This window comes from Novipirellula herctigrandis (genome assembly GCA_007859835.1).
Lineage (GTDB): Bacteria > Planctomycetota > Planctomycetia > Pirellulales > Pirellulaceae > Novipirellula_A > Novipirellula_A herctigrandis.
Genome location: SJPJ01000001.1, coordinates 4,054,044 through 4,111,714, shown reverse-complemented (window position 1 = coordinate 4,111,714; position 57,671 = coordinate 4,054,044). Strand labels below are relative to the sequence as shown.

Genomic DNA, 57,671 nt, shown 5'->3' with positions numbered 1-57,671 from the left:
GGCGACCAAGCTCGTCCTTCTTGAGCGCATCGGGCAACGCTTCATGGCGATCGACGAAGACATTCGGCTCCCTTGCGGTTAACACTTCCATGTATGCCCGATAAGCATCCGTTCCGAGACGGGCTTTGGGGTCGGTCGGATTCGTGACGGCATAGTTGGCCCAACGATGTTCGTAGCCAGTCAAGGAACCAAACGCCCAACAAACGCCTTGGATTTTGCCCGCTTCGGTCATCATTAAACTATGCCACTGTACGCGTACTTGATCTGCGTGGCATTGGCCGCAGGTTTCCGAGTTGACCCAGGGGCTGCCAGGGTCAGGAAAAAAATCCTCGCCTCCATGAGCTATTTCTTTGTCAACCGTTTCGGTTGCATCCCCGTTGTGGCAAACCACGCATCCGGCCGGGTCACCAAGTTCGTCACCAAGAGCCATGATTTGACTGAGCATCTCGGAGCCGACTTCACGGATCGGCTCAATCTCGCCATGGCATTTCATGCATCCCGATTCCGCAGCTGAGGGGTAGTGATCCACCAAACGATCGGCCCCGCTGGTGGATGACGTTGCAACGATTGTCAACAGAATCGTGACAATACCGGCGGCGGATGTCAGGGGGGGATTCGAATCAGATGCACTCATAGCCATCGAAAGCTGTCTTGGGGTGTGGTTCGCAACTCGATCCAATGTACCAGTCTCACGGTGCGTGACGCCTCAGTGAATCGAGGTTGTTGTCCTTATTTCGCCCCTTCGTCAATAGTTCAGACGGGTGTGTGGTCGTGTGTTCAGTTGTTTCGTGTGCTGAATCCTCCTATTGTGCCTTGTGTGACGAATTGACGCACTTCGGGGCTGGGGAAACTTCTGATAACGGAAAGTTTTTTTCCACATCCGAATCGATTTTGTACGATAGTTATTTCGTCGAGGATGAGTCAGCCCCACACTTTCCTCGGCACCGGGAGTCATTGTCGCTTGCGATAATCCTCCAATGGACCACGCGGTCACCGAATGATTGCCCCCATTCGGTGTCCGTCGTGGTCATTTTTCTTTTGATGATGTGAAGCAGATCGCTATCGCTAAACATCGGGTGCAATTGTTTGTTGCCGATGGGAATCCTGATCGTGGGCTGTTTGACTGAGGGATTCAACCAATTTTGCGAACTGACACTGCATGTCTTCCCATCTACCTCCCCTGCCCCATCGAGAAGACGGCTCATTTGCTCAAGAAGTGAACTCGATGTTTGAGGGATTGGTAGAGGCCTTTCGTAAGAATTGCTCACTCCATGGGGCCATTGCTCACGCGGTTGATTCGGTTTATATCAAAACCGTGGACAATCAAATCTTGGTTACCAACACCGTGTATGAGCAAACCTTTTCCGGGCCGGTGAGTTCGGTCGGTCGCTTCGGTGAGGATTTTTTGAATGAAACGATCATGCCGATCTCGTCTCGTTCCGATGCATTGCTTTTGTCGGGATGTTCTACGGTCGAATTCGAACACGCAGGACGAGATTCCCAAGGGCGTGCCATGCTACTGCGAACAATCAAACGTTCATTGCTAGGGAGTGGTCATCCGCGAGCAGCTATTTTAGGTGTGACGCGTATCATTGAAGTCAAAGAGAGACCAATCAACGAACCCCAATTCGTCGATTTGGCAGTGATGTGGGATCGGTACAGCAAGCTAGAAGAGCGAGAACAACAGGTTGCAGTGATGGTTTCCAAAGGCGAATCGGTCAAACATATGGCCAAGGTCCTTGGGGTATCCGATAAGACCGTCGAAAACCGTCGCAATGCTGCGCTGAAAAAATTGGATGTGGACAGCCAAGCGGCACTCATCCGGTTGATGGTCAGGTTGCAGGACAACGGCTACTGTGATGTCGGTCTGTAGCTTGACCTTGACCATTGCCTGCCCATGAACTTTCCCGCTACAGAATCGCCAGCGGATTTCGTTTCGATTCGAGTGTCCCTCGTGTGACGCCGAGCCGATTTGTCGCTTGCAATTGTTTCCAAACCTCACTGCCCGACACCTCACCGGCAAGCAGTTTTCGATAGAGGTTAATCGTATCGATCGTCTGTTTTGCATTTTGTTCAAGCATTTCGATTCGGAACCACTGGAGACCTCTTACGATTAAATCGGCGACAATCTCCGAGCCACTCTGAGCGGTCGCGTTGTAGAGGGTGTTTCGGCATGCGACATCGGCATGCAGAGGATGTTCCGCGCCGACTCGGTCACGCAATTTGACAATGTGCCGATCACACGGTCGGCCGCAATTCGTCTTGTTCGTTCCAGGTGACAGAACACTGCAAAAAACGCAGTGCTCCATATGGAACATCGGCATGTGTTGATGCACGACGACTTCCAATTCACTGACCCGAACCGAACCGACCAAATCCATCAATTGATCGCGGTTCAAGTCGTACGAAGCGGTCACTCGTTTCACTCCCAACTCGATCAACCATTCGGCCGATCGATGGTTGGATGTATTGAGCGAAAAATCGGCTACCAGCGGTTTACCAAGCTTCGAAAGATAATCGATGGCTGCGAGATTTCGGACCAAGAAGCAATCTGCATCGAGGCGCCGAAGCACTTTCAAAAGTCCCATTTCACCCGGTTTTTGAATCCGGACGTTCGCGATTCCAATTTTTGCGTTTTCGCGATGGGCGATTGCGACCGCGTCTTTGTATTGCCGAACATCCTGCAAGTCGGTGTAAACCAAATCAACGTTTCCCTGTGATGCCGCTTCGACTTGCTCAAGCGTTCGGCATAAAACCGCAAGCCGCGGTGTGGCCTGTAAATCGCTGGTCAAGGAGACCGAATCCAGGGGAGCCAGTAGTGCCCGCCCCGCATCCGTATGAATGTGGCGTTTTGGCGGACGATGTAGTTGAGTCGTCAATGCATCACTCAAATCTCGACGCAATTGATTCAGCACGCTCGCCGGTACCATCGGACCGCCAACGATGTTTGCATCCAAATTTCGCAGTTCAAACGATGTGCTTCCGAGTCGGCCAATTTTTTCTCGAAGCATCGTTTCATCCGCAGGGTGTTTGTTCGCTTTTTCGAGAATCGACTCGCTGATAACCTCAGCGGTGATGTTTCCTGGCAACGTCGCTGACAATTTCAACGGCTTGCCAACTGCGGCGATCACGGTAATGTCGATCGGCTGACGTGTTTGTGAATCCTGGCCCGCAAAACTTTGACGCAGTCGCCGATTGAGCTTCGGGTCATCATTTTTGAAAACGGCATTGCCAAGATGAACCGCTTGCCATTCAATTTCACCTCGGCCAAAACCAATCCATGCGAGAGTGTTTTCGGGTACGGATTCGAGGCGTCGCTTCGAACCGCTTTCAAGAGAGTAAACGCGACCACCTTGAACCTTGTTGCCCCCAGCCGAATTTTCGACTTCGATTGCCAATCCATCGCCAAGAGCCACCGGTGCATTGACTTGGACTAAGATGTGATCGGATTTCGTGTCGAGCACTTCGCCGAGCCGAATGCCTCGTTTTGCACTGTGGTCACCGGGGACAAGTCGTTTATGATCGTTTCCTTCGATCCATCCAGGTGAAAAACCTCGCGAGAACGATAATTCCATTTCGCGACGAGCAACCTCATCGATGTGGACCTCGCCCGTGCGCATCGCATCGTCGATTGCTTTTCGGTAGTGCCCGGTGATGTTGGCAACGTATTCAGGCGTCTTTAAACGACCTTCGATTTTTAGCGAGGAAACACCGGCGGCGATCATATCGGGAATCGCGGCGTAACCAGCGAGGTCTTGAGGACTTAGCAGATAGCGAATCTCGCCGAGATCCCGGTCTTCGCCATCGACGATCAATTCGTAGGGCAACCGGCATGCTTGAGCACAATGCCCTCGGTTGGCACTTCGACCACCCAGCGATTCGCTGGTCAAACATTGGCCGCTGTAGGCGACGCATAGCGCACCATGAATGAAGCATTCGACGGGCATGTCGGTGGCAGCGGTGATTTTTCGGATTTCGGCAATCGACAATTCTCGCGCCAGCACGACACGAGAGAGCCCAAGGTGGCGGGCAACTTCGATTGTTTCACTACTGCTCAAACTCATTTGAGTCGATGCGTGGATTTCGAGTTCCTCGCACACGGCATGGACGATCCGGGCGACTCCGAAATCTTGCACCAATACCGCGTCGACACCGGCCGAGGCGACCTGTTCAACAATGTCAATCAGGGGCGGTAATTCCGAAGGGAATGCTAACGTATTCATCGTCACGTAGCCACGTACACCTCGCGTTCGCAGCCAACTCATCAAGTCGGGCAAGTCGGCAAGTCCAAAATTTTGGGCTCGTACCCGCGCGTTGAAGCCACAATCGAGGCCAAAGTAGATCGCATTCGCCCCGTTCTCGACAGCCGCGCGAGCACATTGCCAATCGCCAGCGGGGGCGAGAAGCTCGATTTTTGGGTGTTTCGCTTGATGGGGGACTTCTTTCATGCCCCAAGTATGACCACCGCGAGGTAAAAGCGGTAGCGGAACTTGTCGAGAGTTTCGAGTCGCCGCGAATGCTTAGGTTCAACGCGTCCGTGTTCTTCTACTACATGTTTGGGCGGACCCGCATGACCAAATCGTCTATGTAATACGATACTCCGTCGGCCGATTGCGAGCTGAAGCCGACCCAACGCGCGTCGGTCCAGTCGGCGTCACAAGGCAGGTCGTTGGCGACTTTTTGGGTTCCATCAGCGAACTCGAACATCGCTTTCCATGTCGCGTCTTGCTTACCTAACGGTGCGGTGACGGTGACCTTTATCCATTGATCCGTTGGTATTTCCACCAATTTGGCTCGCCTTTTTGAATTGACAACACCGCCGCCGAAATGCAAGTTTGGACCCGTGCGGTACGGATTCGTCTTGCTTCGCCATTCACAGCGAACATCTGCTCCCGGTTCCAATCGAATCCGAAATGACATCGTCGCAACGCCGTGAGTGTACTGAGGATCCCAATAGAAATGTGGGTTGAAACCCGCCTTAAGATCAGCGGCGTCTTGAACTTTCAAACATCGCCCGTCCCCATCGGGTTCAGCAGCGAGTTGGATTAACGCATCGCGATCCTCGTCACTGAGAGTCGCGATTCGCAGCAGTGACAGAGGCGAGTCTTGGTCAAAGTGATCGCTTAGATTCATCGCTTCAGGTGGCGGAACCACGTATGGCTCGGGGAACACGGGTGATGCTGCGAGTTCCTTCCACGCTTGGTCACCATTGACCCCGGCTTGGGAGTAATCAAATTCGATAAATCCAATTTGCTTGACTGGCGAATCGGGCGAGAGACGAAAATCGTAGTTGTCAGGATCGACGAAGTGGGGGTTAGCGACAATCGAATTTTGATCGTTTCCGAGTTCACGCCATTGTGCTAACTCTTGGCCGGCGAAGTCGAATGGCTTACCACCGGCACGCCAATAGAGGTTTTGGTTCATTTGAACCTTGACTCCGTTGCGCCATCCCGAATGTCCGAGCAACGTCCCTTGGTCAAAGTAGACAACGTTGCGTTCAAACGTGAAAGATTGATGTGGTTCGGCCCTGGTTACTGCAATTTGTCCCTCTTCGCTAAACGCGAAAACATTGTTTCGGACGATGTTGTCGCGGCCGTAATGTTGATGGAAACATCCGTCACGCACGTTGTAGACCAAATTGTTTTCATAGAGGATGTTCGAACTGCCTTCGTCCGGGTAAAGCCCCCATCCACCGTAGCGAGTCGAATAGACATCGTGAATCACGTTGTGACGCACCGTTGTGCCTTCGGATGGTCCGAGCGTATAAACGCCACCCATGTCACTAAGGATTCGATAGCCCAAGTGATGCAAGTGATTGAACTCGATTTTGTTTCGTTTCGCGCCGCTTTGGTCATATCCCCATCGCCATCCAACGGAGATGGCGGTGTAGAAAAAATCAGCGACGTCGCAGTGCGTAATTGCGTTATCGCTGCTGTGGCCTATCCACACTCCCACAGCGTGCGGTGTAATTCGTCCGCCGCTTTGCAGGATGCAGTTGTCAATCGTGATTCCCCCGGTGCGAACGGGTTCAGGAACGAGTTTTTCCTCGCCGATCCGGATCGCACTGATGCCACAATCGAATACTCGCGTACGTTCCACACGGCAATCGTGGCACGCTTTTCGGAACCAAAACCCTGTGGAACCGATATGTTCTAACGCACAATCGATAAAGGAAATGTCGCGGCAACCGTCCAATTGAACGGCGGTCGCATCCACATTCATTGCTGCCTGCCAAGACCGAATTCCTTCGTCGGGGATGCGGAATTCAGCATGGCGTAGTTTCAGTCCCTCGAACCGGAGGTGTTTTACGGGGTGGTTTCCATTTTCGAATTCCCCTCGCACTTCGATCAGTCGTTCGGTTTTAGCTGCCACGACGTCGGCCGAGGTCATTTCTTCGCCATCACGGCACTGATAGTACAGCCAACCGTCGCGATCAAGGAACCATTCACCAGGCGCATCGAGAGCTTGAAGATAATTTTCGAAAAAGTACAAGCTGTCGCGCGTCATCGGGTTCCAACTTTTCATGTTGTCGCCAACGGTAGTAAACCCGGTTTGATCGGGAAGTATTTCTTCGAGGAATTCACGCGTAGTATCCCATTTGTGAAATGCCAACACTTGGACATCTCGCAGTTCCTCTTGGCTGAGTGCTTGCAGCGTTTTGAGTGTATTTGGATTCGTGGCGAACGTGTGTCGGAACCGTTTGGGTTGTGTCTTGACCGGTTCTTCAGCGACGCCAAGAAGACTGAAGAATTCCCAGTCGTTTGGTGTCCGAGCTCGTATTGCTCGACGTCCATTGACCCACAATTGATTGAAACGCCAATTGGTATTGTCAGCGGATTTCGGTTTTCGGATGCGCGTTTTCCATAAGCCGGGAACGCCATTGGCTTGTTGCCAATCGTTGATCGAAACACCGCCGGATAAAACGACGTCGCCACCGGGAAGAGCTCGATACGTTACCGGTTGATCAGGGGACGCACCGGAGTCCTCAGGGGTAAAGACTAGCGTGCGGTCGAGAGTGTACCGTCCTGGAGCAATCATTACCGTGACAGGTTCGGTTGGGTGCTCGGTTCGTGATTTGCGAACGGCCGTTTGAGCACGCTGGATCGATGCGAACGGTTGCTCCATCGATCCGATGGAATCATTGGATCCATCCGGCGAGACGTAGAACTCGTCAGCATTCGCTTTGGGAAAAAATACGAAAAGCGAGGTGGCGATCCAAAGAGCGCACGTACAGAAAAGCTTCTTCATCAGTGAAGCCTCAGGAGGGGGAGGGAGGGAGGTGGGGAAGGGACAGCGGAGATTATACTCGCTATCGTGCCACGACGCGATGAAATCGCAGGCAGACTTCACGATCAACGACTCGGCGTACGCCTTCGACCAAACAGGCAGGCTCATTCTCGACTTCGCCAATACGCATCACGTCTTCGAGTCGGGTACCTGGTGCGACCGAGAAAGTGCGTTGATTAATGGTTTGATTTCCAGCGTCAAGTTCGGGGATGATGAAGTGACACGTCGCGCCGAAGGTGAGCATCCGAGCGTTGTAGGCGTTGTGGTAAGGACGAAAACCGGGGAAACCTGGCAACAATCCGTGATGAAGATTAATGATCCGTCCACCCGCGAATTGCCAACAAATCGATGGTGGCAAAATTCGCATGTACCGGGCCAGCACCACATAGTCGACATCGTAATGGTCGAGTGTCGCCACCATCTTTTGGTCGTCGGCGATCCCTTGGGCATCGCCGATCACTTCAAACGGAATGTCGTACTCCTCCGCAAGCGACTTTAGCTTCTTGCGATTGGAGATCAGCACGGAAACGTCAGCGTGAATCACACCCTGTTTGACTGCTTCGAGAATCGCACGCGGGGTGTGTTCGAGATAAGTGCAGCAAACGGCTAAGCGAGGGCATTCTTTGCGTCGTTCCGCACTCCATACGCGAATTGCCAAGCCGGTCACTTCGCCGATTTGCTTCATCGCATCGGTCAACATGTCCAATTCAGTATCAGGCACATCGATGCGGCAGAGCATGGCGAAGAGTTGTTCTTCGTCATGGTCATACATTTGAATTTCGGAGATTCTTGCACCACGTCCGGTTACATAGTGAATGATCGGGTCGGCAAGGCCTGAGTTGTCCGGCCCGAGCGCTGTGATGACGACTTTCATTTGTATCTACTCCGAATCGAGTCGCACTCGCGATTAGCGGCTTTCAAGCATTCGAGCATGAGCCATCGCATCCTCAGCTTTGGCGATATACGTTTGCTCTTGGGTGCCTGCCCAAGCGCGTTGGTAGGTGACGCTTAGGGCGGTAAAGTTGAATGCATCGTCAGGTTCGATTTCGCACGCCTTTTCGCCATGTTGGATTGCTAAATCGTGTTGGCCTGTTTTCGTGTAGACGCGAGCGAGGGCAAGATGACCGAGGACATACGATTCCTCTTCCTGGACGATCTCGTTCAAACCGGTGATTGCTTCGTCGAATTTTTCGGCATCGATTAACTTTTCAACTTCGTTGTACTTGGTATGAATATCTGACACGAAAGAGGGCTCCGGAATGTGTATCGTCATTAAGGGTGGGGGAAACCAACGGGTACATGTGAGTTGTATCACGCTCGGTGAATCTTTGGCAGTCGGGGCCATTTTGGCAATCTTGCCACTCGTCGGTCGACCGACGAGTGGTTGATTTTGTAAGCTGACCCGATTTTTGTGAGATGGCTTTACCGACGAGCGGTATCAATCACTAATTGTGGCGATGTCGGCTTACGGTGTCGTTTGGCCAACCACGGTGTCCACTTGGGATTCGGGCTGCTGCGTGCCTCGTTTGGTGAAGAAATAGAAGAGGGACGCGATGCGATCCATCAGCATTTTTAAAGGCGTGCGACGAACATGGCCGTGCAAGTCGACTTGAATCATATCGTTGCCGGTCAATTCCACCGCTGTTAAATATCCACCGCCGAAACAGTAGGTGTCGATGCAGACCAGATGTCCGAGGTTCAATACGTCGCCGTGAGCTTGTGGAGTGTGGCCGACGTAGACCCGTTTGCCGCTGAAGTGCGGTGCCGGATAGGGGTAGTTTAAGTGGTTCCAATAACGGATCGAATCGTCTTGGCTCGGCATCGATTCGTCTGGCGAATAGGAGGCGTGAACAAAGATCGCTTCGTCAGTTTCGTAGTAGGCCCGCAGCGAACGAAAAAACGCCAAGTGTTTTTCGGGGATTTTCTCGATCGAACCGCCATAGCTGGCGATTGTTGTTTGGCCACCACTTTGGCTCCAAATCGCACTGTCGAGGCCTGCGGTGACTACCCCCATCAACATGATCTCGTGATTGCCGCGAAGGGCAACGACTCGGCAGCGCGAATGCAATGCGATCAATTGGTCGATCACATCCTTGCTGTCCGGCCCGCGATCGATGTAATCACCCAAGAAAATCAGTTCGTCGCCGCAAGTCGGATCGATTGTTTCAATCAGGGTCCGCAGCGCTTTGCTGCAACCGTGAATGTCACCAATCACAAACTTACGCATGCGGATTTCTCAGGTTTTCTGTTCGTGTTCGAATTTCGGCTTAGTTCATGTTCGGATCACCAAACCGAACACCGGGCGCCATGGATGTCAAAATGTCGTGACCGCATCGTTTGACCGCCGTTTCCCAAACGGTGTCGGCACTACCAAACAAGATATCTGAATCCGCGTTGCCTACTAACCACCCACCAACACGCAATTCTTCGTCCAATTGTCCCGGTCCCCACCCGCTGTAGTGAGCAACGTAGCGAACGTGGGCATCGCGACGGGTCAGCAAGATTCGCAAATGATCGTCATCGCCGGTAATCCAAGCAGGTGGATTGCCGAAGTCGATCGACATGCTTCCATACGGATCAGCGGGATGGTCATGAACGGTGAACTTTGGGCCGTCGCAATTGGATTGGCTCGGTGCGTCACTTTCATCGGAAAACGGGGGGCCAAAGTTCGTCTCTGTCGGTCCGCACGGCTCTCCAATCCCTGCTAAGTCATGGATTGCAAGCAGGGGGCCTTCGACTGGCCCGCCGCGATAGATGAAGTCATCCTCGCGGGGTTCGCCACCGGTGCTGGACAATTCAACCAGCTCTCGGAACCGTCGCTCGGTTGGGCGGTTGATTGCTAAGCCGAACGCTCCCTCAACATCATGGCGAATCATGAACACGACCGAACGAAGGAAATTGCCGTCGTTGAGGTAAGGCGATGCGATTAACAAATGTCCCGATGTGTTTCCGGGTCTAGCATCTTTTGCCATGTTGCCCCCCCTACAAAAAAAGGCGTGTTTGAAAGCTTTAGCCGGTTGCCCATTTGTCTTGCCAAAGACAGCCAGCCCACGATAATCCGACGCCGAAGCCTATTAGCATGTTAACCGAATCGGCGGAAAGTTCACCTCGATTTCGCAGACGATCGATCAAGATGGGCAATGTACACGATACCGTGTTACCGACATCGCTCAGTTCGATGGGAATCCGTTCTGGCGCGACACCCATGCGGTTAGCCAATTGGTCGAGCATTTTCCACGTTGCTTGGTGCATCAGATAGCGGTGGATTCGCGAATCGTCTAAACCATTTTCTTCCAAAATTTCGTTGATTAAACGCGGCACCGCTTCGACAGTAAAGTTAATCAAGCTCGGCCCATCCATGTACAAACGACTTTTCCATCGTTTTCGGTGGCGAGGTTTGATGGCATCCTCGGTGGGGCGGCTGCCGCCATCCCCGACGATCAGCATGTCACCGCCACTGCCGTCGCTGCCGAATTGGAAGCCCCACAAGCTTTTTTCGTTTTCGGCCGTGACCAGAGTGGCTGCGGCGGCGTCACCGAAAATAGTCCGCAAACTACGATCGTCGGGGTCAATGTATTTGCTGTAGGTTTCCGCTGTTAGCAACAAGATTTTCTTGGCAGCACGACTTTGGATTAGCCCATCGGCCATCGCCAATCCATAAACAAAACCGCTACATCCAAGGTTAAAATCGAGGGCACCGCATCGTTTTGGCAATCCGAGCCGATCGTGGATCAAGCAGCTAGTCGTCGGGAGCGGGTAATCGGGAGTTTGGGTGCAGAGCAGAACAAAGTCGATTTCGCTGCGGTCGATCGATTGTGACTGAAAAAGCTGCTCCGCTGCGGCGACCGCCAAATCGCTTGCGGTTTCCGACGGTTCGGCAATGTGACGCTGGCGAATCCCCGTTTTTTCCGCAATCAGATCCAAATCCCACCTGGGATATTTTGCTTGCAACGCGTCATTCGTCTCCACTCGCGACGGTAAATGAATGGCGATCGGACCAAGTTGAGCGTGCGGCACGAGAGAATCCATGGATGGCCGAGAATGAGGGGATAGAAATCAGCTTTGAGAATAACCACAACATCCGTTGCGGGGGAGTGGGGAAAACGGCAGATCGAAAATGCCAATTCCATCGAAAATGCCAGATCCGAAGTCCCGCCGGATTGGCTCCTTGGATTGGACTGTATCGATTCCATCAATTTCTTTTGCAGACATGCCTTGCAAACTTTTTTCGCTCGGTATAATCTCTCGCTTTACGAAGCATTTGCGGCTGTAGCTCAGTTGGCAGAGCACAACGTTGCCAACGTTGTTGTCGTGGGTTCGAATCCCATCAGCCGCTTTTTCATTCTCTTCTCAACCGTCATGCTGGCGATTCCTGACGCGAGTCCCCCATTTTCAAACCATGGGACCGCAGGTTAAACTGTCGGACTTGCATTCCCATGAAACTCGGGATCGATCGCCGTTGGTCGGTTGGTCATATTTTCCCGATTCTCCCTGCTCCACGATCAAGCTGAAAGACGAGAGGCCTTAAGAAGGATGTCCACCTCCACTGAGCCCGAAGCGACGCAAGTCCCCGAAGAAAAGAAACCCATTCAGCTCGAGGCCAAGGTCGAAAGCCCTAGTGCGTGCGTGCGTGAAGTGATCGTGACGATCCCCCACGCCGAGGTCGAGCGTTATTTGAAAGAGGCCTACGACGAAATCGTTCCAGAGGCGAGTGTCGCTGGTTTCCGTGCTGGACGAGCGCCGCGGAAATTGGTCGAAAAACAATTCAAAGACCGAGTTCGCGATCAAGTCAAGGGTTCCTTGCTAATGGATTCGCTCGCCCAAGTCAGTGAGAAGGAAGACTTTTCGGCGATTGGTGAACCTGAATTCGATTTTGAATCAATTGAATTGCCCGAAGAAGAAGGTGACTTTAAGTATCAATTTAGCGTTGAAGTCCGTCCCGATTTCGAGACGCCAACTTGGAAGGAGCTTGAGCTTACCAAGCCAGTCGAAGAAATCAGTGACGACGATGTTCAAGCCTCGCTCGAACGTGTCCTCAGCCGATACGCCACTGTGGAAGCGACAGACGAACCGGCTGAACTTGGCGACAAATTGGTCGTCGATATCCAGTTCAAGGGCGACGCAAAACTTCTTTCCAAACTCGAAGAAGAGCGAATCACCTTCAGCTCTCGTTTGAGCCTTTCCGACGGCGTGATCGAAGAATTCGGCACGCTGATGAAGGATGTAAGTGAAGGCGAAACTCGTTCCGGCAAAGTCAAAATCGGCGAAGGTGTTGCCGATGAAGCACTCCGCGGAAAAGAAATTGATGCTGAGATTCACGTGGTCGAAGTGTTAAAGAGCGAATTGCCAAAGTTGACCGAATCGTTCCTCGAAGAGTTGGGCGATTTTGAGTCCGAAGACGAGCTGCGAAGTTTCGTCCGTGATTCGCTGGTCCGCCAAGCCGATTACCGTGTACAGCAAGTTTTGCGTGAAGCGGTTGTCGAAAAATTGGCTGGTAATGCCGACTTTGAACTGCCCGAATCCTTGGTGCAACGCCAAACGCAACGCGAATTGCAGCGGAAGGTGCTGGAACTGAGAAGCAGCGGATTTGATGAAGACAATATTCGTCGCTTCGTGAACGCTTCACGTCAAAATGCGAAAGCGTCAACCGAAGCATCGCTTCGCGAACATTTTATTCTCGAGAAGATCGCAGAAGAAGAAAATGTCGATGCGGAAGCAGCGGATTACGATGTCGAAATCGCAAACATCGCCCAACAAAGCGATGTGCCGGAACGAAAAATCCGTGCTCGGCTAGAAAAGAGCGGCCAAATGGACGCAGTTCGAAATCAAATCGTCGAACGCAAGGTGATCGAGATGATTGTCGAATCTGCGAAGATCACCGAAGAGAAGGTCGACAAGCCAGCCGACGAAGCGAACGCAGAATTTGCGGTTTACCACAACGTGCTTCCGACTCGCGATGAAAACGCGATTCCTGAAGCAAAGTACGAAGACAATACGCCGAAGTCGGCTGAGAAGGAAGACGAGAAGGAATAGTCGTCCCGAACGTCTCCGTTGAACGATCTTTGTTGATCCACTCCAAAAGTCTGCATGCGTTAACGCGTGCAGGCTTTTTTGCTTGATGTAGGCCAATGGCCCTGGCATTGCAGCGCTTGTATGGGGCTGAGCCTACGGTGATCCCACCGTCAACGATAATCCCCACGTCAATGATGAAAATACTCTCAGCGGCGGCCGAGCATGCGATGTGCATTGTCGATGGGAAACATCCCTGACATTGCTTTGCCTAAAGCCCCTGTGTTGCCTGTCTTTGCGGGCCGGGTTTGTCGTTTGCATTTTTCTTAGCAAAAAACGTTTTGTCGTAAGTCCACTGGCAAAAGCAGCTTATTGATGTGCCCATTTTCGCAAGTCGGGAAAGCCAGCCTGGATTGCCAAGTTGCCCCCTTTCGCCAAAGTGGATGAAGCTGCGACTCTTATTGGATCGTTGGTCGGCGTGGGGTGTGAACTCCAAGCGGATCTCGCTTTTCAGCTATTCAAACATGCGAAGTCAAAGGAGAAATCGATGCTTCGATTCACATCATTGACCGTGGGTGCGGTTATCGCTCTTAGCGGAGTTTTTGTTGGAGAGTTGCCAGCTCAAAATATCGTTGTGGCGTCCAACCAATTTGTTTGTCCGAAGTGTGGAAAAATTCATTCGTCCAGTGGAGTAACGCAAAATGGGGCTGCGGTGATGCAGGCTTCGGCAATCAGCCCAATTTCGTCTGTGCCTAGGGCGTCCTACTCGTCTACGATAGTTCCACCCTCGGGAGTGCAATCCGGTGGCGGAGTCTCGAATGTCCTTTCAGCGCTGAATGCTCAGCGTGCTCGCAGCGGCATTGGTGCCCTCCGATCCGATCCGGCGTTGCAGGCGGTGGCTCGGCAGCGTGCGTCATTGATGGCGGCGAAGGGCATCAAGGGCCATCCGCCAGGATCGTTTTCCCCGGGGCGTTACGAAGGCGTTGGATGGTCTAGTTCCTACTCACCCGCGGGAGTGTCGGCTTGCTTCACGAACGATTCGCGTATGATCGCCGCCGGTGCCGCCATGGCTACTGGGCGAGATGGTGTCTATTTCTGCGTCGTCTATCGGTAGGCGGTTGGCAAATCGTGGATCTCATAAAGCCGCAGGGATTGCGGCTATTCTTGCTACTGGTTTTTGTCGCGACGTTTGTAGCATTATCATCGCCGACCGACTCGGCCGAACCTCTGGCAATCAGTGAGTCGCAAGCGCGCGATTCGGTCCAGTGGCTTGCAACGATCGCGATGCGAGAAGTGCCGCGTAAGTATCAAGGCGACAAGGATTGGGGTGAAACGAAACAAGTTTGGGCAGGCGTCCGTACGCGTCTCGATGGGTTTAAAATCAAAACCCACCGTCGCTATCGTGAACTTGAGCATGGTCGATGGATCCAATATGAGATCCAATTGCCGCCCGTAAACTCACCAACGGCAGCGAAGACGGTTGTCCACGCAGTCACTCGCTCGGAGGAAGACCGTTGGAAGATTGCTTCGACAACGGAAACGCCGCTCACGTTCACTGCACGTATCCAGAGATGGAACTACGGCGTGAAATGGTATAGCGTCACTGTTTCGGGTAGGCTCACGGTAAGTCTCCGGCTCGGATCGAGCATTGGATTTGCGGCCGACTATTTAGAGGTTCCGCCAGCGCTGGTCATCGACCCGAAAGTCGAGACGGCGGAGTTATCACTTGTCCGTTTTGAAGTGGATCGCGTCAGCCATATCGGTGGCGATGCCGCAGAAGCATGGGGCGAAGTGATGCAAGAAGTGATCGTGGAACGCTTTGTTAACAAACAGAACGTTCGAATCGTTTCAAAGTTAAACAAGGCGATTGGCAAAAACCGCGACGATTTGCGTTTTTCGTGGTCGGGGTTCTTTTCGCAGGTCTTGGCCGCTCCGTAGCGACATTGGTTGATTCGCAGCGAGTGGCAGACATTGCTAGCAAAGACTTTTGGCATTGCTTTGTGCTTCTTTGATTTGATACCGGCGACCTTCGTTATTGGCATTAGATCGATCATCCATCGCTGTCATTGTCTCCCGTGCAACCGGCCACTGCTGACCAACCGTTCGTTTTTTCTCCTTCGGGCGCGGGCCCAGGATTAAACGCTGCGCCAGCCCCGGATCCGCTCGTCGTCGATACGCGTCGCGAGATTGCCGATATTGTTCGCGAAATCGCCTCGGCGGTTCGAAGCGATTGTTCCCGAAGTCAATTCTTGAGTCGATTGGCCGACCGTGTCTTGCGCGCGATGGCCGCCGAAGGGGTTGTGATTTGGCAAGTCGATCCAGCGGGCGAAATCCCCTTTTCTGTGGCTCACCGAATTGGAAGAACGACCGACCGATCGATTTTGGCCCAATCCCAATCCACTCACTATCAAATGTTGGCAGAGGTCGTCGCGGGTGGACAACCCGTCGTGGTTCCATCGACACCGGATGCCGTTGACCCAACGGCTGCGGCCAATCCGGCGGCAGTTCCGGCGGCGGTCGTTCCGATTCATAGTGACCCGCTTTCAGCGCGAGCATCGTATGTCTTGGAAGTGTTCCTTGAATCGGATTGCGGCGTGGCAACTCAGCGAGGCTACTTGCGATTTGTCGCGCAAATGGCTGACTTAGCGGGCGAGTTTCTGCGTAACGACCAACTAAGGGAATTGCATCGAAAACACAGAATTGCCCAACAAGTCGATACTTTTTTGGCCACACTTCACACGCTCTCGACAACACATAAGATTGAAGCCTACGTGGTCGATTCGGTCGCTGACTTATTCGGCCTTGATCGAGTGGGGATGTGCTACGTTCGAGACAGCGATGTAAGGTTGGTTGCGGTCAGTCATTGCAACGTGATTGACCGGCACGGCATCGGAGCAAAGCAAATTGAATCGGTCGCGGACGAGCATTTTAGGCCGAGCAGTTGCGAGATTTTCGAATACAGTTCGGAGTCGGGCGATTCCGATTCTCTCATTCCAATCACGGTTGCCTCTTCGGATGAGCATGAGGGCGTTTGTATCGTTGGCCTTGGGAACGAGCATAGCCAACTGGAAACTGATTTGATCACGGAACCTTTGCAGCGGATTGCCTATCACGTCGGATTAGCGATTCGCCACCGACGGAGTATTGAGGCGATTCCTGGCGGCCGAGCGATGGTAGCTATGGCCAACCAGCTAAACGGCTCGGCACGTCGACGTTGGCATGGTCCGCTCATTACGGTCGCCTTGATGACGATCGTTCTTGTCATTGCATTGTTTCCCGTTCCGATGGTGGTCACATCCCCGGCGGCGCTGCGTCCCGCCAACGTGCAAATGCTGTTCGCTCCGCGTAGCGCCGTGGTCGATGCGATTCATGTTTCGCATGGCGAGTCGGTTCATCAGGGACAGAAACTGCTGACGATGAGCGATCCTGAATTGGAACAACAAATCACCTCGCTCGTCGGACGCCGCGCCGTGCTAACGCAAAAGCAAGCCGCCTTTACGACTGCACTTGTTGATGCCGCATCGTATCGTACCGACCGCAGCGAGCAATTGCAGGGTGAACGAAGTTTGTTGGCAGAAGAGTTGCAAACGATCGATGACCAGCTAGCAGTTTTGAAGCGTGTGCAAGATTCCTTGGAATTAAGGGCTTCGTGTGACGGCGTGGTTGATGCTTGGCAAATCGAACGTCGGATGCTTGGACGTCCGGCCAACCGCGGCGATGCACTGCTTGAAGTGATCGCAAAGGAGACTACGTGGTTAGTTGACGCTCGCGTGCCTCTTGCTCGAATTGAGTCGGTGCGCCAGGCAGCTAAATTGAAATCGCTTCGTGTGGCGGCGGTTATCGAAGGGACCGATGGCGAAAGTTTACCAGCGTCAATCGATTCAATCGGACCTGCGCTACGAACGTCCACAGAGGCAAGCGATTCCAAAGCTGTCGTGCTGAGACTCGATTCATTCGTTAGTGAGTCCGGTTCGATTGACTCGCTTGACGATTCGGGCCCGGTTTCGGGAGCACCCGTGCGAGTATTGTTTCGCTGTGAATCGTCGCCGTTGGTGAGTGTTCTGTTCCATGATGCGATTGACTCGGTTTACTCGATGGCAGGACTTTACTTCTCCACGGGCTCTTCCAATGACTTTTCTGACTCATCCACCGAGGGCATTCATCATGACAACCAATAGTCGGCGATTGCAATGGCATGGTGTCGCCATCGTGTTGATAAGTTTCGCTGTGCCTGTTCAAGCCCAGCAAGAGAAGTCGATTGAGGTGACTGATTGCGTGGTTCGGTTCGCGGATGAAGTTGACGTCCCGAGCATGGTGTCGGGCCGCGTGTCGGAAGTCGCGATTCAATTAAACCAATCCGTTGAACAGGGTGAGTTGATTGCCCGTTTGGATGACCGTTCGCAAAAAATTCGCCGTCGCGCGTTGGGCCTGCGACTCGAACATGCGCGTAGCGAAGCCAATGATGATGTGGAGTTGCGTTACGCTGAAACCGCTTTGGCGGAAGCCAAGGCAGAACTCGATTCTAATCGATCTATTTACGATGACGTTAGTGGAGCGGTTCCACTGTCGCACATCCGCAGGTTGCGGTTGGCAGTCGAGCGTGGGGAGTTGGAAGTCGCTCAGGCAAAGAAGCGGCGTTTGGAAAACAATATGGAAGTGCAGCTTCGCGAAGCTGACCTTTCAATGCTTGACGATGAAATTGCGAACCTGCAAATTGCGAGCCCTCTGTCGGGAGCCGTGATCGAAGTGAGTCGTTCGGCGGGCGAGTGGATTGAAAAGGGGCACCCGATCGCTACGGTCGCACGGTTGGATCGCTTGCACGTGCATGCACTTCTTCGAGAGGACCACTTGTCACCAAGTTTATGCAAAACGTTGCCGGTCAGTGTCCATTGGACCGACGCGGTTAGCGGATCCGAGCGTGTGCTACGAGGGACCGTAATGTCAGTTGACCCACAAATGTTACCGGGTGGAAGGTTTCGAATGCATGCAGAAATCGTCAATCGTCGTGATGGTGATTCGTCGAATTGGATGCTGCTGCCCGGCACCACGGTTCGTATGAAGGTTTACGTCAGTGAGGCGGCGATGCAAAACGCTCGCTCGCAAGGCCAATCGCGCGTCAATCACTACTAAAGGGTCGATGTGAACGAAGCAGCGATCTCCAACGAAAGAGCACCTCGCTTTTTGCGGCGTGATCTCCGCACGAATCGAATCGACGGTGATCGTCGCGTCTATCGAATGGTGATTGACGAGGTCAGTGGTCGTTTTTCGCGGATTACCGAAAACGCATGGCAACGAATATGCCAAGCGGATTGCGACAACCAGCCCAGCGAAGCATTGCTCCACCAAGCCCGCGCGGCTGGTTGGACTCGCGAGCGGTTCGAGGCACCGCCCGTTCGGTTCTCTCCTCTTGCGATTCGCGTGCCTTTGGGCAGCATTGATTGGGTCGCAAAACGACTAGCGAGAGTGAGCGGTGTTTTGTTTTCACCCACGGCCATTGTTGGTTGGGCCCTTTTGATATCGGTTGCCATGATCTTGGTTCTGACTCGATTGAGTGAATCGATGGCTGGGATCCGATTGTTGCCGACCTATTTGAAAAACGCGAACCCGTTCTGGATCGCAGCGACGTTTTTGTTGACCAAACTCATTCATGAGATGTCGCATGCGGTCATGTGCCGACGAATGGGGGCACGAAGCAAATCCGTGGGCCTCTTTCTCTTTTGCGGAATGCCATCTCCGTATTGCGATGTCACCGACGTGTGGCGGTTGCCATCATCGGTGCGACGAGCTGCTGTGATGTTGGCGGGCATCTACGTCGAGCTGATCATCGCAACCATCGCTACGTTGGTTTGGGTTGCCGCAAATGATCCGGTGACACGAATGGTTGCGATGAATTTGATGTTGGTTTGCGGTGTGAGTACGCTTGTGTTCAACGCCAATCCGTTGATGCGGTACGACGGTTACTACGTGCTGATGGATTTGCTTGGCAGTACCAACTTGAGACGCGAAGCAAGTGAATCATTCATGGCGACGGTAATTGCACCGATTGCAGGAAACTGTTTTGGCAAGGCACGTCGGCGTGACCGCCGAGCAGTTGTCTTGTCAATTTACCATGCTTCTTCGATGGTCTATCGAGCATTGGTTTTAATGGCGATTGCCATGTTTATCGTCAATCTTTCTGCTGCGGTTCACATCGCTCTGTTGGGTGTTGCCTTAGTGATATTGATATCCATGATGTTGATGGCAAAGCAAACTAAAAACTACATAGGGTTGTTGAGAGGGAAGGGACCGTGGGCGAAAGTCCCCTTGCTGCGTCGCTTCACGATTGGTTCGCTGATCGCCGCTTTGGTGGCAATGATCTTGTTTGTCCCGCTTCCTCGGTATCGAGAAGTCAGCGGTGTCGTGGACGTTGCTGAAGCAACCAGCGTCTTCTTGCCCACAGGGAGTCAAATCGAAAAGGTGGAAGCGGAGTTTGGACACTGGGTTGAACAGGGCGAATGGATGGCCACGTTGAATGGCGAGATCGAGCAAATCGAGATTTCTCGCTTGCAAGGCGAAGTCCGACTAGCCCGATTGCGAAGCGAGCTTGCCCGCCGTGATTCTCTTGATCGCCCCGAGGTTGCTGAGCAATGGACAACGCTTCACGCTGCCGAGCAATCGGTCGAGACGTTGCTGGACAAGGCGAGCGAGCGGCTTGAGCAAACGCGGGTGCGGGCTCCCGAGGCGGGTTTTGTCGTACCACCGAAGTCGCAAACAATTTCGGGTGACGCAAGCGTCAATGTTTGGCTTGCTAGTTCAGTCGGTTGTGTTGTTCACGCTGGTGGACGATGGAGCGAAGCTTGGTGCCGGATCGCAAAAAGAGAAAAGCGTGCAGCGGTGTTCCTGCTCGACGCGAAAGATCACCAATGGATTACAGTGGGGACGCCGATCCGCGTCGCGGTGGACCATGCGAACGATCAGGTAGTTGAATCGGAGGTTCAGGCAGTCTCCAAGATCGTTAGTGACGAAACTTCGGTGACGCGTGATGCTGTTTATCAAGTGATGTGCTTGTTGCCAGCAAGTGAGGAGCCGATCCTTCATTCGCTCGGGTGTCACTGTACGGGGGTGGTTCGTTTGCCGTCGCGAGCGTTTGGTGCCGATTTGGTGGACTGGCTAAGTGGGTTTGTCAGTGAGCGAATCTAAATCATCAAAGGGCTTCGCCGATAAGGGTTCAGGCGAAAAGCCAGCCCAGGCGGAGATGCCTGCGGTTGCTGATCGGACGCCCGTCAATAGTGTCGCTGGTCCACACTTCGCTTTGCTGCCGATCGACACGTTGCTTTCCCAGTGCGAGTTGCGCACTCAAACACGTAGTGGGCCCGGTGGTCAGCATCGCAATAAAACAAGTTCGGGCGTTTTTCTGACTCATCGCCCTACCGGAATCGTCGGGGAGGCGACCGAGCTTCGCAGCCAAGCCGGCAACCGTGCCGTTGCACTGGAGCGACTTAGGTACCGGTTGGCAATCGAGGTTCGAACCGTATCGGCCTTCGATCAGCCACCTGAAAGGATTGAAGCGGACGCGATCCAAGCAGGATTTCGTCACCGTTATCGCAAGCATCTAAATCGAATGAACGATAGCAATCCGGACAAACCCGCTATTTTGGCGCTGCTGTTGAATGACTTGCACGCCACGGGTGGTCAACCGAGTTTGGTGGCCAAGCAGTGGGGAGTCAGCACGACATCGGTCGTGAACTTAGTTCGATCCGTTCCACAAGCCTTTGCGACCGTTAACCGATTCCGTGCTCACCACGGTCGGTCCACCCTTCGGTGAGACTCGGCTCTGTTCGACTGGAAACGAAAAAACGGCGACATGCTGTTGGCACGCCGCCGTTTAGGATGATCAAATGATCGTTTTGAAAAACGCTTACTTGGCTCCGACGAGTTGTTGGCGTTTCTTGTTTTCGATGATTTCTTCTTGGACATTCGATGGAGTTTGGCGGTAGGTTGCCAATTCCATCGTGAAGGTTCCTTGTCCTTGCGTCATGCTGCGAAGGTCGGTTGCGTAGCCAAAGGTTTCCGCAAGGGGGACTTCCGCTTTGATGACACTGTTGCCTTCAAGGATGTCGTTGCTGGTCATGATTCCACGACGACGAATTACGTCACCAACAACCGTTCCTTGGAACGATTCGGGGCATTCGATTTCGACGTTCATGATTGGTTCAAGCAGCTTCGGATCGGCTTTTTTGAAGTACTCTCGGAAACAACCGGTTGCTGCGGTGTAGAACGCTTTTTCCGACGAGTCGACTTCGTGGTAAGTTCCGTCGAGCAGCTGGATCTTGGTGCCGACCACGGGGAATTCTGCGATCGGACCCTTCTTGAGGCTGTCTCGGAAGCCCTTTTCCACAGCCGGGATGTACTGTTTGGGAATGCGGCCGCCGGTGACCTTGTCTTCGAATTCGAAGCTGTCTTCGCTGTCCGAGGCGATCGGCATGAGTGCACCCTTGATATGAGCGAATTGCCCGCTACCACCGGTTTGCTTCTTGTGCTTGTAATCGAACTCGACCGTTTTGGTCGGGCTTTCGCGGTAGCTAACCTTTGGCGCACCTGCTTCGATTTCCACGCCGTATTCACGGCGGATTCGTTCAATGTAGACGTCCAGGTGAAGCTCACCCATTCCGCTGATCAGAATTTCGTTCGTTTCTTCGTCGGTTTCGACTCGGAAGGTTGGGTCCTCTTTACGGAAACGTTGCAGGGCTTTGCCCAACTTGTCACCATCGGAGCGTGTCTTCGGCGAAATTGCGATCTTAATTACGGGTTCAGGGACAAACATCGATTCGAGCGTGCAGAAATCACGCGATGCGGCATAAGTATCACCACTGGCAGAATCGATCCCCATCACGGCGATAATGTCACCCGCCGATGCGACATCGATTTCCTCACGTTTGTCGCTGTGCATTCTTACGATGCGGCTGAATCGTTCCGAGCGACTCGTACGTTGATTAACGTAGGTTTCGCCCTTCTTGATTTGACCTTGGTAAACTCGCATAAAGGTCAATTGGCCGAACGGGTCATCAACGATCTTGAACGCCATGCCGACGAAGGGTCGGGCAAAGTCAGGGCGCAAATCGATGTTTTGGTTTTCGTCCGAAGGGTTCTTGCCGCGAATTTCGCGGTCAAGCGGGCTCGGCAAATACCGGATTACAGCGTCAAGCAGAGGTTGAACGCCTTTGTTCTTGTAGGCTGTTCCCATGTAGACCGGGGTTGCCCCTCCAAGAACCGCATCACGAGTGACTTTGTATATCAATTCCTTCGGTACTTCTTCTTCACTGAGCAGAAGTTCCATCATTTCGTCGCTGTACATTGACAACGCTTCAAGCATTTGGCCGTGTGCTTCCTCGACCTCGTCCTTGATGTCTTCAGGAATCGGAGCATCAACAACTATCTCGCCTTCTTCACCTTCGTGCAGATAGGCTTTCATTTCGATCAAGTCGACAACGCCTTGGAAGTTTTCTTCCTTGCCGATCGGATACTGCATCATGAACGCTTCGGCGCCGAGCTTTTCGCGAAGTTGCTGAACAACGCGGAAAGGGTTCGCACCGGTGCGGTCCATCTTGTTGATGAATGCCACGCGAGGAATGCCGTAACGTTTCATTTGGCGATCAACGGTGATCGATTGGCTTTGCACGCCACCGACGCTGCAAAGGACCAATACCGCACCATCGAGAACACGCAGTGATCGTTCCACTTCGACGGTAAAGTCAACGTGGCCGGGCGTATCGATCAGGTTGATCGGATGGCCTTTCCACTCGACGCTGGTAGCAGCCGAGGTGATCGTGATCCCTCGTTCTTTTTCCAATTCCATGTGGTCCATGGTCGCGCCGTCACCGCCACCGCGAACTTCTTCAATTTTATGAATCCGTCCGGTGTAGAACAGAATCCGCTCACTGAGGGTAGTTTTACCCGAGTCGATGTGGGCACTGATTCCGATGTTTCTGAGTTTCTCCAGCTTCATTTATCTTCTACCTAGGCAATGCGCACGATGATTACGATTCGTTTGTCGAATCTTCATTTGTTCAGGGACATGATCTACAAATCACATCACGTTCAGACAGGACCTGAAAAAACGGATCGCGGCCTTTTGACGTTCACGTATCTAACGAGTTGGGGGCCGCACCGATCGCTATCGGGGACAGCGAGCTAATGTGGATTCCCCGCGGGGAGCGAACCGGTCGACAATCTTCTTTACGCGAGTGGTAAACGCTCGCTGGCTTCTTTACGCGAGTGGTAAACGCTCGCTGGCCGTCGATCGAGACACACAACAACCGCAAGGGGTGATTTGCACCGATCGCGGTCATAGAGGCTATTGAAGTCACTACGATTCGCAGTTTGCTTTCTGACGCGCAGAATGCGATTGGAAAATATGGCAAAGGTTGGCAGGCAGCGAAAGGGCAAATTGCCTGGGAAATCCCCTTGCGGACATCTTTTCTTGCCGGCATACTGGCGTGCTTCCATTTTAGGCGAGTCGGCGAACACGTATAGAGTCGCCGGCCAGATTTGTTGTTGCGGGAAATTTTTGCCCTTAATCTTGCCCGCTAGACAATAGAGCAGACCGTTCGCCCCCTTTTTTGAATACCAGAGCACCGAATGCCACCACGTCCAATGAGCACGCGAAGCCGTGCCCGCAAGCGATCACGAGTTCGTACCCGTACCAAAAGAAAAGATCCAATCTTCGTCGATGGCCAGCGTCCGCGGCCGATGTACGTTGATTACAAGGACATTGAATTGCTGAAAAAGATGGTCAATCGCCAAGGTCGGATCGCCGGTCGCCGTAAAAGTGGTTGCACCGCAGCGAGCCAGCATGCTGTTTCGGCCGCTGTCAAGCGAGCTCGCTTTATGGCTCTGATGCCTTACGTCGGCGAATAAGAGCCGCAAGTCATTCGAAGGAATTGAAGGCAGGTCCCGCAGTTGGGTCTGCCTTTTTTTCGTGCTCACTTTGTTGAGTTTACGTGAATATCCTCAAATGCTTGACTTGGGCTGCGGGCCTGAATGCGAGCCTGGGGTTGGGGTCTGGGCCGCAGTTTGGGGGCTGAACGCAAGTGTTCCAGTGATCGTTAGGTTGAGTCGGGGATTCGGCGGATCCGGATATTTCAATGCTTGCCGTCCTGGGATGATGCTTGCCGTCCGGGGATGATGCTTGCCGTCCTGGGGTATAGGATGCAGGCATAGGATTTTTGTCAGGCAAATGAAGGAAATGGGAAGTTGATGTTCCGTACCCAGCGTCGAATTGAATTTCGGGACACCGATGCGGCAGGTATTGCCCATTTTTCGGTCTTTTTTCCAATGATGGAAGTCGCTGAGCACGACTTGATTCGCTCGCTCGGGCTGTCTGTTTTGTCGGAAGCAACACGCGATCGTGAAAATAGAGGGGGCGACAATCCAGGGCCGCAGGTCACTTGGCCGCGTGTTGCCGCGACATGTGATTACCAGTCTGTCGCTCGTTTTGAAGACTTGCTGAACATTGACGTGACCGTCTTGAAGCTGGGCAGCAGCAGTGTTCAGTATGGGTTTCGGTTCACTCGAAGCGACGAATCCGCATCGAGTCGAGGGGGATCGCGTCCAGGGCCGCTAGACGCATCGGCCGATCGGGAAATCTCGGTCGCAACGGGGACTTTGACCGCCGTATGCTGTGAACTTCTCCCCCAAGGCGTGTTGCAAAAGACTTCGATCCCAGAATCTGTCCGCAACTTACTCGCCAAGCACCTCTCCAAGCAAACCTTTTCGGCCGACCCCGCGTAGTAACGCGGTCTAGCGAGGCAGCGCGAGCCTATTCGTGTTCTTGGAAACGCCCTCGATGGACGTGTTTTACCGCCATGATCTCAGGTTTTTTGCTCTAAGTCCCCCCGTTCGGATTTAGGTCCCTGTTCTCGATTTGCAGTCCCAATTTACCGTTCATTTCTGAAGGCCGGCTCGACATGACATCCTGCGTTGACTCCGCACTTGCCCAATTCGCTCACATCGGGCTCACTGATATCGGGTTTGGTTCTTTCGAGCATGCCCCACAAGTTGGTTTGATTGTTGGGCAAGTTGCCCAGTGGCTTCCGACATGGGTAACACCTGTATGGGTGCTTTCAGTCGGGCTTCTGCTAGGGCTTTTGCTCTCGGTCGCCGTCTATGGTTTGCTGTCGCTTCTTTCGTTTGTTCCGCCGCTTGGTCATTTAGCGGACAATTCCAAAGTTGGCATTACCGCTTCGCTGATCCTTGGCGGACTCTTTTCCGTGGGGCTTTGTTCGGCGTATGTGCCTCTTGGTGGTGAGTATTCGAGCTCGCTATTCATGCCACTGATCTGCATGGGCCTCATTTTGGGTTTCGCGGTTGTTTTCGGAATGTGGCATCGGACTCGGGCGGAATGGCGAGATATGTTGAGCGAGGGCGTGGTCCCTTACTTGTTGGCGACCGCAGGTGTTTTTGCCGTGTTTGGACTTGCCTGCACCCCGCTGGTTGACGAACGTGCTGGGATTTTGGATTCCGTCCAAGCGGTAAACCTTGTTGGTGATGGGACCAAGGTTGTTACGGTTTCAATTCCCGCGACGCCGGAAATTGCAGGTGAGGATTCACCGTTCCATGTTGCCAATATCGACTACCAATTGAGGAATGTTTCTGAGTTAACGATCGAAAGCGACCGAACGATCATGCTCGGCGACGCCGAAGATCCCGCTGGCTTTAACCGTACACCCGTGCGTGTCAACGAAGGGGAGTCGTTGGTGTTCCGGTATGAAGACCGTGACGTTCCACCAGTCCCTTCGGACCCAACTCGGCTGCATATCCAAAACCGTGAAATTGACCCCGCGACGGTCGTCTTCACTTTCAAGAACCAGCCGCTCGTCCCCGAGGCAAGTTCGATTGTTTGGGTGGCTGGGGCGTTTTTCTTGTTGATCAGTTCATTGGTGGTTTTTCGGCAAGCGGCACCGCGAGTCTGGGCATTGGCGCTATCGACAGCAAAGAACGAAATGGCCCAGCCGCTCTATTTGCTTTTGTTGTCGATTGGTCTGTTTGGGATTTTGCTTTTCGGGATCGTTCCCTTCAACACGCTCGGTGACGATATCCGGCTCCTGAAGGATTCCGGGGTGACTCTGATCATGGTGCTTGGAATGATCCAGGCGGTTTGGAGTGCGGGGACGAGCGTGAGTGATGAAATTGAAGGAAGAACCGCGCTGACGGTTTTAAGTAAGCCGGTTAGTCGACGAGCGTTTATTTTGGGCAAGTACGCTGGGATTATGTTGTCGGTACTGGTCTTGTTTGTAATCTTGTCGGCTGTGTTGACGGTGGTGATTAGCTACAAGCCGATCTTCGAAGCGAGAGAGAACAGCCAAGGGGCGCCGGTATGGCAAGAAGGTCATCATGAGATCATGACGACGCTCCCGGTGATCGGCTTGTACTTCATGGAGACGATGGCGATTGGGGCTTTGGCGGTAGCGTTTGCCACTCGATTGCCGCTGCTCGCAAACTTCATTACCTGTTTTGTGATTTACGTCATTGGTAACTTGACATCGCCATTGGTGGCATCGGCGCGAGACAACAATGAATTGGTCGGTTTCGTGGGCAAATTGATAGCGGTGATCATTCCGAACTTAAATGTTTTCAACGTCCAATCGGCGCTTGACGCCGGCAATCCGATTCCGGCGATCTATTTAGCAGGTGCATTTAACTACCTAGTTTGCTTTGCGTTTGCGATTTGGATGTTAGCCATGTTGCTATTCGAAGACCGCGACTTGGCGTAGTGCGGTGCGACCACAAGCGAAGCAAACGAAACGTACGCAATCCCAGTTAGCGCTCGGATCGTGTCATGGTAACATCGATTACATCGATAACGGATGTAGTGGAAGTCTTGACAGGGCCACTTCTAGGTCACGACTCGATCCCGTGATGGCGTTCAGCTGATGTGCCCGTGTTGTTGGGGTGTTGTCATCGGGGCGGTCGTCGCGACGGAAATGCGATTCTCCTAAGCAAAAGTCTCGTGTTCGTTATGCAGGCTGCTCGCGGTTTGGTGTAGAATCATGGTAGCTTTCGCTTGATTTTTCGGGCCACTTTTCGTGGCGGGGGCATTTTTTAGCGGATATTGACAGCAATGCGGCCCGCTTTGACGACACCATGAATTGCTAACGACGACTTGCTAACTACGATGATTTGCCGACGAGATATTTGCCATGAGTAGACTTGCCGCACCGCGACGTGAATCGGAGGCGAGTGGTGTATGGACAACCAACGTCTGGACGCTTTTGGCAGGGCTTCTCGTTCCTGTCCTGATTGTTCTCGTTGGGTTGATTGCGACGCTTCTGAATTCCAGCGGTTTCAGTGCCTCTCATGTTCGCTTGGGTTCTTACTTAGCGGTCGATATTCCCGAGCAATTTGTGGCCCAACGGCCGTTGTTCCAATTGTTAGAGTTGGTGCTGATCTCCTTTGGTGTCGCTGTCCTCTTTTCATTTGCCATGTGGATGCAGCGGCGTCATGCCGATGCGCGAGCTCGAAGTGTGGTCAAGTCGCTGCATCTCAAAGTCTTGCGTCAGAGCTTGCGACGCGCCGAGGTCGAAGGTGCGGCGGCGCAGTACGTTCGTGCTGAGCAGTTAATTGGCGTCCACCTCCCGCTGGTTCAAGAGGGGTTGTCGATGTGGTATCGCGCAATTCCGCGAAGCGCGTTAATGTTGGTTGGTTGTGTTGTGGTTGCTTTGCTTGTCAATGTTTGGCTGGCGGTCCTGGCCGTGATTAGTGGAGTATTGCTGTGGCTGCTTTATCAGTGGCTGCGAACCAGCGAGGGCGACGAAGTGACTCAGTGGGAAGTGCCTCGGTCACGAAATCGGATGGCCGAAATTGTCGGTCAAGCTCCCCTGTTGGCTCGCCTGCGAACCCAAGGGTTAGCGGATCGTGCATTTGAAGCCGAGTTGGATTCGCTTTACCGAAATCTTGCGCTCGAGGAAACTCGCCATGGTCGTTTGTGGCCTGCCCTGTTTTTGGCCACGTCGGTTGCCGTTTCGATTCTTGTCCTGGGGCTTGGCGGTCACTTGTTGATGGGTGATAGCGGTTTGAGCGTTCCATCCGCGTTGGTTTTAGGTTTGGCCCTTGCCGCAGCAGTCGCCAGTGCCGGTCGGCTTTTCCGGTTGTCAAACCAATTGAAGGTCAGTGACGAGTCGTGCGATGCGATTTACTCGTACTTGCAGCGGAGTGCCGATGCGCCGGCCAGTGAGAATCGCGTCGGACTGGCAGGGCTTCGCGATTCGGTGAATATCGAAGATGTCACGCTGCAAGATTCCACAGGTAAAGCAATTCTGCGGAATTTGAGCTTAAAACTAAGCCCGCGCAGTATGGTGGCGCTGATGGGCACGGAGACCGTTTCGACGCGAGCATTGACGGAATTGATCATGGGGTTCGGTCGTCCGAACGAGGGGATGGTTTCGATCGATGGGATTCCGCTGCTTGATGTGCACCCGCAAGCACTTTCGCGAACCGTCATGTGGGTGGAGCCAGCAGGGCCGCTGTGGGATGGCACGATCGAAGAAAACGTGCGAGGTGGCGATCGAGGGATTAACAACAGTGATCTCGTGGAGACGCTTGAGCAGTTGGATATCTACGAGAGGCTACAGCGACTGCCCGAAGGCTTGAACACCTATGTCACGATCGGCGACACCCAATTGCATTCGGAATTGACGTATGCGATTGGAATCGCGCGGGCGATGCTTCAAAAGCCATCGGTGTTGATCGCGATGGAACCTCCCCCCCCAGCGGAACATTTGCCAGAGGATCCCTGCTTGGAATGCCTCAAGAAGCTTTCCGAATCAGGTACCCTGGTTGTGATGCTTCCCCGCAGGCTACAAACGCTTCGGTTGGCCGATCGGGTGGTGCTACTGAACGGTCCGAGATTGGCTGGCGAGGGCAAGCATGCAGAGCTATTGGCCAGCAGTGATTTGTATCGGCACTTGAATTACCTGCTTTTCAACCCGTATCGGCACCAACGGGCGGATTAGCCTCTTGCCAAAACGGCGGTTTCCAGGCAAACTCTCCGGCTTATCGAATTCGATGCGTGAACGACCGGTCTGTACTGTTACAGGCTTGGTGGACGTTTGTTTGCCTGTTATGGCCGAGTGTCCCAACCTGCGGATCACGCGAAAAGGTAGTTGGCTTGCTGAATTGAACAGCACGCCGGAATCATGACTGCCGCCTTCCCACTTGCTCGTGGCGTTGTACGACGACGCTACCAAAAGGAACCGATTTATGGCCCGTTATACTGGACCGAAAGCACGAATCAATCGTCGACTTGGCACTCTGATTTACGAAACTGCTGGTGCTGCCCGAGCCCTTGACCGCCGCAACACGCCTCCGGGGATGCACGTTCGCGGGCGCCGCCCGAGTAACTACGGGATGGCTTTGATGGAAAAGCAAAAGATCAAGCACTATTACGGCTTGGGCGAGCGTCAATTGCGTCGTTACTTCGATGCCGTTGGTCGCAAAACGGGTAACACCGCTGAATTGCTTCTGTTGATGTGTGAGCGTCGTTTGGACAACGTCGTTCGCCGCGTAGGTTTCACCAAAACACGCCCCCAAGCTCGTCAAGGGATCACCCACGGTCATTTTCGTGTCAACGGCGTGAAGGTGACGAAGCCAAGTTTTTTGCTCCGCCCCGGCGATATCGTCGAAGTGCGTGGTCGTGAAAATTTGAAGAATCTTTACCGAGGCGTTATCGCCAATGCGTCGCCCGACTCACTCGATTGGGTTACGTTCGATAGCGAAAACCTGCAAGCCACCGTGTTGGGGCTGCCTGGGCCAAGCGATATTAGCTTGCCAGTGGACGCGAACGCGGTTATCGAATTCCTGTCGCGTTAGGTTTTTGCTGTTACGTTGTACGTCAGTCGTTTCAGGCTGACAGAGCGTTGTTGGAGTTCCAGTCGCTGGGGCTGCTTTGAATGCGAGGCATTTGTTGCTTGCTCGGTCATTCTCGCCCCCCGATGGCGAACTCCGACGTAGGGCTAGGTATAGGTCTGGCTAGGCTAACTCTGGCTAGGCATAAGTCTTACGTGCTTTGTAAGAATCGTTTCTTTACCCACTTATAGCAATCTTCTCTGATGCACACTCCACTTGTTGTTCTTGGTGGTGGCCCTGGTGGCTACGCGGCCGCATTTCTTGCCGCCGACGAAGGTCTCGAAGTTACGATCGTTGAAGCCGAGCCGACTTTGGGTGGCACCTGTTTGCTGCGTGGGTGTATTCCCAGTAAGGCGCTTCTTCACGTCGCCAAGATCATCAGCGAAGTTGAAGAGCTGAAGCAAGATTGGGGCGTCGATTACGGGGAAAAACCGAACGTCAGTATCGACAAGGTACGTGCACGCAAGGACCAAGTGATCTCGACGCTCACCGGCGGTTTGGGCCAACTTGCGAAACGTCGCAACGTCACCATTATCCGGGCTCGTGGTTCCTTCCTCGATTCAACTACATTGAAACTTGAGGGCGATCACGAATCGATCCCAGAAGGTGGCCAGCTCACCTTCGATCATTGCATCTTGGCAACCGGCAGCGTCCCTGCGATGCCGCCAGTTTTTGACATCGGTTCGGATCGTGTAATGGACAGCACGGGGGCCTTGTCGCTTCCCGATATCCCAGAAAAATTGTTGATTATTGGTGGCGGTTACATTGGCTTGGAAATGCTGAATGTCTACGCCGGTTTTGGCACCCAATGTACGGTGGTCGAAATGGCGGATCGGCTTTTGCCAGGAGCCGACGAAGACTTGGTCAAACCACTTGCCAAGCGGATCGACAAGCTTTGCGATGGTCGCGTTCTTGTGGGAACCAAGGTTGGCTCGCTTACCGAAGTGGACAACCAAATCGAAGTCACATTCGAAGGGCCGAACCATTTTGGTCACGATCGATTTGACCGCGTTCTCGTCAGCATCGGACGTCGCCCGGTCACAAAGGGATTGGGCCTAGAAAACACAAAAGTGCTTGTGACCGATCGCGGGTTCGTTGAGTGTGATTCTCAGCAGCGAACGGCGGATACTCATGTTTTTGCGATTGGTGATGTTGCCGGTGATCCGATGTTGGCTCACAAAGCGACTCACGAAGGACGCGTCGCAGCCGAAGTGATCGCCGGTAAGGCGAGCGTGTTTGACAAGATTGCCATTCCTGCGGTCGTCTTTACCGATCCGGAAATTGCCTGGGCAGGGCTGACCGAAACGGATGCGAAAAAGGAAGGCCGTAGCTATCAGGTCGAAGCTTATCCATGGGCAGCCAGCGGGCGCGCCCAAGCACTTGGCATTACCGACGGATTGACCAAATGGTTAGTGGATCCCGAAACGCATCGGGTGATTGGATGCGGAATCGTTGGTACTGGCGCAGGCGAGTTGATCGCCGAAGCGGTGTTGGCGATTGAAATGGGATGTGAAATGCATGACATCACCGACAGTGTCCATCCGCATCCGACGCTCAGCGAAACGCTAATGAACGCCGGTGAAGTATACTTCGGCACGGCGACCGAGATATTCAAGCCACGAAAGAAAACGACTCGATCCAACTAAGGATGGAATCTTCTTTTGGTTGGGCTCCGCAGTTTGTCGGCCTGCTTTGGCGAACGATCATGCTGCCCCACGCCGAAGGCCTTCTTGATTGTCTTGTCCTTTGGATTGAACCATTTGTCCAATCCAATTGGCGGCTTTGGCGGTGGCTCCACCACCTGCGTGCTCGCGACACAGGTCCTCGATTTGGTGTACTGCTTGGCGATAGTAGAATTCGTCTTGTAAAAACGCCGTCGTGGAATCAGTGAAGAAATCGATTGCCGGTTCCGGCGAACCAACCGAGACAAACTCGGGAAAGACTTTGCGGTCGGTCATCAAGTTTGGCAAAGTGATCGAATCGGTTTGGACTACCATTTTCGCGAATGCATACAGCAAGCGTCCCACGCGGTAAGCAACGGATGCCGGCGTTCGGCGGGCCATCAATTCGAGACTCACCGAGCCGCTAACCATCATTGCACAGCGAGATGCTTCGATGATCTCACTGGTTCGATCCACATAAAATTCGATCGGCAGTTTCGCATCGTCACTCGTCAATTGTTCGCGGCACCACAAGCAATGTCGATCGCGATAGGCAGCAACCAAGAACTTCGCTTGCGGTTGAGTCACGCACAGACGCCGAATGGATTCAAGCATCACGGGCCAAGTTCGATGGACTTCGTGAGTACGTGAGCCAGGCAATACGGCGACAAGTTGTTGCCCGGCGTTTGTTGCCTGAGAAAATCGTGAAAGCAAGTGAGTATCCAATTGGGAATCAGCGACCGCGTCAAAGAACGGGTGGCCGACGTAGGTGCTTGGGACGCCATGCCGGGTAAAAAATTCCTGTTCCACTGGAAGCACGGCCAAGACGTGATCGATCAGGCGTCGCATCTTTCGCACGCGCCATCCCCCCCACGCCCACAATTGGGGTGGGCAATAGTAATAGACCGGAATCCCATAGCGTTTGGCTCGTTTGGCAATATGCCAATTGAATCCGGGGAAATCGACCAGCACGACGGCGTCAATGTTGCCTGATTGGAATACTCGCTCGGCTTGATCGGCAAAGCGAAAAAAGTCGCGTAGTTTGGGGAGTACTTCAAGCAGTCCGACGACAGCATGTTGGGTCAAATCGAGGTGCAAGTCGCAGCCAGCGGACTGCATTGCGGGTCCGCCAAACCCAACCGTATCGATCTCGGGGTAGTCGCGATCAAGATGCTTAATCAGGCGGGCAGCATGTTGGTCGCCACTAGGCTCGCCGACAGAGAAGAAAACGCGTTTGGTCATGGCAACGCTTTTCGCAGTGCGTGAAGGGAGAGATGGAAATGCAGAACCTCAACCTTCTAACTACTCGATTGATTGCGGATGGGTCAATGCAGGTGTTCTGCAGCATGGTTTTTTGGGTCGCAACCGACCATCCAAGAATGTTGCTAGCGTCGCCCAAGGAAGTTCGACGTGCCTTCAAAGCCTGTGTTTTGTTGGGCAGGGCCGCGAGTTGGGCAGGGCCGCGAGTTGAGCAGGGCAGCTGAACAGGTGTGATAGCAAAAAAAAACGACCCGATCAGGGGAAATCCCCCGACCGGGTCGTTTGGGTCACGTCTGAAAGGTTTCAGTGGACTACATAAGCATATTTCAGCGAACGTAGCTTGCACTGGCCTGAATGACGCGACGCTTGGTGGTCACACTTGCACTTGGATCAACGATCGGTGCTGGTGGCATTGGAGCGACTTCCATTGGAGCCGAGTACTGAGGAGCAACGCCACAGCCACAGGCAGGAGCAGCAGGAGCTCCACATCCGCAGCCCATGTCGCATCCGCTATCGCAGCAGCTGTCCTTTTTGCAAAGGCTCAAGTTGCCGAACAGCTTTTTCAGCAGGCCACAGCTCTTAGGAGCACAACCTGAATCGCAGCAACCGCTGTCGCACGATGGGGCTTCGCAGCCACATTCTGGCTCGCAGCCCATGTCACAGCATGTATCGCAACCAGAGTTGCAGAGGCTGCATTTGTGGCTGAACAACTTCGAGAGCAGTCCACCACGCTTGCTGCTGCAAGGAGCACAGCCGCTGTCGCAGGAAGCGATTTCGCAACCGCATTCTGGCTCGCAAGGAGCTTCGCAGCCACAAGTCGGTTCGCAAGCGATTTCGCAGGGAGCTTCGCAGCCACAAGTAGGTTCAGCACATCCGCCTAGTTTGCTGAACAGTCCGCAGCCCTTCGGTGCACAACCACTGTCGCATCCACAAGCAGGAGCTTCGCAGCCACAGGTGGGTTCGCAAGCGATTTCGCAAGGAGCTTCGCAGCCGCAGGTAGGTTCAGCACAACCGCCACTTAGGCAGCTACCGCTTAGTAGTCCACAACCTTTGGCTTCGCAGCCACAGGTGGGTTCGCAGGATACTTCACAAGGGGCTTCGCAGCCACAAGTAGGTTCGCAAGATACTTCGCACGGGGCTTCGCAGCCACAAGTGGGTTCTTGGCAGCATCCGGTATCACAGCTGCTTGAGCAGCAGCCTTTTACGCCGAGCATCCGGTCAAGTAGGTCAAACCCGAAGGATTGAGTACAGATCGAGCAGCCCAACACGAGAGTCAAAGTTAAGATAGTCCGCTTCATTGGAGCCATATCTCCCTTATGCAATTTTGCGGGTAGTGGTTGAGATGTTCCAAACTTGAAAATACATTCTTCACCGTTCAGGTTATAGGTGAGATCCAGTCGCCGAACGAAGTCGCCGGCGAGCACACCTCTGAATTCCTCTGTTCGATAAGCTCCAACGGATTCGGGTGCGGACACCCGGCCCGCCGACTTCGTTCAGCTTAACGTTCTCCCTGACACCACCCCAGTTTCGGCTCAGTACAGCCTTGCCAAACGGGATGCGTGTAAAGGTTCTATTTTCAAATGGATTAACCATCCGTTTTGTCTCGGCATCCGATACCGAGACCATTTTGGGTCGTCTCACCCTTTTCTGTACAGCTTGTTCACTTGCGTGATCAGGGCATACTTGGGGTGAGACAATAACGATATCGGCGTAGATCTCCGTTTGAATCACTGTTCCGGGCGATTTTTGATCGCTTGGAAGGCTTTGACGGCTGGGTAAAAAACACCTGTTTTTCCTGGCAATTCGGTCGCACCCATTCTGCGCCTAGTTTGCTGACTACAATCGGTATAAAATACCAACTCGAGCCTATTCTGCCCCTCTGACGAAGTATTTGCTTCCCTGTCCTGTCACCTCTGACGAGTCCCCATATGAATTTTGTGTTCTGTCGATCGCTACAGAGTTTGCTGTCAATTGCTATTGGAATCGCCTTTTCCTTCCTGTGTTTCTCTTGCGCCTCGGCCCAAAATGCAGATTGGCCCTATTGGCGTGGTCCAATGTTCAATGGCACCGCCCAGGCGACCGGTTTGCCGAGTGATTGGGATCCGGGCGGCGGTGAAGGAAGCAATTTGCTTTGGAAAAGTACCGAGGCCACTGGTATCTGTACACCTGTCGTTATGAACGGGCGGCTTTATTCGATCCAACGTTCCGAAGAAGACACGCCACGGGAAGGCGAAAAGGTCGTTTGCTTGGATGCCAAGACAGGTGAGTCCCTTTGGGAAAACCGCTACAACGTCTACCTGTCCGATGTCCCAGCCGAACGCGTGGGTTGGACGAGCCCGGTCGCTGACGTCGAAACGGGCAATATCTATGTCCTCGGTGCCTGTGCTCTTTTCAAATGTATCAACGGCGAAACAGGCGAAACGGTTTGGGAAGTCCCGCTGCATGAAGAATTCGGAATGCTGAGTACCTACGGCGGGCGAACCAATTTTCCGGTGATCCACGAGCACCTCGTTATCATCAGTGGCATCATCATTAATTGGGGTGACTACGCCAAACCGAATCACCGTTTAATGGCATTCGATAAACGAACGGGGGAATTGGTTTGGTTCAGTGGTACGCGCGATCTGCCCGAGGACACGACCTATTCCGCACCGAGTCTCGTTACGATTGATGGCCAGCGCCAATTGATCCTTGGGGCCGGCGATGGCTCGATTTGGGGCTTCCAGCCGCGAACGGGGAAGCCACTTTGGCATTACGAGTTGTCCCGGCGAGGGATCTATGCGACGCCACTCGTCGACGGAAACATGGTGTTCGCGACACATAGCGAAGAGAACACCGACGGACGCTCGATGGGAGCGGTTGCTGCGTTGAGAATTTCGGGAACCGGCAACGAAACGAAAGTCGAAGAAGTTTGGAAGCGAAAAGAATTGATCGTCGGCTATAGCGAACCGGTTGTGATTGGTGACCGCTTATACGTCGTGGATGATCGTTGCAAGATGTGGATCTTCGACAAAATGACCGGCGAACCGATTGTTGAGCAGAAGGGTTTCGTAAGTAGTCGTCAACGAAGTGCGCTGTTGGCCGCGGATGGGAAAATCTATGTTCTCAGCGAAAACGGCCCGTGGGCGATCGTCGAGCCAACCGAAGATGGGTTCGATGTGATCAGCAAAGGGCGAATTCGTGATACTCAATTTGCCGCCTCGCCGATTGTGGCCGATGGGCGGCTCTATTTTCAAAGCACCTCAGCGTTGTACTGTGTTTCAAACGAGTCCGCGACTCAGGAAGCGGTCGATATGGCTTCATCGATGGGGCAAGAAACGCCGGTATCCCAAAATTCTGACGTCGCACAACTGCTGATCGTTCCGGCCGAGAAGATTGTTCAACCAGGTGAATCGATCGACTTGACGATTCGTGCCTTCAATCGAATCGGCCAACAAGTTGAAACGCCCGATTCGGTCATGTTCGATGTCAGCGGTCCCGGAGCGATTACAGGAAACACGTTCACTGCGTCATCGGATGTTGCTCACACCGGCGCGACGATTACGGCCCAAAATGGCGGCGCGTCCGGATTCGCTCGCGTTCGCATCATTCCGCCGCTGCCGTGGAAATTCACCTTTGATGGTTTGAGTGATCCACCGTTATCCTGGGTTGGTGCTCGCTATCGACATGTGATCCGCGATGTCGATGGTTCACCGACGCTTGTGAAAGTAGTGACCATCCCCAAGGGAGCTCGTAGTCGCAGTTCGATGGGGCCAAGCAATCTGTCCGAGTACACGATTACGGCAGATGTTCGTGGTGCGCGGATGGGAGATAAGTTGCCCGATATCGGCGTGACCGCTCAAGGCTACGCCTTGGATATGATGGGAGAGAGCCAAAAGCTGCAAATCCGCACTTGGGATGCTCAGTTGAGGATGGCGAAAGCGATCGATTTTCCTTGGAAGGAAGATACTTGGTATCGCATCAAGCTCCGTGCGGAGATTGAAAGCGAACCGCCCGCGGCAGTCGCTATCCTGAAAGGGAAGGTTTGGCCGCGTGAGGAACAGGAGCCAAAAGAGTGGACGATTATCGCAAGAGACGAATCGCCCAACATGAATGCTAGTCCTGGTTTATACGGTAACGCGAAAGATGCAGAAATCTACATCGACAACGTCGAAGTGTTTGCGAACGAACCGCCCGAGTATTAACGCGTATTAATTTCCGGTTCGCTCGCCTTTCTCAGCCTGATTCAACACAACCTACAACGCACCAATTAATCGAATGAAGAAAAACGAAATGTCCGCATGGGCCTTGATTTTTGCAGCCACCTTTAGTGGCAGTCTGATGTCGCTTGCCCTGAGCGGTTGTCATCCTGCGACGGTTGCGCAAGCAGATTCACCCGAGTTAGCCTTGGTTTCAACCGAGACTGCATCGGCGGAGGTCCAAGAATTCAAGAAGCCCGAAGCGATACTCGAAGCAGGCGATTCGTGGCCACAGTGGGGTGGAACTCGGCTACGTAACAACACGCCCAACGTGACCGGCCTTACCGATATGTGGGACATCGGTAACTTTGACCGCAAAACGGGCGAGTGGGATAAGGAATCATCCGAGAACATCCGCTGGGTATCGCAGCTTGGTAGCCAAACGTACGGTAACCCTGTGATCTCCGATGGAAAGGTTTTTGTTGGTACCAACAACGGGGCTGGCTATCTAGATCGCTATCCTTCGACCGTGGACTTGGGATGCTTGTTGGCATTTGACGAAGTGAATGGTGATTTCCTGTGGCAACATAGTAGCGAGAAATTGATTACTGGCCGCGTTCACGATTGGCCTTTGCAGGGCGTGTGTTCAGCGTCGATGGTCGAAGGAGATCGCTTGTGGTTTGTCACGAGCCGTGGTGAAGTGCGTTGTTTGGATACCGAAGGTTTCCTCGACGGTGAAGACGACGGTCCGGTTGTGAACGAGCCTGCCAATGTCGCGCAGATCATGAACGCCGGTCCGGGGGCGAAAGCTTACGAGGCCACGATGGCAGCGTTGACCAAGGGTGCACTTTCGGACGAAGCAAAACAGACGCTCGAAGAAGCTGGTGAACCGCTCGATGGCGATGCGGAAGTGAAAACAATTAGTGAAGGAAAGGTTTGGACGTTGATGGGCAAGTTCGCGGGCGTGGACCGTGTCATCACTGTCAAAGCGATCGGTCCGCGGCTGATGTTCATCAAAACCCTTGGCACAAGCGACCAACGCGATGCGGATACCGTCTGGGTATACAACATGATGGAAGAGCTTGGCGTTAGCCAACACAACATGGCGTCGTGCAGCGTCACCGGCTATGGCGATCTCTTGTTCGTCAATACCAGCAACGGAATCGATGAGTCGCACATCAACTTGCCCGCCCCTGACGCTCCAAGTTTCATTTGCATGGACAAACACACGGCCGAAGTTTACTGGACGAATGATTCGCCCGGTAACAACTTGGTTCACGGCCAATGGTCAAGCCCTGCGGTTGCTGAGTTTGGCGGTGTGCCGCAAGCTTTGTTCGCTGGTGGAGATGGATACATTTACAGTTTCAAAGCGGATAAGGGGATTGATGGGAAACCGGAGTTGTTGTGGAAGTTTGATTGCAATCCGAAGGAGTCGGTCTGGAAGCTTGGCGGAAAAGGGACCCGCAATAACATTATCGCAACGCCGGTTGCTTATGATGGACACGTTTACGTCGCCGTCGGCCAAGACCCCGAGCATGGTGAAGGCGAAGGCCACTTGTGGTGTATTGATCCAACCATGCGAGGCGACGTTTCGCCGGAGTTAGCAGTCAAAATTGAAGACGATGGAACGCGAACACCGATTCCTCACCGTCGAATTCAAGCGGTGATTCCAAAGAATGGCGAAGCAGCAGTCGACAACCCCAATTCAGCCGTCGTGTGGCACTACAGCATGGCGGATCAAAACGCGGATGGAGAGTTTGACTTCGAGGAAGAGATGCATCGCAGCTGTGGCACGGTGGCAATCAAGGATGACATCCTCTACATCGCCGACTTTGCCGGTTTGGTGCATTGTTTGGATGCAAAACCGAGCGAAGAGGGAAAGCCAATTGTCTATTTTACCTACGACATGTTTGCCCAAAGTTGGGGCAGCCCGTTGATTGCCGATGGACGCGTGTATTTCGGCGATGAGGACGGGGATGTTGCAATTTTCGAATTTGGCCCAAAAAATAATGAGCCGGTCGATGAAATTAACATGGGAACCAGCGTTTACAGCACGCCCGTTGCTGCTAATTCAACGGTGTATATCAGCACCAAAGACAAGCTTTTCGCCATCGGAAGGTCCAAATAGTGACATGATTTGCTGAGCATTCGGTGCTTGTCAGCCGAAGAGTCTTGGATAATCTCCTTGTACGAACTCCTTTTTCCTCGATTTTTCGATAAGTGCCCTTTCGGAAACGAAGCGGCGATAAGATGGCGAAATTATTAGTCGACTGTGGCAATTGTGGCCCTGATTTCCAAGCAATCCGCCGGATGGCCTCGTCGCATTTCCGAGCGTCGGTGATTCAAACGCACGGCCTCGACGATACAGTCGAGGCATTACGCACTCGCAAAGTGGATTTGGTGACCATCAATCGAAAACTCGACCGAGACTATACGGACGGTTTGGAAATTCTTGCTAAAATTAAGGCCGATGCAGAATTTAGTGAAATTCCCGTGATGTTGGTGACCAATTATGAAGAGCACCAACAATCGGCAGTGGAGCTGGGCGGCGTCCTTGGTTTTGGTAAGCTGACGCTCGAAGATGAAGTCACGCGAGAGTTGCTAGAGCCCTATTTGGCCGAAAAGGTCATTGAAAAAGCAGAATAGACGTATGTCAGCCTTTCTCCGACTGGCTGGGCAACCCCCAATGTTAGGCTAGAATTCTATCGTATCTTTTAAGCCTGACGTACAAAAAAGTGACGATGACAGGACCAACTCGAAAACTACTCTCGGCAAAAATCCATCGTGCCACCGTAACGGGGGCCGATGTCGATTATGAAGGCAGCGTCACCATTCCGCCGGAATTGATGCGGGCTGCGGGAATATTACCCTATGAGTCGGTCCATGTTTGGAACACCACCCGGGGAACGCGACTGGAAACCTACGCGATCGCCGGGTTGCCTGGATCCAGTGACATTTGCATGAACGGTGCGGCCGCTCATTTGATGCAGCCGGGCGACCGAGTGATCTTGGCGACCTATACTTTTGTTCCGGAGTCTGATGCCGTTAACCATCAGCCGAAATTGGTTTTTGTGAATCAATCGAACCAGATTATCCACTCAGGCCCCGAAATCGCTGGTCCCCAGCGGCGTGAGCCAGTGCAAGGATAGCGAAAAAGCATCCCAAGGTTCATGTTGGTTAGGTAAGTCCGGTTGAGTGAATCGGTCGGGAAAACTATTTTATGGCACTCGGGTGGCCATTTTCATGCTGCACCAGATTGACCTAATTCACGGATTCCATGAAGTACCGACAACTCGACAAGATCATTGCGATCGAACCTGGCAAGCGAATCACGGCTGAGCGAACGCTTCGGGCCGAGGAAGAGTGCTTGCTTGACCATTTTCCACGTTTTCCCGTCATGCCGGGGGTGATGATGCTTGAGGCATTGTACCAAGCGGCGATATGGATGATTCGTACGGGAGACGATTTTCAGTACCCATTGGTCTTGCTACGCGAAGCGCGAAGCGTCAAATTCGGGGATTTCCTTGCTCCCGGTGAAACGCTTCAGATCAGGGCCGAATCAATCAAGACCGACGGCCTTTTAACCACTGTCAAAGCTTCGGCAACCAAGCAAGGTCGAACGACCGTTTCCGCCCGACTGTTATTAGAACGGTGTAGCTGTAACGATCCAGAAAGATTACAAACCGACCAAGACGTGCGGCAGCGTGCGAAAAAACAGTTCCAGGAACTCTTTGGACCTCTGCTTTCGACTTAGTCGCGACGACGACATCGTATTACTGTTTAACTTCCATCAGCTCCATTTACTAAAAAGAAAACCGAAGGATTCCCGCTCATGGCCCTTTCTCAAGACGACATCTTTGCAAAAGTTCAAGAATCACTCGTAGACGCTCTCGGCGTGGATGATGACGAAGTAACGAGTGATGCGACCTTGGTCGGCGACCTGGGCGCCGAATCGATTGACTTTCTGGATATTGTCTTCAAGCTCGAAAAAGCATTCGACATCACTATTCCTCGCGAAGAATTGTCGCCCGAAGATGTTTTGACCAACACCCAATACGTCCAAGATGGCAAAGTCACCGCCGACGGTTTGGTGGAATTGAAGACTCGCATGCCTTGGGCCGACTTGTCGGAGTTCGAAACCGATCCTCGCGTTGAGAACTTTGGCAACTTGTTGACCGTTGGCGACTTGTGCAATTACGTCCAAACAAAGCTTGGAGCCTAGTCCGCCGATGCGTTGGTTCTGGGTCGATCGTTTTACCGAATTTGTTAGCGGCAGCCACGCTCACGGCATCAAGAATGTGTCGTTGGACGAAGTGGTTGTGGACGAATACCAGCCTGGGTTTCCCATGTTGCCACCAACATTGGTGATCGAGGGCATGGCCCAGTTGGGTGGAATATTGGTCTCTGAACATTTCGCGTTTGAAAAACGATGTGTTTTGGCGAAAGTCGGTAAGGCACAGTTTTACTGTCCCGCGATTCCTGGGGATCAACTCTCCTACAAAGTGAACATGGAGTCGGTGCACGACACAGGTGCAACCGTGACCAGCGTTAGCCACATTGGCGATAAGCGACACGCGGAAATCGATTTGATGTTCGCATTTTTAGAAGAGGGCCGGTTCACCGACGGCCCGCTATTTGGTCCCGGTGACCTCGAAGCGATGTTACGACTGATGCACTTTTTCCATGTCGCGGTCGACTCGCAGGGCAACCCTGTTCCCAAGTACGCTAACCTTTAGCAAGCCCCTTTTTCCCAATCCCTTTCAACATCAATTACAGAAGGTTCCCCCATGCGTCGCCGAGTCGTCGTCACTGGTATCGGTATGATCAACCCGATGGGCCATGACGCTCAAGCCGTTTGGTCGGGCCTAAAGGAAGGCAAAAGTGGTGTCGCCAAAACGACGCTGTTTGACGCCAGCGGTTTTCCAACAAAGATCAGCGCCGAAGTCAAAGATTGGGATGTCACCAAAGTTGGCGAGCCGTTGGAAAAATGGGCCAAACGTGGCCGCCACACGCGTTTTGCGATTGGTGCAGCCAAACAGGCGATGCAAGATAGCGGCGTGATCGATTCGATAATTGATCCGACGCGATTTGGCGTCTACATGGGTAGTGGCGAAGGCAACCAAGACTTCATGACGTTTAGCAAGATGATGTCGGCGGCGCTCGAAGATGGTGACTACGACGCAGCGAAATTCATCGCCAAGGGAATCGAACTACTCGATCCGGCAAAGGAGCTCGAGCAGGAACCGAACATGCCTGCCGCACACTTGGCAGCTCTTTTCAACGCCCAAGGACCCAATCTCAACTGCTTGACCGCCTGCGCCGCCAGCAGCCAAGCGTGTGGCGAAGCGACCGAAATTATTCGCCGCGGTGATGCGGATGTGATGCTTGCCGGAGGAACGCATAGCATGATCCATCCACTCGGTGTGACCGGCTTTAATTTGCTCACGGCGATGAGCGAAAGCAATGATGAACCTACCAAGGCAAGTCGTCCGTTTGACCGACTTCGCAACGGGTTTGTTCTTGGCGAAGGTTCCGCGATGATCGTTCTCGAAGAACTCGAAGCGGCAAAGAAACGCGGCGCCACCATTTATGGTGAAGTTGCCGGATATGGTTCGACTGCCGATGCATATCGCGTCACGGACATTCCGCCTGATGGTCATGGCGGGATCTCGGCGATGCGAATGGCGATTTCCGACGCAGGACTAAATCCCTCCGACATTCAATATGTCAACGCGCACGGTACCAGCACGACGGTGAACGACAAAGTTGAAACGAAAGCGTGTAAAGACGTTTTTGGCGAAAATGCTCACAAGGTTCCTGTCAGTAGTACGAAGAGCATGATGGGGCACTTAATCGCCGCCGGTGGTGTGACCGAGTTGATTGTTTGTTTATTAGCAATTCGCGATTCCGTTTTGCCACCCACGATCAATTACGAGAATCCTGATCCCGATTGCGATCTCGATTACGTTCCCAATGTCGCTCGCGAAGCGACCGTGCAACACGCGCTGAATAATAGTTTTGGATTTGGCGGACAAAACGTCACGCTCTGTTTGCGTCGATTCGAGTAAATGGCCTTTCTATGATTCAATTCACCGATTCGGAACTTGCCGCGTTTCTTGACGAAGCATTGCCGCCGAACCGGAGTGCGGAGCTAGAGCACCGTTTGCGGATTGACGCAGCGTTACGGAAACGATTGACGGAAATTCAAGGACGCGAATCTGCGGGGCTGCACACGATCGGTGCGATATGGCGACGCGAGCGTTTATCATGCCCAAGTCGATCGGAGCTTGGCCAATACGTCTTAGGTACGCTTGAAGAAGAATCGGCCGACTACATTCGTTTCCATATCGATGAAGTCGGTTGTCGTTATTGCCAAGCGAACTTAGTCGATTTACAACAAGCGTCGGTCTCGGACCCTCCCACAGACGAACGTCGCCGACGCTATTTCCAAACCAGTGCCGGTTACCTTCGGAAATAGGCATTTGCTGAGGCGAACCTGCGAGGTTGCCAATTGGAGTGCAGCCGAGCAACCAACAACTGCGATGCCTTTGAAAAGGGCGAAAGGCCGAACTTCAACCGTTTGGTTTCTGCTCGGCAACTATGTATCCGGAAGCTGCGGATCATACAATCATGCCGCATGGTGCATCATTTGTTCGAGCCGATCGAGGGTGGCGATCATGCGATTCCACTCATTCATTACTTCTAATGTGGACAAATCATTTGCATCGCTGCGGTCATAGCCACGTTCGCTAACGGTCATCCGTTTGGTCAACATGATCACGGTCCGAGGCGGACCGTCTTCGTGGCTTGGCGTTTCGGAGAACCGAGTTTCGTCGATTGGTAACACTTGTTGCATCGCTTGGTGGACCGCCCAAATTGCTGCCTTTCGGCTTGATTCGGCTTGGACGATCGTTCGCAAATTTCCGGATTGCACGTAATACTTGGCCATGTGAACTTCCCTATTTCGATACGGTGTTTTGGTAAATCGTTTAATGCCCCTGGGGCTACTTCATCTATCGCAGGCTCTGTGACAAGGTTGGTCACAGCGGTAGAATTTTCAGAAAAGAATTCCGGTCACTCCAAAAAAATCTGTGAAACATGCATCAGTCAGCATCTGCACCTGACGCTTGCGACGTAGCAATCATTGGGGCGGGGCTCGCGGGACTTTCCTGTGCGGTTCGCCTTTGTGAAACGCCCGGCGCGTCGAAACCAACCGTGCGGTTGCTCGAAGCGACCGATCGTGTGGGCGGGCGGGTGCGAACGGACCACATCGATGGCTTCACGCTCGACCATGGTTTTCAGGTCCTGTTGACCGCATATCCGGCGTGCCGCGAACTGCTCGATTATGACGGATTAAATCTTCAATCATTCGATCCCGGAGCTTTGGTTCGGCAAAACGAGTCGTTTTCGCTGTTGAGCGATCCTTGGCGACGGCCGCTCGAAATTCCCTCGACGGCGTTTAATCCCGTCGGTTCCATCAGTGACAAATTGCGGATTGCAGGATTGAGGCATGCAAGCAAGCGAGGTTCGCTCGACGAACTTTACCATCGGCCGCAAACCACAACGGTCCAACGGCTTCAAGCCGACGGGTTTTCTAAACGGATCATCGACCAATTCTTTCGTCCGTTCCTCGGTGGCGTTTTTCTTGACGAGTCGCTCAGAGTTCCGAGCCGGATGCTTGAGTTCGTCTTCCGAATGTTCAGCGAAGCAGACGTTGCGATACCGGCCGCGGGCATGGAAGCGATCCCAAAACAATTGGCCCATCGATTGCCCGGTGAAGCAATCGAACTGAACCGCAGTGTGTCGGCAATCGAAGCGGATGGAGTCCGATTGACAGATGGGCGAAAACTTCTTGCCAAGACCGTCGTCGTCGCGACCGAAAGTGGTGCGGCGGCACGTTTGACAGAGCTGTCGTCACTAGCGACCGATTGGTTTGGAACCACGACGGTTTACTATGCCGCAGCGAAAGCTCCTAATCACCACAAACGATTGATCCTTCGTGGGGACGACAACGGGCCGGTGCAAACGGCAGCCGTGATGACCAACATTGCGAGTAAGTATGCACCAGCGGGGCAACATTTGATTTCCGTCAGCACGAAGTTGAGTCATCATGACGATATTGACAAGCTTGATCATTCGCTTAGGCAAACGTTGACGCATTGGTTCGGTGAATCGGTCGCGTCATGGCGACGAATCCAGGTCTATCATGTACCTTATGGCTTGCCCCAATTGTCGTTAGACCCTGTGGAGCGATCGGTTCGGCTCCGAGTTGATTCTCCTCATCCCCATTTGTTTGTTTGTGGTGATCATCGCGAAACACCTAGCATCCAAGGGGCGATGAATAGCGGCTTAAGAGCTGCTGCCGAAATTTTGACTTGTGAAACACCCTCTCACTGATTGCCATTTGATGCTCGAAAGCCATCCTTTTCCTTCGCCTGAACTTAAAGCACTTGATGCTCCCTCCGATTCCTCGGTCGACGTGTTGATCATCGGTTTGTCGGCTGATGAGGACCCACCGCCAACGTTGGACCGCGTCAACAAGACGGCTCGGGGATGGATCGATCGACTTTGTGAGCGCGGGTTGATTTCGTCGAAATGTGGTGAAGTCAACAAATTGGCATCTCCCCACTCCGACGGTCCACCGATCGTGGTCGTCGTCGGTGTTGGTGATGGTTCGCAGCGAGATCGATCGAGTGCGTTCGACTTGGCAGCGACGGCGATCCGAGCGATAAGCAGTCAACCGCATGCGGTGGTCGACATTGCCTTAGCCGAATCATTTCCAGCTGAAATGCATGATTCGATTGTGGCGGGTGCGGTGAACGCATGCGAAAACCAAGCAATCTATCAATCCGACCCAAAGGCTTTTGTTCCCGAGGCGATTCGTTTTTCGGCTGTCGATGAGGATGCGATCACAAGGGGATCGATCATCGGTGAATCGATCATGCACGTTCGTCGCTTGGTCAATGAACCTCCGTCACGAGTCTACCCGGAAAGCTTCGCGTTGATGGCCACTAAGATCGCAGAGCAAGCCGGATTGAAGGTTGAAGTTTGGGACGAGCGCCGATTGGAGGCCGAGGGATGCCGAGCGATCCTAGCCGTCGGCGCTGGTTCGGTCCGCCCGCCTCGATTGCTTACGCTGCGTCATCTCGGTGGCGGAAACGAGCCGCCGATAGCGCTGGTCGGCAAAGGGGTTACCTTTGACAGTGGGGGATTGTCGCTAAAGCCAAGCGAATCGATGGTCGATATGAAATGCGACATGGCTGGGGCGGCGACGGTGGTTGGTGTGATGAACGCGATCGCAAAACTAGGTATCAAGCGAAATGTGATCGGGTATTGCGGTTTGGCCGAAAACATGGTCAGCGGCAGTAGTTACAAACTCGGCGACGTCATTGAAACACGCAGTGGCAACACAATCGAAATTCTAAATACCGACGCCGAAGGTCGCGTCGTCTTAGCCGATACCCTTGATGTTGCGATCCAAGCGAATCCGTCGGCGATGGTTGATTTGGCGACCTTGACAGGCGCGTGCATGGTAGCATTGGGGACCGAAGTGGCTGGGCTAATGACAAATGATCAGTCGCTTTGTGATCAAATTTCAGCAGCAGCAAAAGTCGAAGGCGAGCCGGTTTGGCAGTTACCGATGTTCAAGCTCTACGACGAAAAGGTCCAAAGCAAGGTTGCTAATATCAAGAACGTTGGCGATGGCCGATGGGGCGGCGCGATCACTGCGGCGAAGTTCCTTGAAAATTTTGTAGGTGATACGCCCTGGGTCCACATCGACATCGCAGGCCCCGCGTTTGTGGATTCGCCAAAATCCAACCGCGACGCAGGTGCCACCGGTGCCATGGTCCGTTCGCTGTTGAATTGGATCGAAGTGCGTTAACGCAAACCGAGCACGCTTTCGTTCAATGCCTAAGCGTTTGGTGTCGGAGCGTTTGGTGTTGGGGGCAAAGTGATGTCACACCGCTTGGCAATGATTTCCATGTGGTGTTGAAGGTGTCCTGCTGCGATCCATGCAACCGTTCGCACGGAAACCTGTTGGCCGTCCGCAGTGCCCATTCGGTCCCATGCTTTTGGGGTAATGCGCCGTAGCAATAGTAGATTTGCTTGACGGAGTGATCCAATTTCACTGATCAAAAGGCCGAAACTACCAAGTCCAAATCGGCTGTTCGCATAAGCGTTCTCATCCCAACCAACTAGCTCCGTGGAGTCCCCTGCGGCGATTCGCATCATTCGATAACCAAACACGCGTTCCGCGTTAGCGCAATGCTCAAGGACTTGTCGGATGGTCCATTGATAAGGCGCATGAACCTTGTCTACTTGTTCTGGGCAAATATTGCTGGCCATTTCGCATAGCGTATACATTTGGGCATTTGAGGCCTCAACTACGCACTCACCCTCGACTTTGTCGATCAACTGACGCTGGTATGGCGAAGTGGGTTCGCATTCGTCCGGTCGCCGACTAACAGATCGATTCATAATATGGATTCGTGAAATAAAAAGCAAAAAAAGAGACGTGGACCATTGTACCGTTCGGCAAGATGTGCGTAACTAAGCACCGGCGGGTTTGGAAAAGTACACAGCTGTACCTCTACCAAGTCGTTTCGTGAATTGTTTGCGGTGGTACCACCGGAGAGAGAACTTGCTTTCAACTGTCATTTTGATTGTTGCCGCGGTGCCTTGCTTATCGCTGGCTGCATGGTTTTGGACATACCGGTCGATTCGCAAGCTGGAGGGCCGAGGAAACGATGTCTTTCGCAATCTTGTTGAATCGATCGCGAAAGAGCACCTGATTATCGGTCACTTGACGGATTCTCTCCCTAAGGATTTCGAGATCCAACAACAAAGTCGAATTAAACGCAAGAGTCAGCAGGCGAACAAGGCCTTGCAAGATCTTTGTGAGAAATCGAGTGACGTGGAGTTAGCGGCAGCGTTTTCGTCAGTTCACGGCGAGCTATGGATCACCACAGAGCGATTAGTCAAGATGATCACAGCGGACCAGCGGATTGCTGAATTAGCCACCGTTAAAAGCTGTTTGGAAGGACTGAAAGAAGCCCAAGAAAGATCATACGCAGCGATGCAAATGTACAACCACTCGGCGATCACGATGTCCGCGTTCGGTGAGTTAACGATTCCGTCGCTGGTTCGCAAACTCGTCCATCACTCACCCGAACAATGGCCTCTCATCGACTGGACTCCGGACATAACCACGTAGGACGGTGCTGGACGGTGCTCCCCCCCATTTACGAGCTTGTGCTCGGTCAATAAAAGATTGCACCAACCAGTCATCCGTCTGGTGACGGATTGAGGACCGGCTATGCGTTCAAGTAGTCGGCTAATGTTCTAGCGGGTGCAGGTAGTTTCAATAGAGGCGCGAAATCGGCTGTGGACTCGTCGACTTCTGCGAACAAATCGGGCAACGTCGTGCCACTTGTGTCCGTTAAGCGTTCGAATCCGCTGACAAATTCGGCTTGTTCGTGCCAATCCGATTCGCTGCATGAAGGTAGCAAGGACGCAAGTGCGACACAGGCACTTCCTCTGGTGGCATCGCCTTGGTCAAGTAGTTCGTCGATCTGAGTGTGCATCGCAATCAACTTGACGAAGTCGTCGGGCAGACTCCAGCGCTGGGCCAAGAGAGCGGCGGCTTCCGCGTGATCCCAGCCGAACATTTCCTGTTCAAGCCCACTCAAGCGGCGTCCTTCAAGCGCCCTTCGTTCGACCAGACTTTGGTATTGCTCAGGTAATTCCTTCAACAGCAGTGGAATCGCCATGTCTTGCAGTAGTGCCCCGGCGAACAAATCTTCGGCGTTTTCCACTTTCAAGTTCTTGCCAAGTTTTCGCGCGAAGATCGCCCGGCGAAGTGAATCTTGCCAAAGTGATTTCAAGTCAAAAGGACCGAACTTTGGATTCGGAATGACGCTAAAAACTGCGTTCCAGAGTGCGAAGTTCGTGATCGCTCGGCTACCGACGAGGGTTAACGATTGTTGAACACTCATGATTTCGCGACTAAAGCCAAAGTACGACGAATTGACGAACTTGAGCACTTGCCCCATCAATCCAGGATCTGCTTCGATCGGCTTGGCGAATTCCGCAGGCCCGACATCGGATCGCTGCGAAAGTTGCAGCAACGCGATTGCACTATGCGGAAGCGCAGGCAGTACTTCCGAATGGAATACTTCTTCAAGTGTGGTCGGGTCGATTGTCGTAGCCATAATCTGATTCGTGATTCGAGTTCGGGACAGCTTGCGAGTTGATTACCGTTATCGGATGAAGAACAGCGCAAAGCCGCCATGGCTCTCCCAATCATCATCCGTAAAAAAATAGGCCGAAAACCGATCGGGTGCAAAACAGATTCGTTACGGAACAGCAGGCATTCATGAGAATCGATGCCGATTATTCGGTCGCTACAGTCGCTGTAACCCGATTCATATGTCCTAGTGCTGCCTGCGGATCACTCCCCTCGATCAATGATGACATCGTCCACCATACGTTGTGTTTCGTCATCGTGGCGATGTTTCGTTTGGACAACGTCGGAAAAAAATATGGAACTGCATTGGGTCTGCTAAGTCCTTTGAATTAAATGGTTTAGGTGATTGCTTGGCAAGCTGCTGTGCGTCTCGGTTCATAAAATGCAACCGTTGACATTCCCTATGACTCAACTTTTACTGCACCCTGACGATATCAGCCAACTAAAGCGTTGGTTATGGATCAACGTAAAGTGTGTTGTCGTGGTCGTTGTTCTTTTCTTGCTTTCCGGAGTCCGCGGCTCGGGCTCTTCCGCAGACGAACAACTGCGGGGTCAAGTGAGTTTGGAATCGACGCTCGCGTTGCCTGTGGAGACCGAACTCAGGTTGCTCAATGCACATCAACCCCGCCCAATCCCGCCAACCGGATGGCGGCGAACCAATCACGGCTGGGAGCATACTTCGACATGGCCAAGCGATATCGTTGCTGGAGAGAAAAAATCAATCAGCGAACTTATCGCAATTCAAGAAGCTCGAGAACCAATGTGGCTGCAGGTGACTCTCGGTAAGGTGAGGGGAGTCCCGCCCCTGATGATCGCGCTGATTCAAATCACTGCAATCGCAGTGCTGATCAGCATTGGCCGACATAAGCGTGTTGAGAGCTAAGAATCACTCTGTCGACAGCGTTGTGGATTCAGCAAAAACTTTGGCGTGAATATGTTGGACGTTGCCGTCACCGTAGACAACATAGCCACCTGATCCCGGTACGCCAGCCTCGAATGCCAATATCGTGTTAGCATCATCCGTTTTCTGATCGCTTAGCTTTCCACCGTACATTACGATAAAATCGCCTTCCATCAGTCGTGACCGTAATTCATCTTGTGCGGTGTTCCCCTCCTCGTTGGTTTCCGTTTCAAGTGAAAGGGAATCAACAAAAACTTGTTGGTCTTTAGGGGGTTCGCCGTTCTGCTGTTGATAAGAACGGTAACTCGATTCAATCTCTGCAAGACAGGCTTTGCGAGTCAGGATCTCTTTTGCCGCTGAATCGTCACCACACCCGATGGATGCGGCGACGATAACCGTCGCAATGAGATTAGTTGCTAGAAAACCACGTTGGACGAATGCCAATCGAAGGGCGTTTTGGGAAGTCATTTTCCGTTTCTCGGCAAAGGGGCGTGGTTGGTGGTAGGACGTTTACGATTGGATCAAGGTTCCAATCGCGTCCAAATATCGCTGGACCGATTCGGCATCAATCCGTTCCCATTTGGCAGTTTTATGTCGAAGGACGGCTAGCTTCAATGACTCAATCGCATCGGCTAGATCATCGGGCAACTCGGGAAGACCTGCAAACGGTTGGCTGACGGCTGGTTGATCAGGGTCTTCGACTTCAAGGCCCGAAGCATCGCCTTGGGGCCGGTTAGCTTCAAGCGATTGGAATTCTTCGGTATCGCCAAAATCAGGGTCCTCGTGACGTGGTCCTGCGGCAACGCCGTCGGGGTCATCACCATATTCTTTGGTACGTCCGCCACCCTGCGCTGGAAGCACAACGTCTTCGTCCGTGTCGACTTCGACAATCTGGCTGCTAGTGGGGCGTTGCGATTCGACCGCGCCGGTCGCTTCCCAGCGTTTTTCACGCATCCCCGACACGCTCCATGATTCTTGGACTGCACCTTCGAGCCACATCGCAGCATCATCCCAATCGAGCGCCGCCAAGAAATGACTCCAATACAATGATTTATAAGTGGCGTACGTCGATCCGAACCGCTCAAATACCCGGCGCAGTCGACCGACGTGCGGCGCTGTTACACCACCCACGCGGCGAGCCCAAGCATCGTCGGAATATTCGGTCGACGGTGCGCCGGAATCGATCAATGCGTGACGCCAATTATGGATGATTTCTCCTTTCTCCCAATTGGTTGTGCTAATCAACGTATTCCATTGCCCAACAAACGGCTCGGCCAATTCGGCTAGTTTGGGATCGTCCTCGTCCCAAGCTTGGTTTGCTTCGACCACGTCAGGCTCAACCACTTCCTCACCCGATTCGTACGGATCGGTCGTGGCTTCGACCTCGGTTAACTCGTGGTGGGAAGGTGGGTTCTCGGTTTGTTCAGTCGAAACCTCGACAGCGTTTTCGTCTGAATCAGCATCATCGATCTGGAATGGGGTTTCGTGAGAATCGTCAGGGGTCATCGGCATCCATCGCTAAGAAAAAGGGTCAAAGATCAAGCCCCTGAGAGGCTAACGAACGATGAGCAAACGATGAAGCGGCAGAGCCGAAAATCGACCAACACTCGCCAAAACGCGGTGCGGTCGAGGTGTTCAGGTAGAAGATCCGATGTGGAAAAAGTGTCACGGATATGCCGTTTTTGCACGCGGGGCGGTTTTCTGACCCAAGGCAACCGTTGCAAAACCCCTGGGCGTCGCCTAACACGGACCCCTGGGCGTCGCCTAACACGGACCAAATCGTGTCTGAATCGAATGACGTGCGACTTGGGCCCAGCTTTCAGGAATCGCTGTTTGATTAGAGCGGGGCTATCGGGGGACGACTGAAATTTCTCATTCCGAGAGCATTTGAATGGATGCAGTTCCCCCCGGCAGGGTGTATGAGACCTAGCAGAGCATGACGCCAGGTTTCACCCTTGCCCCACGAAATAAATGGAAACGCTTTAGCCTTACAAGGCTCGATTCAGTGGGCAAGTTTCAGAAATGGCTTCTCCACGTCGATAACGTGAGAGAAGCTCTTTGGAGCGAGTCGCAAGCATGCGGCGAACTTCACGTCGCTTTCCCTTCACGCGCGGAATGCTCATGGAATCGTAGGCCGTTGTTTGATGACGCATCCACGCGATCACAGCAGCTTCTGCGCGCTGCTCGACCGAGATGCGTTTGGTTCGGGCCACCGTGCCGCTGCCAACCGGAGTGGCATGATCGGTGATCGCACGAGCCATTTTCGCAGCTACCTCGGCGTACGGAGAGGCAAAGTCTAAATACGCGAGCACCGACTCGTAGAACTCGTCAACGTATGTAGCTTGGGCTTGGTCGCGACGTGCTTTGTCGGCCAATTTGCGTTTGGCATACGCTTCGGTCGACCGCTCGGCCTCCAAATCGCCTCGAATTCGCTCAATCGTTGCTGACGATGCCCAAATCCCTTTCGAAAAAGTCCGCCGACCCTTCTTTTCTTGGACAATCCAAAAGTCACCTGCGGCTTTTACGCGGCGTGTTAGTCCCGCGTCGCCCGGTGGCAAAAGTGCCCAATCAGGTGGTGGCGTGAGAGTCTTACCGTCAGCATCGCGAACCGTATCGGCCGTCGGGCCGGGGAGATATGTCGAATGACTCATGGGATGGTTGCTAAAACAAGATTCAGGGGACCGATCCGTAAGTGACTTCCAAACTGAATCTTTGCCGCCCACAAGCCGGGGCCGTTAGGCCCCGGAGAAAACGATCACGCGCACGCTGTGGCACGCATTCGCGAGTCACGATTAGAAGTCCTCGCCGATGACTTCCTTGGCGCCCCTGGTACCAAGTGCTCCCCACAAACCGTACGGGCTGGCTTGGCCTGGTGCCCGATTGTCCGTTTGACCGAATTGCACGGTTCCGTTCGAGGATTGCCCCGCCTCGATTGAGTCGGTGATGAATTTAACGGCACCATCGGACATAAGGATGTGGCATCCACCTTGATGGCGGCTGCTAGGCGGAACAATTCCCCAACCTGTATCCCCGTAGCGAACGCAAGTTTCCTTGTTCGGGGGAAGGATGGTATTGAAGCTGGTGAAAATTGCGTTACCGTTCGCCCAGCGGTATCCTCGGCCTTCGTTTGCTGCAACGAGCGTTGTCACATTGGGATCCCAAAATTGGGGGCGTAACGCGTCGATGTCATCACGGCAATCAGTTGGGTTGTTGTGAATTCCGCTTGAGCTCGTGCCCGTATTCGTAAGTGTGCGGATATCGCGATCACCCAAGTCCGTTGCGATCTCGCCACACATGATTGAATTGGCAAGGCCATCAAGAATGTCACGGAATCGAATATCCGTACGTGCCCTGAAGACTCCACGACCTGCCGCACGAAATCGTTCGTTACGGTAGTTGTCAAGAGTGAGCCTACTGCCAAAGGGTCCGGAATCCATATAGCTCGTTGCATCGCCGATACAGGCTGCGTAGTTTGTTCGACCCATTGCCGGCAACCCGACACCTGGATCGCTTGGGCAGCGAAGCGTTGCAACGCTCGTCATCCATGGCTGATATGCCGTATTGACCGAATTGGTCGAGGGTGATTCGTTGACGTCTTCGGTTGCCGTCGGTCCCATCGCGGGCCAAGGAATGACACGTGGAACGCCCGGGGTCGAGAGGTCCGTCGAGTTCGGGTTGCTGATTTGTTCCCACAACGCCTGTTGCTCGATGAAAGGAGTGATGCCGATGAGAAAGCTACTCGATTGGTTATTGGTTCGGTCCGAGGCTTTGTAATAAGCGTCTGATCCGCTGAGTGGTCCGCCGCTACCGCCCAACTGTGTGGGCAATTGGTTGTATGCGGAATGATAGTTGTGTAACCCCAAGCCGATCTGCTTGAAGTTATTGCTACAACTCATTCGCCGTGCAGCCTCGCGGGCCGCTTGAACCGCCGGAAGCAACAATCCGACCAAGACTCCGATGATTGCAATCACCACCAATAATTCCACCAACGTAAATCCGCGGGCGGTTCGTACGTTCGACTTCATTTTCTGCTCCTGGTTAAAAACGAAAAGGATAAGTTTGATTAGAAAGTAGGAATCGTTTGCTTGACGGTTTCGGGGTTGTGCAGACTTAACGGCGGTTTTCCTCTTCTCGCTCGCGGTCGTTCTGCTCCGCATTCTTCTTTTCAATTTCCGTCATCTGATAAGGTTCGCCTGGTTCGATGACCGTGTTTCCATCACGCCCGCACCCCGGAAATGATAGAGAACAGACAATGACCGTGATGGACAAAAACACTTTATGACTTTTCATCTTTCAAATTCTCTCTACGGAAATGAGCTATCGGTCCCACCAAAAACAACGCGTCAACTGTCGACACGAAACCGTCCTGTAAAACGAGATTTTTGCGGTGAAAACTCGCTTGTCCAGGTGCCTGTATATGAAGATTCTGTGAAGTTAAGGCCCCCGCTCCGTTAGAGACGTTTTGTGGTGACAGAATTCCTCATTCGTTGGTCTGTCGAGCGTTGGGTGATGCAAAGAAAGATTGTGCTTAGTTGTAACGCCTAGGGAGACCGCGATGTTGAAGTTTTTCTGGCAACGATAACCGCTACAAATCGGAGAAATCGGATATAGCTGAGGGGAACATGCGTTGAGTTATCGAAACCCAAGGCACCAATGGCTTCCACAAACAGGAACGGCAATCATGCATCGATTCGAATCCTTCATCAAGGATTTTTGAACTTCGACATCGAATCTATTTTCGTTTTCCAACGATGCCCAACCGGTGGAATTTTGTTCCTCGTCCAAACCGGAATGGTCGTTTCCACGTGATTCCCGAACCTAAGGTTTAGACGGTAAACTCACTCGTTTGCCTGGGATTAATCGGACTGGGCCGAACAGACCGGACTTGCGCAATGGGCAATCTTTCCACGCCACCCCATTGTTTCCGCTGATGTTGGTGCGTGTGACGCGATGGTCCGGCGCCAAGGAAGCATCGCCAACGAGTCGATTGTTCCAGGTGTTTGCCACTTCGATCGTTAGTGTGTTCTTTCCTGAAACAGCGGCAGAGCAAATGTCGACGACAAAGGGCGGTTTCCATAGCGTGCCGATCGAATGCCCATTCAGTTTGACTGTGCCGATAGCCCAGAGTTCGCCAAGGTCTAAGAAGATGCGTCGCTCGTCGGTAACCCAACTTTCGGGCAATTCAAAATCGATATGATGGGATCCAATGCCGGAATAATAGCGAAGGCCTTCGTCGTCATTTTCGTTCCAGGGTACCAGTCGATCCATGGTGAGTGTCGGCTGGACTCCATCAAGTTTTTCCAACGTGATCGTCCATGGCCCGTTCAATGTAAGTGGCGCAGGAAGATCCGAGACGACGCATTCGCGGGCATCCGTGCTGCCCTGGACGACGTGATGTTCACCATTTTGGAAAACGGTGAGTTGGGTTTCTGTTGTGTCATGCGATTCAATACGCGTTCTTGGCAAACCGAGCGCCTCGTTAGGTTCGGTTAGTTTTAGGCCGCCGTTGAATGTGTTTGCTGTATGGTGAAACACAACGAAGACGGAACCGTAGGGAGCCAGTTGCAGCGGTATTGAAGTGCGATCCCCCAATGGTTCATGCGGTACAATGGCCTGCGTCGTGCCGGTCGCTGGGTCCCAAAGTTCGGGCACGCCAGATGCGCGAAATGCACAATCGGCATTCGTCCAGGTATCCTGTTTGTTGCGAATAAAATAGATGTCCGATGTGTTGGTTCGACGATGGATGAAGTCGAGGTCCGAATCGTGCTTCGAGGATTGAAACGTAAAATCCGGACCGGCGTTCATGTTCGCTAGAATCTCGCCAAGCGACGGGCCGCATCGCACACGCCCTTTTCCGTATCGATGTTCGGTCGATTTTTCGCCATCGCAGTCGCCCCAAATTTTGTCCGCGAGTTCCCTAACGGATAAATCTCGCTGCGGATAATCGGTCAATCCATTGGCCTTGGTTGGCTTTGCTCCAACAACCGTTGCGCCGTCTCGAATAAGTGACTCAAGCTTCCTCAAGACGTCAATGTCGATGTCTTGGCGATCGGGCAAAACCAGGACGCCATAGCTCATTCCATCGGCCAGTGTGATCCGCCCTTGATGAACGCTCATGCGATTCAAAATCACTTCGCGATTGACAACATCGTAGTCATATCCCTGTCCAAGGGACGGATCAACATGCTTCGGGGGCACGAAGTTGTAGCCTTGATCGCCGTAGTAGTAGACGACGTCAGCAACGAATTTTCCTTGCTGAAGCATGAAAGAGCATCTTGCCAGATAGTCAAGAAACGGCTTCGCTTTGGACCACCAAACTCGATTCGTATTGAGATGGGTGCCGGCACCGTAGACCCACCCCGGTTGGCCCGACTCAGGCGGCAGATGGGCTGCGGTGTGCCAGACCATATGGTTTGCCCCTTCACAGAAGGCACGATCCGCAGAGGGCTTAAGATCAAAGGGACCGTCCTGCCAATGGTGCATGCTGGTGAATGCTTCCATGTGAATCACTCTTTTGCCGTAGGTGTGACCAGCACAGGCGGTTTCCTTGACGACCCAAAGCTGATCGGCGTGGGGACGCTTGGGCCAAAACTCGCCTCGAATCTCGTCGATCGCGCCTTGAGCTTTGAGTGCATCGACGGGCACCTGATGAATCGGAGGACCGGGACCACCCGCTTCGGATTCAATGCCGATGCCGGCTAGGTGAGCCGTTTCAGCAGCCGTTCGATAATAGGCGTCGACAAGAAGGTCGCCGAGTGTTTTGCGGAAGTCATATTGAAAACGTTGTGTGATCTCATCATTGACAATGATGTGTCCCAAAAGTGCAGGCAAGTAGCGTGTCATATCGTAACCGCGATACGATTGAAACTGCTCAAGCAAATCAGCAGTCCATATCCTGCCTCGCACCTCATAGCTGGCAAGATAAAGTTGTTTGAGCGCCGTATCGCCAAGGGGGCCTAGCTTGTTTTGCAGTTCTTGGATCTCCTTATCAAGGAACGTGATCGTCGCCTCACGATTGAGATGATCGGTAGCGAGACCGTCTGAATTTGGGCTTGGGACCTTGAGTCGTTCGCCTGTGTTGGCACAGACAAATCGCATGATGATCCACTCGCCATCGGGCACGTTCCACGTCAGGTGGCCATCGGCGTCAACCCTATCAGTCAGGTCAATAATGTCTTCGAGTCTATCAATCACAAGTGGCGGGAGCCCCGTCGAGGACCAACTTCCGCCAGCGCCTGCTTTGGATC

The 57,671-nt window shown here is 53.1% G+C and carries 46 protein-coding genes and 1 tRNA gene (2 of these 47 cut by a window edge); 28 read left to right on the top strand and 19 right to left on the bottom strand.

The window, feature by feature from the left end:
- On the bottom strand, positions 1-634 hold the start of the coding sequence (locus CA13_RS15265) for a multiheme c-type cytochrome (RefSeq protein ID WP_146398023.1). Its footprint begins 1,850 nt before the window's first position; 634 of the gene's 2,484 nt are visible here — the first part of the coding sequence; its start codon is at positions 632-634; its stop codon lies off the left edge, out of view.
- A gap of 525 nt (positions 635-1,159) precedes the next feature.
- Here CA13_RS15265 and CA13_RS15260 point away from each other — a divergent pair.
- On the top strand, positions 1,160-1,873 hold the full coding sequence (locus CA13_RS15260) for a LuxR C-terminal-related transcriptional regulator (protein ID WP_146398021.1): 714 nt from the start codon (positions 1,160-1,162) through the stop codon (positions 1,871-1,873).
- Between the two features lie 37 nt (positions 1,874-1,910).
- On the opposite strand, the gene CA13_RS15255 is transcribed toward CA13_RS15260, so the two are convergent.
- The 7 genes from CA13_RS15255 to CA13_RS15225 all read right to left on the bottom strand — a co-directional run bounded on the left by CA13_RS15255 (position 1,911) and on the right by CA13_RS15225 (position 11,304).
- The gene (locus tag CA13_RS15255) at positions 1,911-4,448 is read right to left on the bottom strand and encodes a U32 family peptidase (protein ID WP_146398019.1); all 2,538 of its coding nucleotides are present in this window, start codon (positions 4,446-4,448) and stop codon (positions 1,911-1,913) included.
- A gap of 100 nt (positions 4,449-4,548) precedes the next feature.
- Positions 4,549-7,248, bottom strand: coding sequence for a right-handed parallel beta-helix repeat-containing protein (locus CA13_RS15250; RefSeq protein WP_419194391.1), 2,700 nt, complete (start codon positions 7,246-7,248; stop codon positions 4,549-4,551).
- A gap of 61 nt (positions 7,249-7,309) precedes the next feature.
- Positions 7,310-8,161 (bottom strand): formyltetrahydrofolate deformylase, encoded by an 852-nt coding sequence (locus tag CA13_RS15245; RefSeq protein ID WP_146398015.1) that lies wholly within the window; start codon positions 8,159-8,161, stop codon positions 7,310-7,312.
- 33 nt (positions 8,162-8,194) lie between these two features.
- Positions 8,195-8,560, bottom strand: a complete 366-nt coding sequence (locus CA13_RS15240) for a scaffolding protein (protein WP_146398013.1) — start codon at positions 8,558-8,560, stop codon at positions 8,195-8,197.
- Positions 8,561-8,752: 192 nt separating this feature from the next.
- On the bottom strand, positions 8,753-9,514 hold the full coding sequence (locus tag CA13_RS15235) for a metallophosphoesterase family protein (protein WP_146398011.1): 762 nt from the start codon (positions 9,512-9,514) through the stop codon (positions 8,753-8,755).
- A gap of 40 nt (positions 9,515-9,554) precedes the next feature.
- A complete protein-coding gene (locus CA13_RS15230; RefSeq protein WP_146398009.1) occupies positions 9,555-10,259 on the bottom strand; it encodes a YqgE/AlgH family protein in 705 nt (234 codons plus the stop codon).
- A 37-nt stretch (positions 10,260-10,296) separates the two neighbouring features.
- Positions 10,297-11,304, bottom strand: coding sequence for a ketoacyl-ACP synthase III (locus CA13_RS15225; RefSeq protein ID WP_146403679.1), 1,008 nt, complete (start codon positions 11,302-11,304; stop codon positions 10,297-10,299).
- A gap of 246 nt (positions 11,305-11,550) precedes the next feature.
- Here CA13_RS15225 and CA13_RS15220 point away from each other — a divergent pair.
- The 8 genes from CA13_RS15220 (at position 11,551) to CA13_RS15185 (ending at position 21,100) form a co-directional block, all read left to right on the top strand.
- Positions 11,551-11,623: transfer RNA gene (locus CA13_RS15220), tRNA-Gly, on the top strand.
- Between the two features lie 197 nt (positions 11,624-11,820).
- Positions 11,821-13,320 carry a trigger factor gene (gene tig / locus CA13_RS15215; protein WP_146398007.1) on the top strand — a complete coding sequence of 500 codons (1,500 nt, stop codon included), beginning with the start codon at positions 11,821-11,823 and terminating at the stop codon, positions 13,318-13,320.
- A 523-nt stretch (positions 13,321-13,843) separates the two neighbouring features.
- Positions 13,844-14,410: a CAP domain-containing protein gene (locus CA13_RS35235; RefSeq protein ID WP_419194390.1), complete on the top strand. Its 567-nt coding sequence runs from the start codon at positions 13,844-13,846 to the stop codon at positions 14,408-14,410.
- Between the two features lie 14 nt (positions 14,411-14,424).
- Positions 14,425-15,234: a hypothetical protein gene (locus CA13_RS15205; protein ID WP_146398005.1), complete on the top strand. Its 810-nt coding sequence runs from the start codon at positions 14,425-14,427 to the stop codon at positions 15,232-15,234.
- A 137-nt stretch (positions 15,235-15,371) separates the two neighbouring features.
- The gene (locus CA13_RS15200; protein WP_146398003.1) at positions 15,372-17,474 is read left to right on the top strand and encodes an efflux RND transporter periplasmic adaptor subunit; all 2,103 of its coding nucleotides are present in this window, start codon (positions 15,372-15,374) and stop codon (positions 17,472-17,474) included.
- On the top strand, positions 17,461-18,426 hold the full coding sequence (locus CA13_RS15195; protein WP_419194389.1) for an efflux RND transporter periplasmic adaptor subunit: 966 nt from the start codon (positions 17,461-17,463) through the stop codon (positions 18,424-18,426). The genes CA13_RS15200 and CA13_RS15195 overlap by 14 nt, the downstream gene beginning before the upstream one ends.
- Positions 18,427-18,435: 9 nt before the next feature.
- Positions 18,436-20,475 (top strand): site-2 protease family protein, encoded by a 2,040-nt coding sequence (locus tag CA13_RS15190; protein ID WP_146397999.1) that lies wholly within the window; start codon positions 18,436-18,438, stop codon positions 20,473-20,475.
- Positions 20,462-21,100 carry a peptide chain release factor family protein gene (locus tag CA13_RS15185; protein WP_419194388.1) on the top strand — a complete coding sequence of 213 codons (639 nt, stop codon included), beginning with the start codon at positions 20,462-20,464 and terminating at the stop codon, positions 21,098-21,100. Before CA13_RS15190 ends, CA13_RS15185 begins: the two co-directional genes overlap by 14 nt.
- 93 nt (positions 21,101-21,193) lie before the next feature.
- Here the strand turns inward: CA13_RS15185 and fusA are convergent, their stop codons facing one another.
- Complete coding sequence (fusA, locus tag CA13_RS15180; protein ID WP_146397998.1) at positions 21,194-23,281, bottom strand: elongation factor G; 2,088 nt, start codon at positions 23,279-23,281, stop codon at positions 21,194-21,196.
- Between the two features lie 632 nt (positions 23,282-23,913).
- Here fusA and rpsR point away from each other — a divergent pair.
- From rpsR to lpdA, 6 genes are all read left to right on the top strand, one after another.
- Positions 23,914-24,192: a 30S ribosomal protein S18 gene (rpsR, locus tag CA13_RS15175; protein WP_231615850.1), complete on the top strand. Its 279-nt coding sequence runs from the start codon at positions 23,914-23,916 to the stop codon at positions 24,190-24,192.
- Between the two features lie 339 nt (positions 24,193-24,531).
- Positions 24,532-25,065 (top strand): acyl-CoA thioesterase, encoded by a 534-nt coding sequence (locus CA13_RS15170; RefSeq protein WP_146397996.1) that lies wholly within the window; start codon positions 24,532-24,534, stop codon positions 25,063-25,065.
- A 176-nt stretch (positions 25,066-25,241) separates the two neighbouring features.
- A complete protein-coding gene (locus CA13_RS15165) occupies positions 25,242-27,047 on the top strand; it encodes an ABC transporter permease (RefSeq protein ID WP_419194387.1) in 1,806 nt (601 codons plus the stop codon).
- A 426-nt stretch (positions 27,048-27,473) separates the two neighbouring features.
- Positions 27,474-29,285 (top strand): ATP-binding cassette domain-containing protein, encoded by a 1,812-nt coding sequence (locus tag CA13_RS15160; RefSeq protein WP_146397994.1) that lies wholly within the window; start codon positions 27,474-27,476, stop codon positions 29,283-29,285.
- 247 nt (positions 29,286-29,532) lie between these two features.
- Entirely contained in the window at positions 29,533-30,141 is a 609-nt protein-coding gene (rpsD, locus tag CA13_RS15155; RefSeq protein ID WP_146397992.1) for a 30S ribosomal protein S4, read from the top strand.
- A 239-nt stretch (positions 30,142-30,380) separates the two neighbouring features.
- Positions 30,381-31,823 carry a dihydrolipoyl dehydrogenase gene (gene lpdA, locus CA13_RS15150; protein ID WP_146397990.1) on the top strand — a complete coding sequence of 481 codons (1,443 nt, stop codon included), beginning with the start codon at positions 30,381-30,383 and terminating at the stop codon, positions 31,821-31,823.
- A 57-nt stretch (positions 31,824-31,880) separates the two neighbouring features.
- Here lpdA and lpxB read toward each other — a convergent pair whose 3' ends face one another.
- Positions 31,881-33,080: a lipid-A-disaccharide synthase gene (gene lpxB / locus CA13_RS15145; protein ID WP_146397988.1), complete on the bottom strand. Its 1,200-nt coding sequence runs from the start codon at positions 33,078-33,080 to the stop codon at positions 31,881-31,883.
- 2,072 nt (positions 33,081-35,152) lie between these two features.
- Between lpxB and CA13_RS15135 the strand changes: the two genes are divergently transcribed.
- From CA13_RS15135 to CA13_RS15095, 9 genes are all read left to right on the top strand, one after another.
- The gene (locus CA13_RS15135) at positions 35,153-37,282 is read left to right on the top strand and encodes an outer membrane protein assembly factor BamB family protein (protein ID WP_419194386.1); all 2,130 of its coding nucleotides are present in this window, start codon (positions 35,153-35,155) and stop codon (positions 37,280-37,282) included.
- A 73-nt stretch (positions 37,283-37,355) separates the two neighbouring features.
- On the top strand, positions 37,356-39,404 hold the full coding sequence (locus CA13_RS15130; RefSeq protein WP_146397982.1) for an outer membrane protein assembly factor BamB family protein: 2,049 nt from the start codon (positions 37,356-37,358) through the stop codon (positions 39,402-39,404).
- Positions 39,405-39,526: 122 nt separating this feature from the next.
- Complete coding sequence (locus CA13_RS15125) at positions 39,527-39,922, top strand: response regulator (protein WP_146397980.1); 396 nt, start codon at positions 39,527-39,529, stop codon at positions 39,920-39,922.
- A 95-nt stretch (positions 39,923-40,017) separates the two neighbouring features.
- A complete protein-coding gene (gene panD / locus CA13_RS15120) occupies positions 40,018-40,425 on the top strand; it encodes an aspartate 1-decarboxylase (protein ID WP_146397978.1) in 408 nt (135 codons plus the stop codon).
- Between the two features lie 128 nt (positions 40,426-40,553).
- On the top strand, positions 40,554-41,030 hold the full coding sequence (locus CA13_RS15115; protein WP_146397976.1) for a 3-hydroxyacyl-ACP dehydratase FabZ family protein: 477 nt from the start codon (positions 40,554-40,556) through the stop codon (positions 41,028-41,030).
- Positions 41,031-41,108: 78 nt separating this feature from the next.
- Positions 41,109-41,498: an acyl carrier protein gene (locus CA13_RS15110; protein WP_146397974.1), complete on the top strand. Its 390-nt coding sequence runs from the start codon at positions 41,109-41,111 to the stop codon at positions 41,496-41,498.
- Between the two features lie 7 nt (positions 41,499-41,505).
- Entirely contained in the window at positions 41,506-42,012 is a 507-nt protein-coding gene (locus CA13_RS15105; RefSeq protein WP_146397972.1) for a 3-hydroxyacyl-ACP dehydratase FabZ family protein, read from the top strand.
- Positions 42,013-42,063: 51 nt separating this feature from the next.
- Positions 42,064-43,344, top strand: coding sequence for a beta-ketoacyl-[acyl-carrier-protein] synthase family protein (locus CA13_RS15100; protein ID WP_146397970.1), 1,281 nt, complete (start codon positions 42,064-42,066; stop codon positions 43,342-43,344).
- Positions 43,345-43,355: 11 nt separating this feature from the next.
- Entirely contained in the window at positions 43,356-43,754 is a 399-nt protein-coding gene (locus tag CA13_RS15095) for a hypothetical protein (RefSeq protein ID WP_146397968.1), read from the top strand.
- 150 nt (positions 43,755-43,904) lie between these two features.
- Here the strand turns inward: CA13_RS15095 and CA13_RS15090 are convergent, their stop codons facing one another.
- The gene (locus tag CA13_RS15090; RefSeq protein ID WP_146397966.1) at positions 43,905-44,225 is read right to left on the bottom strand and encodes a hypothetical protein; all 321 of its coding nucleotides are present in this window, start codon (positions 44,223-44,225) and stop codon (positions 43,905-43,907) included.
- A 149-nt stretch (positions 44,226-44,374) separates the two neighbouring features.
- On the opposite strand from CA13_RS15090, the gene CA13_RS15085 reads away from it, so the two are divergent.
- The gene (locus CA13_RS15085; RefSeq protein ID WP_146397964.1) at positions 44,375-45,673 is read left to right on the top strand and encodes an NAD(P)/FAD-dependent oxidoreductase; all 1,299 of its coding nucleotides are present in this window, start codon (positions 44,375-44,377) and stop codon (positions 45,671-45,673) included.
- Positions 45,674-45,683: 10 nt separating this feature from the next.
- Entirely contained in the window at positions 45,684-47,159 is a 1,476-nt protein-coding gene (locus CA13_RS15080; protein ID WP_146403675.1) for a leucyl aminopeptidase, read from the top strand.
- Positions 47,160-47,188: 29 nt separating this feature from the next.
- Here the strand turns inward: CA13_RS15080 and CA13_RS15075 are convergent, their stop codons facing one another.
- A complete protein-coding gene (locus CA13_RS15075) occupies positions 47,189-47,755 on the bottom strand; it encodes a DinB family protein (protein WP_146397962.1) in 567 nt (188 codons plus the stop codon).
- Between the two features lie 163 nt (positions 47,756-47,918).
- Between CA13_RS15075 and CA13_RS15070 the strand changes: the two genes are divergently transcribed.
- Positions 47,919-48,491, top strand: coding sequence for a hypothetical protein (locus CA13_RS15070; RefSeq protein WP_146397960.1), 573 nt, complete (start codon positions 47,919-47,921; stop codon positions 48,489-48,491).
- A gap of 100 nt (positions 48,492-48,591) precedes the next feature.
- Here the strand turns inward: CA13_RS15070 and CA13_RS15065 are convergent, their stop codons facing one another.
- Positions 48,592-49,488, bottom strand: a complete 897-nt coding sequence (locus CA13_RS15065; protein ID WP_146397958.1) for an HDOD domain-containing protein — start codon at positions 49,486-49,488, stop codon at positions 48,592-48,594.
- Between the two features lie 438 nt (positions 49,489-49,926).
- On the opposite strand from CA13_RS15065, the gene CA13_RS15060 reads away from it, so the two are divergent.
- On the top strand, positions 49,927-50,406 hold the full coding sequence (locus CA13_RS15060; protein ID WP_146397956.1) for a hypothetical protein: 480 nt from the start codon (positions 49,927-49,929) through the stop codon (positions 50,404-50,406).
- 3 nt (positions 50,407-50,409) lie between these two features.
- On the opposite strand, the gene CA13_RS15055 is transcribed toward CA13_RS15060, so the two are convergent.
- The 6 genes from CA13_RS15055 to CA13_RS15030 form a co-directional block, all read right to left on the bottom strand.
- Complete coding sequence (locus CA13_RS15055; protein ID WP_146397954.1) at positions 50,410-50,892, bottom strand: hypothetical protein; 483 nt, start codon at positions 50,890-50,892, stop codon at positions 50,410-50,412.
- Positions 50,893-50,934: 42 nt separating this feature from the next.
- Positions 50,935-51,930, bottom strand: coding sequence for a hypothetical protein (locus tag CA13_RS15050; protein WP_146397952.1), 996 nt, complete (start codon positions 51,928-51,930; stop codon positions 50,935-50,937).
- Positions 51,931-52,412: 482 nt separating this feature from the next.
- Positions 52,413-53,075, bottom strand: a complete 663-nt coding sequence (locus CA13_RS15045) for a DUF2293 domain-containing protein (RefSeq protein ID WP_146397950.1) — start codon at positions 53,073-53,075, stop codon at positions 52,413-52,415.
- Between the two features lie 141 nt (positions 53,076-53,216).
- The gene (locus CA13_RS15040) at positions 53,217-54,449 is read right to left on the bottom strand and encodes a DUF1559 domain-containing protein (protein WP_146397948.1); all 1,233 of its coding nucleotides are present in this window, start codon (positions 54,447-54,449) and stop codon (positions 53,217-53,219) included.
- A gap of 85 nt (positions 54,450-54,534) precedes the next feature.
- Positions 54,535-54,714, bottom strand: a complete 180-nt coding sequence (locus tag CA13_RS15035; RefSeq protein ID WP_146397947.1) for a hypothetical protein — start codon at positions 54,712-54,714, stop codon at positions 54,535-54,537.
- A gap of 528 nt (positions 54,715-55,242) precedes the next feature.
- A protein-coding gene (locus tag CA13_RS15030) for a glycosyl hydrolase (protein WP_146397945.1) crosses the window boundary here: on the bottom strand, positions 55,243-57,671 show its 3' portion. The gene runs 1,039 nt beyond the window's last position; the window shows 2,429 of its 3,468 coding nt (coding positions 1,040-3,468); its start codon lies beyond the right edge, outside the window; it ends in the stop codon at positions 55,243-55,245.

Coding starts and splice junctions, on each gene's coding strand:
- CA13_RS15065 (WP_146397958.1), bottom strand. CDS start 49,488: ATGGCTACGACAATCGACCCGACCACACTTGAAGAAGTATTCCATTCG.
- rpsD (WP_146397992.1), top strand. CDS start 29,533: ATGGCCCGTTATACTGGACCGAAAGCACGAATCAATCGTCGACTTGGC.
- tig (WP_146398007.1), top strand. CDS start 11,821: ATGTCCACCTCCACTGAGCCCGAAGCGACGCAAGTCCCCGAAGAAAAG.
- CA13_RS15250 (WP_419194391.1), bottom strand. CDS start 7,248: ATGAAGAAGCTTTTCTGTACGTGCGCTCTTTGGATCGCCACCTCGCTT.
- CA13_RS15160 (WP_146397994.1), top strand. CDS start 27,474: ATGAGTAGACTTGCCGCACCGCGACGTGAATCGGAGGCGAGTGGTGTA.
- CA13_RS15235 (WP_146398011.1), bottom strand. CDS start 9,514: ATGCGTAAGTTTGTGATTGGTGACATTCACGGTTGCAGCAAAGCGCTG.
- lpdA (WP_146397990.1), top strand. CDS start 30,381: ATGCACACTCCACTTGTTGTTCTTGGTGGTGGCCCTGGTGGCTACGCG.
- CA13_RS15130 (WP_146397982.1), top strand. CDS start 37,356: ATGAAGAAAAACGAAATGTCCGCATGGGCCTTGATTTTTGCAGCCACC.
- CA13_RS15045 (WP_146397950.1), bottom strand. CDS start 53,075: ATGAGTCATTCGACATATCTCCCCGGCCCGACGGCCGATACGGTTCGC.
- CA13_RS15115 (WP_146397976.1), top strand. CDS start 40,554: ATGAAGTACCGACAACTCGACAAGATCATTGCGATCGAACCTGGCAAG.
- CA13_RS35235 (WP_419194390.1), top strand. CDS start 13,844: ATGCTTCGATTCACATCATTGACCGTGGGTGCGGTTATCGCTCTTAGC.
- CA13_RS15050 (WP_146397952.1), bottom strand. CDS start 51,930: ATGACCCCTGACGATTCTCACGAAACCCCATTCCAGATCGATGATGCT.
- lpxB (WP_146397988.1), bottom strand. CDS start 33,080: ATGACCAAACGCGTTTTCTTCTCTGTCGGCGAGCCTAGTGGCGACCAA.
- CA13_RS15060 (WP_146397956.1), top strand. CDS start 49,927: ATGACTCAACTTTTACTGCACCCTGACGATATCAGCCAACTAAAGCGT.
- CA13_RS15125 (WP_146397980.1), top strand. CDS start 39,527: ATGGCGAAATTATTAGTCGACTGTGGCAATTGTGGCCCTGATTTCCAA.
- CA13_RS15055 (WP_146397954.1), bottom strand. CDS start 50,892: ATGACTTCCCAAAACGCCCTTCGATTGGCATTCGTCCAACGTGGTTTT.
- CA13_RS15165 (WP_419194387.1), top strand. CDS start 25,242: ATGACATCCTGCGTTGACTCCGCACTTGCCCAATTCGCTCACATCGGG.
- CA13_RS15240 (WP_146398013.1), bottom strand. CDS start 8,560: ATGACGATACACATTCCGGAGCCCTCTTTCGTGTCAGATATTCATACC.
- fusA (WP_146397998.1), bottom strand. CDS start 23,281: ATGAAGCTGGAGAAACTCAGAAACATCGGAATCAGTGCCCACATCGAC.
- CA13_RS15170 (WP_146397996.1), top strand. CDS start 24,532: ATGTTCCGTACCCAGCGTCGAATTGAATTTCGGGACACCGATGCGGCA.
- CA13_RS15040 (WP_146397948.1), bottom strand. CDS start 54,449: ATGAAGTCGAACGTACGAACCGCCCGCGGATTTACGTTGGTGGAATTA.
- CA13_RS15260 (WP_146398021.1), top strand. CDS start 1,160: ATGTCTTCCCATCTACCTCCCCTGCCCCATCGAGAAGACGGCTCATTT.
- rpsR (WP_231615850.1), top strand. CDS start 23,914: ATGCCACCACGTCCAATGAGCACGCGAAGCCGTGCCCGCAAGCGATCA.
- CA13_RS15255 (WP_146398019.1), bottom strand. CDS start 4,448: ATGAAAGAAGTCCCCCATCAAGCGAAACACCCAAAAATCGAGCTTCTC.
- CA13_RS15075 (WP_146397962.1), bottom strand. CDS start 47,755: ATGAATCGATCTGTTAGTCGGCGACCGGACGAATGCGAACCCACTTCG.
- CA13_RS15195 (WP_419194389.1), top strand. CDS start 17,461: ATGACAACCAATAGTCGGCGATTGCAATGGCATGGTGTCGCCATCGTG.
- CA13_RS15100 (WP_146397970.1), top strand. CDS start 42,064: ATGCGTCGCCGAGTCGTCGTCACTGGTATCGGTATGATCAACCCGATG.
- CA13_RS15110 (WP_146397974.1), top strand. CDS start 41,109: ATGGCCCTTTCTCAAGACGACATCTTTGCAAAAGTTCAAGAATCACTC.
- CA13_RS15095 (WP_146397968.1), top strand. CDS start 43,356: ATGATTCAATTCACCGATTCGGAACTTGCCGCGTTTCTTGACGAAGCA.
- CA13_RS15105 (WP_146397972.1), top strand. CDS start 41,506: ATGCGTTGGTTCTGGGTCGATCGTTTTACCGAATTTGTTAGCGGCAGC.
- CA13_RS15245 (WP_146398015.1), bottom strand. CDS start 8,161: ATGAAAGTCGTCATCACAGCGCTCGGGCCGGACAACTCAGGCCTTGCC.
- CA13_RS15085 (WP_146397964.1), top strand. CDS start 44,375: ATGCATCAGTCAGCATCTGCACCTGACGCTTGCGACGTAGCAATCATT.
- CA13_RS15080 (WP_146403675.1), top strand. CDS start 45,684: ATGCTCGAAAGCCATCCTTTTCCTTCGCCTGAACTTAAAGCACTTGAT.
- panD (WP_146397978.1), top strand. CDS start 40,018: ATGACAGGACCAACTCGAAAACTACTCTCGGCAAAAATCCATCGTGCC.
- CA13_RS15230 (WP_146398009.1), bottom strand. CDS start 10,259: ATGGCAAAAGATGCTAGACCCGGAAACACATCGGGACATTTGTTAATC.
- CA13_RS15090 (WP_146397966.1), bottom strand. CDS start 44,225: ATGGCCAAGTATTACGTGCAATCCGGAAATTTGCGAACGATCGTCCAA.
- CA13_RS15135 (WP_419194386.1), top strand. CDS start 35,153: ATGTTCAATGGCACCGCCCAGGCGACCGGTTTGCCGAGTGATTGGGAT.
- CA13_RS15035 (WP_146397947.1), bottom strand. CDS start 54,714: ATGAAAAGTCATAAAGTGTTTTTGTCCATCACGGTCATTGTCTGTTCT.